The sequence below is a fragment of the Bradyrhizobium sp. 33ap4 genome, from assembly GCF_032654765.1.
In the GTDB taxonomy this organism is placed as follows: domain Bacteria; phylum Pseudomonadota; class Alphaproteobacteria; order Rhizobiales; family Xanthobacteraceae; genus Bradyrhizobium; species Bradyrhizobium australafricanum.
In genome coordinates this window covers 1-53,861 of record NZ_JAUMTJ010000065.1, presented here as the reverse complement: position 1 = coordinate 53,861, position 53,861 = coordinate 1, and the positions used below count along the sequence as shown (strand labels likewise).

Annotated in this window: 41 protein-coding genes and 2 pseudogenes; 25 read left to right on the top strand and 18 right to left on the bottom strand. The window is 65.0% G+C overall.

Annotated elements, in window-relative coordinates:
* Positions 1–205: 205 nt before the first annotated feature.
* The 9 genes from Q2M23_RS35840 to Q2M23_RS35800 all read left to right on the top strand — a co-directional run bounded on the left by Q2M23_RS35840 (position 206) and on the right by Q2M23_RS35800 (position 10,949).
* The gene (locus tag Q2M23_RS35840) at positions 206–1,360 is read left to right on the top strand and encodes an iron-containing alcohol dehydrogenase (protein WP_316398547.1); all 1,155 of its coding nucleotides are present in this window, start codon (positions 206–208) and stop codon (positions 1,358–1,360) included.
* An 87-nt stretch (positions 1,361–1,447) separates the two neighbouring features.
* Complete coding sequence (locus tag Q2M23_RS35835; protein WP_168858616.1) at positions 1,448–2,998, top strand: AMP-binding protein; 1,551 nt, start codon at positions 1,448–1,450, stop codon at positions 2,996–2,998.
* 120 nt (positions 2,999–3,118) lie between these two features.
* Entirely contained in the window at positions 3,119–3,817 is a 699-nt protein-coding gene (locus tag Q2M23_RS35830; RefSeq protein WP_371852193.1) for a DUF2270 domain-containing protein, read from the top strand.
* Positions 3,818–3,895: 78 nt separating this feature from the next.
* Positions 3,896–4,783, top strand: coding sequence for a TauD/TfdA family dioxygenase (locus tag Q2M23_RS35825; protein WP_316398546.1), 888 nt, complete (start codon positions 3,896–3,898; stop codon positions 4,781–4,783).
* A 415-nt stretch (positions 4,784–5,198) separates the two neighbouring features.
* A complete protein-coding gene (locus Q2M23_RS35820) occupies positions 5,199–6,794 on the top strand; it encodes an ABC transporter substrate-binding protein (protein ID WP_316398545.1) in 1,596 nt (531 codons plus the stop codon).
* 91 nt (positions 6,795–6,885) lie between these two features.
* A complete protein-coding gene (locus tag Q2M23_RS35815; RefSeq protein ID WP_057021208.1) occupies positions 6,886–7,833 on the top strand; it encodes an ABC transporter permease in 948 nt (315 codons plus the stop codon).
* 217 nt (positions 7,834–8,050) lie between these two features.
* Positions 8,051–8,944, top strand: a complete 894-nt coding sequence (locus Q2M23_RS35810) for an ABC transporter permease (RefSeq protein ID WP_016848340.1) — start codon at positions 8,051–8,053, stop codon at positions 8,942–8,944.
* On the top strand, positions 8,944–9,954 hold the full coding sequence (locus Q2M23_RS35805; RefSeq protein ID WP_316398544.1) for an ABC transporter ATP-binding protein: 1,011 nt from the start codon (positions 8,944–8,946) through the stop codon (positions 9,952–9,954). The genes Q2M23_RS35810 and Q2M23_RS35805 overlap by 1 nt, the downstream gene beginning before the upstream one ends.
* On the top strand, positions 9,954–10,949 hold the full coding sequence (locus Q2M23_RS35800; protein ID WP_316398543.1) for a dipeptide ABC transporter ATP-binding protein: 996 nt from the start codon (positions 9,954–9,956) through the stop codon (positions 10,947–10,949). Before Q2M23_RS35805 ends, Q2M23_RS35800 begins: the two co-directional genes overlap by 1 nt.
* Before the next feature lie 129 nt (positions 10,950–11,078).
* On the opposite strand, the gene Q2M23_RS35795 is transcribed toward Q2M23_RS35800, so the two are convergent.
* The 4 genes from Q2M23_RS35795 to Q2M23_RS35780 all read right to left on the bottom strand — a co-directional run bounded on the left by Q2M23_RS35795 (position 11,079) and on the right by Q2M23_RS35780 (position 17,247).
* Positions 11,079–13,058, bottom strand: a complete 1,980-nt coding sequence (locus tag Q2M23_RS35795; RefSeq protein WP_316398542.1) for an acetyl-CoA carboxylase biotin carboxylase subunit — start codon at positions 13,056–13,058, stop codon at positions 11,079–11,081.
* Positions 13,055–14,671, bottom strand: coding sequence for an acyl-CoA carboxylase subunit beta (locus Q2M23_RS35790; protein WP_316398541.1), 1,617 nt, complete (start codon positions 14,669–14,671; stop codon positions 13,055–13,057). Before Q2M23_RS35790 ends, Q2M23_RS35795 begins: the two co-directional genes overlap by 4 nt.
* Positions 14,671–16,269: an AMP-binding protein gene (locus Q2M23_RS35785; RefSeq protein WP_253588607.1), complete on the bottom strand. Its 1,599-nt coding sequence runs from the start codon at positions 16,267–16,269 to the stop codon at positions 14,671–14,673. Before Q2M23_RS35785 ends, Q2M23_RS35790 begins: the two co-directional genes overlap by 1 nt.
* A gap of 111 nt (positions 16,270–16,380) precedes the next feature.
* Positions 16,381–17,247, bottom strand: coding sequence for a 3-keto-5-aminohexanoate cleavage protein (locus Q2M23_RS35780; protein WP_057021261.1), 867 nt, complete (start codon positions 17,245–17,247; stop codon positions 16,381–16,383).
* A 213-nt stretch (positions 17,248–17,460) separates the two neighbouring features.
* Between Q2M23_RS35780 and Q2M23_RS35775 the strand changes: the two genes are divergently transcribed.
* Positions 17,461–18,684 (top strand): ABC transporter substrate-binding protein, encoded by a 1,224-nt coding sequence (locus tag Q2M23_RS35775; protein WP_076834865.1) that lies wholly within the window; start codon positions 17,461–17,463, stop codon positions 18,682–18,684.
* Between the two features lie 143 nt (positions 18,685–18,827).
* Here Q2M23_RS35775 and Q2M23_RS35770 read toward each other — a convergent pair whose 3' ends face one another.
* The 4 genes from Q2M23_RS35770 to Q2M23_RS35755 all read right to left on the bottom strand — a co-directional run bounded on the left by Q2M23_RS35770 (position 18,828) and on the right by Q2M23_RS35755 (position 23,084).
* Positions 18,828–19,658, bottom strand: a complete 831-nt coding sequence (locus Q2M23_RS35770; RefSeq protein ID WP_057021202.1) for a helix-turn-helix domain-containing protein — start codon at positions 19,656–19,658, stop codon at positions 18,828–18,830.
* 173 nt (positions 19,659–19,831) lie between these two features.
* Complete coding sequence (locus Q2M23_RS35765) at positions 19,832–20,488, bottom strand: glutathione S-transferase family protein (protein ID WP_057021201.1); 657 nt, start codon at positions 20,486–20,488, stop codon at positions 19,832–19,834.
* On the bottom strand, positions 20,488–21,657 hold the full coding sequence (locus Q2M23_RS35760; protein WP_057021200.1) for an acyl-CoA dehydrogenase family protein: 1,170 nt from the start codon (positions 21,655–21,657) through the stop codon (positions 20,488–20,490). The genes Q2M23_RS35765 and Q2M23_RS35760 overlap by 1 nt, the downstream gene beginning before the upstream one ends.
* A 290-nt stretch (positions 21,658–21,947) precedes the next feature.
* Positions 21,948–23,084, bottom strand: coding sequence for an acyl-CoA dehydrogenase family protein (locus Q2M23_RS35755; protein WP_316398540.1), 1,137 nt, complete (start codon positions 23,082–23,084; stop codon positions 21,948–21,950).
* Positions 23,085–23,299: 215 nt separating this feature from the next.
* Between Q2M23_RS35755 and Q2M23_RS35750 the strand changes: the two genes are divergently transcribed.
* Positions 23,300–24,841 (top strand): long-chain fatty acid--CoA ligase, encoded by a 1,542-nt coding sequence (locus Q2M23_RS35750; protein WP_316398539.1) that lies wholly within the window; start codon positions 23,300–23,302, stop codon positions 24,839–24,841.
* Positions 24,842–24,966: 125 nt separating this feature from the next.
* Positions 24,967–26,187 (top strand): ABC transporter substrate-binding protein, encoded by a 1,221-nt coding sequence (locus Q2M23_RS35745; protein WP_316398538.1) that lies wholly within the window; start codon positions 24,967–24,969, stop codon positions 26,185–26,187.
* A 242-nt stretch (positions 26,188–26,429) separates the two neighbouring features.
* Here the strand turns inward: Q2M23_RS35745 and Q2M23_RS35740 are convergent, their stop codons facing one another.
* Positions 26,430–27,194, bottom strand: a complete 765-nt coding sequence (locus Q2M23_RS35740; protein ID WP_316398537.1) for a helix-turn-helix transcriptional regulator — start codon at positions 27,192–27,194, stop codon at positions 26,430–26,432.
* Between the two features lie 253 nt (positions 27,195–27,447).
* Here Q2M23_RS35740 and Q2M23_RS35735 point away from each other — a divergent pair, with 253 nt between their 5' ends.
* From Q2M23_RS35735 to Q2M23_RS35725, 3 genes are all read left to right on the top strand, one after another.
* Positions 27,448–29,667 carry a marine proteobacterial sortase target protein gene (locus tag Q2M23_RS35735; protein ID WP_410469809.1) on the top strand — a complete coding sequence of 740 codons (2,220 nt, stop codon included), beginning with the start codon at positions 27,448–27,450 and terminating at the stop codon, positions 29,665–29,667.
* A 226-nt stretch (positions 29,668–29,893) separates the two neighbouring features.
* Positions 29,894–30,484, top strand: a complete 591-nt coding sequence (locus tag Q2M23_RS35730) for a class GN sortase (protein ID WP_057021195.1) — start codon at positions 29,894–29,896, stop codon at positions 30,482–30,484.
* Between the two features lie 170 nt (positions 30,485–30,654).
* The gene (locus tag Q2M23_RS35725; protein WP_229191108.1) at positions 30,655–32,877 is read left to right on the top strand and encodes an acetate--CoA ligase family protein; all 2,223 of its coding nucleotides are present in this window, start codon (positions 30,655–30,657) and stop codon (positions 32,875–32,877) included.
* A 130-nt stretch (positions 32,878–33,007) separates the two neighbouring features.
* On the opposite strand, the gene Q2M23_RS35720 is transcribed toward Q2M23_RS35725, so the two are convergent.
* Complete coding sequence (locus tag Q2M23_RS35720; RefSeq protein WP_316398535.1) at positions 33,008–33,769, bottom strand: S1 family peptidase; 762 nt, start codon at positions 33,767–33,769, stop codon at positions 33,008–33,010.
* Between the two features lie 134 nt (positions 33,770–33,903).
* Here Q2M23_RS35720 and Q2M23_RS35715 point away from each other — a divergent pair, with 134 nt between their 5' ends.
* From Q2M23_RS35715 to Q2M23_RS35700, 4 genes are all read left to right on the top strand, one after another.
* Positions 33,904–34,536: an HAD-IA family hydrolase gene (locus Q2M23_RS35715; protein ID WP_316398534.1), complete on the top strand. Its 633-nt coding sequence runs from the start codon at positions 33,904–33,906 to the stop codon at positions 34,534–34,536.
* A 167-nt stretch (positions 34,537–34,703) separates the two neighbouring features.
* Positions 34,704–35,057, top strand: a complete 354-nt coding sequence (locus Q2M23_RS35710; protein ID WP_316398533.1) for a hypothetical protein — start codon at positions 34,704–34,706, stop codon at positions 35,055–35,057.
* 262 nt (positions 35,058–35,319) lie between these two features.
* Positions 35,320–36,267, top strand: a complete 948-nt coding sequence (locus Q2M23_RS35705; protein WP_021078095.1) for an AAA family ATPase — start codon at positions 35,320–35,322, stop codon at positions 36,265–36,267.
* 6 nt (positions 36,268–36,273) lie between these two features.
* Entirely contained in the window at positions 36,274–37,650 is a 1,377-nt protein-coding gene (locus Q2M23_RS35700) for a vWA domain-containing protein (protein ID WP_316398532.1), read from the top strand.
* Positions 37,651–37,664: 14 nt separating this feature from the next.
* On the opposite strand, the gene Q2M23_RS35695 is transcribed toward Q2M23_RS35700, so the two are convergent.
* Entirely contained in the window at positions 37,665–38,192 is a 528-nt protein-coding gene (locus tag Q2M23_RS35695; RefSeq protein WP_210262845.1) for a hypothetical protein, read from the bottom strand.
* A gap of 107 nt (positions 38,193–38,299) precedes the next feature.
* Between Q2M23_RS35695 and Q2M23_RS35690 the strand changes: the two genes are divergently transcribed.
* A complete protein-coding gene (locus Q2M23_RS35690; protein ID WP_316398531.1) occupies positions 38,300–38,593 on the top strand; it encodes a hypothetical protein in 294 nt (97 codons plus the stop codon).
* A gap of 64 nt (positions 38,594–38,657) precedes the next feature.
* Positions 38,658–39,878 carry a DUF2235 domain-containing protein gene (locus Q2M23_RS35685; RefSeq protein WP_316398530.1) on the top strand — a complete coding sequence of 407 codons (1,221 nt, stop codon included), beginning with the start codon at positions 38,658–38,660 and terminating at the stop codon, positions 39,876–39,878.
* A gap of 5 nt (positions 39,879–39,883) precedes the next feature.
* Here Q2M23_RS35685 and Q2M23_RS35680 read toward each other — a convergent pair whose 3' ends face one another.
* The 3 genes from Q2M23_RS35680 to Q2M23_RS35670 are packed head-to-tail and all read right to left on the bottom strand — an operon-like array spanning position 39,884 to position 43,937.
* Positions 39,884–42,109, bottom strand: a complete 2,226-nt coding sequence (locus Q2M23_RS35680) for a xanthine dehydrogenase family protein molybdopterin-binding subunit (RefSeq protein ID WP_316398529.1) — start codon at positions 42,107–42,109, stop codon at positions 39,884–39,886.
* Entirely contained in the window at positions 42,106–42,597 is a 492-nt protein-coding gene (locus Q2M23_RS35675; protein ID WP_076834854.1) for a (2Fe-2S)-binding protein, read from the bottom strand. Before Q2M23_RS35675 ends, Q2M23_RS35680 begins: the two co-directional genes overlap by 4 nt.
* Positions 42,594–43,937, bottom strand: coding sequence for a cytochrome c (locus Q2M23_RS35670; RefSeq protein ID WP_316398528.1), 1,344 nt, complete (start codon positions 43,935–43,937; stop codon positions 42,594–42,596). Before Q2M23_RS35670 ends, Q2M23_RS35675 begins: the two co-directional genes overlap by 4 nt.
* A 131-nt stretch (positions 43,938–44,068) precedes the next feature.
* On the opposite strand from Q2M23_RS35670, the gene recQ reads away from it, so the two are divergent.
* Positions 44,069–45,937, top strand: coding sequence for a DNA helicase RecQ (gene recQ, locus Q2M23_RS35665; protein ID WP_316398527.1), 1,869 nt, complete (start codon positions 44,069–44,071; stop codon positions 45,935–45,937).
* 67 nt (positions 45,938–46,004) lie between these two features.
* On the opposite strand, the pseudogene Q2M23_RS44195 reads toward recQ, so the two are convergent.
* Both Q2M23_RS44195 and Q2M23_RS35660 read right to left on the bottom strand, forming a co-directional pair.
* Positions 46,005–46,106 (bottom strand): annotated as a pseudogene (locus tag Q2M23_RS44195) (SEC-C metal-binding domain-containing protein); the annotation flags it as partial.
* A gap of 96 nt (positions 46,107–46,202) precedes the next feature.
* Positions 46,203–46,952 (bottom strand): annotated as a pseudogene (locus Q2M23_RS35660) (DUF1186 domain-containing protein); the annotation flags it as partial.
* A 211-nt stretch (positions 46,953–47,163) separates the two neighbouring features.
* On the opposite strand from Q2M23_RS35660, the gene Q2M23_RS35655 reads away from it, so the two are divergent.
* Both Q2M23_RS35655 and Q2M23_RS35650 read left to right on the top strand, forming a co-directional pair.
* Positions 47,164–48,912: a flavin-containing monooxygenase gene (locus Q2M23_RS35655; protein ID WP_229193356.1), complete on the top strand. Its 1,749-nt coding sequence runs from the start codon at positions 47,164–47,166 to the stop codon at positions 48,910–48,912.
* An 82-nt stretch (positions 48,913–48,994) separates the two neighbouring features.
* Positions 48,995–49,939: a metallophosphoesterase gene (locus tag Q2M23_RS35650; RefSeq protein ID WP_316398525.1), complete on the top strand. Its 945-nt coding sequence runs from the start codon at positions 48,995–48,997 to the stop codon at positions 49,937–49,939.
* A 147-nt stretch (positions 49,940–50,086) separates the two neighbouring features.
* Here Q2M23_RS35650 and Q2M23_RS35645 read toward each other — a convergent pair whose 3' ends face one another.
* A complete protein-coding gene (locus Q2M23_RS35645; RefSeq protein WP_253605153.1) occupies positions 50,087–51,352 on the bottom strand; it encodes a S1C family serine protease in 1,266 nt (421 codons plus the stop codon).
* A gap of 466 nt (positions 51,353–51,818) precedes the next feature.
* Here Q2M23_RS35645 and Q2M23_RS35640 point away from each other — a divergent pair, with 466 nt between their 5' ends.
* Positions 51,819–52,127 (top strand): hypothetical protein, encoded by a 309-nt coding sequence (locus tag Q2M23_RS35640; protein ID WP_229193518.1) that lies wholly within the window; start codon positions 51,819–51,821, stop codon positions 52,125–52,127.
* A 1,216-nt stretch (positions 52,128–53,343) separates the two neighbouring features.
* On the opposite strand, the gene Q2M23_RS35635 is transcribed toward Q2M23_RS35640, so the two are convergent.
* Entirely contained in the window at positions 53,344–53,589 is a 246-nt protein-coding gene (locus Q2M23_RS35635; protein ID WP_245311945.1) for a hypothetical protein, read from the bottom strand.
* Positions 53,590–53,861: the final 272 nt, after the last annotated feature.

Here is a 53,861-nt window from a genome sequence, read left to right as displayed (position 1 = left end):
CCGGAATGGCCCGCTTCCAAATCCTCGCAAATGGCCCGACAAACGTGTAGATGCACTAGTGCTTTCGCAGGGACGACAGCGGAATGGGCGGCGCGACCGTATCAAACCACCGGCCCAGAGCCCTGATGACGGCCCCGATTTCCTCCGCTAACCTCGCCGCAAAGATCCGCCAGCAAGGCGGACCGTGTTGAGGGAGGACAGGCGCTTGCATCAAGGCCGTGTCGTATTCGGTGCCATGGACGAGGTCGTGTTCGGGCGGCCCGCGCGTGAGGCCATCGTCGAGCAGCTGGACCGGATTGGCGCCGAGCGCGCCTTTCTGATGGTGTCGGGCACGCTGAACCGCGAGACCGACGAGATCGAGAAGGTTCGCGCGGCGCTTGGGCGCCGCTGCGTCGGCACCTTCGACAAGATGCCGGCGCATACGCCGCGCGCCGCGGTGATCGCGGCGGCGGAGCAGGCGCGCGGCGCGAAAGCGGATTTGATCGTCACGATCGGCGGCGGCTCGATCACCGACGGCGCCAAGGCGGTGCAGCTTTGCCTCGCCAACAACGTCACGACGTCCGACGGCATCGAGACGATCCGCACCCATGGCGGCGTCTCGCCCGCGATGAACCCACCGACCGTGCGCCAGATCAGCGTGCCGACCACCATCGCCGGCGGCGAGTTCTCGTCGATCGCCGGCGTCACCAACGAGGCCAAGCGGCAGAAGGAGATGCTGCGCCATCCGCTGGTGATGCCGCGCGCCACCATCCTCGATCCGGAACTGTCGGTGCACACGCCGGAATGGCTGTTCCTGTCGACCGGCATCCGTGCCGTCGACCATTGCGTCGAGGGCATCTGCTCGCGCGAGGCGCATCCTTACGGCGACGCGCAGGCGCTGAAGGGACTGGAGATGCTGGCAGCCGGCCTGCCGCGGGTGAAAGCCGACCCGAAGGATATTTCGGCGCGAATGGATTGCCAGATCGGCACCTGGCTCTCCACCGGCCCGCTCGCCTCGGGTGTGCCGATGGGCGCGAGCCACGGCATCGGCTACGTGCTCGGCGCCGAATTCGACGTGCCGCACGGCTATACCTCGTGCGTGATGCTGCCCGCGGTGATGCGCTGGAACAAGCGCGACAATGCCGACCGGCACGCGCTGGTCGCGGCCGCAATGGGACATGCGGGCGCGGACGCCGGCGACGTGCTCGACCTCTTCATCCGCGACCTCGGCATGCCGCGCAGCCTGCACGAGGTCCACGTCGGCCCCGAGCATTTCGACCGCATCGCAAAGCAAGCGATGCGAACGCCCTGGGTGCCGCGCAATCCGCGCAAGATCGACGATCCATCCCAGGTTCGCGAGATTCTGGAGATGGCTGCATAGAGCGCTTTCGAGCGAAGTGGGTACCGGTTCGCGTGAAGAAAACGCGTCAAACAAGAACAAGCACGATCAAGGGGGATCTGGAGTTCGATGTATACCGGCAAGCATGCTTACCTGCGCCCGCTGCAACCCGCCTTCATCATGGCCGGGACCGGCGAGACCGTCACCTATCGTGAGCTCGAGGCGCGCTCCAACCGGCTCGCGCATCTGTTCCGCAAACAGGGGCTGCGGCGGCTCGACCATTATTCGATCTTCATGGAGAACAACAACCGCTACCTCGAGGCCTGCGGCGCCGGCGAGCGCGCCGGGCTCTACTTCACCTGCGTCAACTCCTACCTCACCGCGGGCGAACTCGCCTACATCCTGACCAACAGCCAGTCGCGGATCCTGATCACCTCGAAGCTGAAGCTCGACATCGCGCGCGAGGCGCTGAAGGAGTGCCTGCGGGTCGAGCTCTGCATCGTGGTCGACGGCGAAAGCGAGAGCGATCGCATTGTCGGACTGCGAGAGGCCACCGCAGGCCTGCCGTCAACGCCGATCGCGGACGAATTTGCCGGCACCGCGATGCTGTATTCCTCCGGCACGACCGGCCGGCCCAAGGGCATCGTGCGGCCGCTGCCGGAGCAGCCGCCATCGCAGAACCTGCCGCTGTTCGATTTCCTGACCAAGCTCTGGCACTACCGCGAGGGCATGGTCTACCTCTCGCCGGCGCCGCTCTACCACTCGGCGCCGCAGGCCGCGGTCAATCTCACCATCCGGATGGGCGGCACGGTCGTCATCATGGAGAGCTTCGACCCGGAGCGCTATCTGCAGCTGGTCGAGCAATGGGGCATCACCCACAGCCAGCTGGTGCCGACCATGTTCTCGCGCCTGCTGAAACTGCCCGAGGAGGTTCGCGCCCGCTACGATCTGTCGACCCTCGAGATCGCGATCCATGCCGCCGCGCCCTGCCCGGCGCTGGTCAAGGACGACATGATCAAATGGTGGGGCCCCATCATCCACGAATATTACGGCGCGACCGAGGGGCTCGGCTTCACCGCCTGCAACAGCGAGGAGTGGCTCGCGCATCGCGGCACCGTCGGCAGGGTCCTGCTCGGCGATCTGTATATCCTCGACGAGAACATGCAGCCTTGCCCCAAGGGAACGCCGGGCACCGTGTGGTTCAAGACCGCCACGCCATTCGAATATTTCAACGACCCCGCCAAGACCGGCGAGGCGCGCTCGGCCGACGGCAGCATGAGCACGGTCGGCGACGTCGGCTATGTCGACGACGACAACTTCCTCTATCTCACCGACCGCGCCACCTTCATGATCATCTCCGGCGGCGTGAACATCTATCCGCAGGAATGCGAGAACCTCCTGATCACTCATCCCAAGGTCGCCGACGCCGCGGTGTTCGGCGTGCCCAATGTCGATCTCGGCGAGGAAGTGAAGGCGGTGGTGCAGCCGGTCGACGGCATCGCGCCGGGGCCGGAGCTTGCCGAGGAACTGATCGCGTTCTGCGCCGGCTCGCTGTCGCGCCAGAAGGTGCCGCGCTCGGTGGATTTCGAAGCCGAGCTGCCGCGGCTGCCGACCGGCAAACTCTACAAGCGCCTGCTGCGTGACCGCTATTGGGGCAACAAGACCTCGCGGATCGTGTGAGCGGCGGTGCGGCATCCGGACTGATGCTGCCAACCAAGCCGACGGACGCAACGGACTCGCCGGTCGCGCGGATTTCGCGCTATGCTCCGGGATCGTAAGCCAGCTTCGCCGGAGGCCGCCATGCCATTGCCCCAGCCGCGCGAGCCGGAGCCGGTGCAGGCCGGAAGGCTCGAATTCACTGCCGCCGAGATCGGTGCACTCGCCCATCTCTATCGTGGCGAGGTCTATCGCAGCACGGTCTGGCGCACCCGTCTCGACAGTTCGACCAACTGGGCGGTGGTCACGACCGGGATCGCGCTGTCGGCGACCTACAGCAGTGCGGAAGCCTCGCCCTTGCCGATGGTCCTGGTCGGACTGCTGGTGACCGTATTCCTGCTATTCGAGGCGCGGCGCTATCGCTATTTCAACGTCTGGCGCGCCCGGGCGCGGTTGCTCGAAACCGATTTCTACGCACCGATGATCCGCGGCGAGGGCCCCACACCGAACGCAGCCTGGACCGACCTGCTCGCCAACGACTACCGCCGCCCCAGCTATCACATCAGCTATGTCAGAGCGATCGGCCGGCGCCTGCGACGGACTTATGGCTGGATCTTCGCGATCCAGGCCATCGCCTATTACGGCAAGCTGGCGATCCACCCGCTGCCGCTGACCACGATGAGCGCGATCTTGGACCGCGCTTCGATCGGTCCGATTCCCGGAACCATCGTGATTCTGGCCGGTGTCGCCTTCCATTCCAGCTGGGCGCTGTTCGCCTTCGTCACACATCGCATCGAGGTCGCGGACCGGCGCACGCGGCACAATCTGATCGCAATGGGCTGAGGCGCCGCGGGCCGCGTTGCCGATCGCGGGCTTTTCCCCTAACCTCGCCGCAACAACAAAGAAAAGGGAGGACTTGCGATGGAAGTGATCCCACTGCGTCCGGGATTCGGTGCCGAGCTGCGCGGCGTCACGCTGTCAGACGTTGCCGCCAGCGATGCCGCCTATGCGGCGGTGCGCGCGGCGTTCGAGGAACATTCGGTGCTGGTGTTCCGCGGTCAGGAGGTCAGTGACGACATCCAGCTCGCCTTCTCGCGCCGGTTCGGTCCGCCCGAGGTGACCAAGGTCGGTTCGATGGGCACCGGTTCGCATTTCGTGATCCTCTCGACCTTCGGGCCCGACGGCAAGGTGGTTCCATCCGATCACCGGCAGCAGCTGCGCGCCAGGGCCAACCAGCTCTGGCACACCGACTCTTCCTTCAAGCAGGTGCCGGCGCTGACCTCGATCCTGTCGGCGCGCATCATTCCTGAACATGGCGGCGAGACCGAATTCGTCTCGATGCGGCTTGCCTTCGAGCGGCTCGACAAGGACGCGGCAAGTCGGCTGGAGAACAAGTTCGCCTGGCACTCCTACGCGCATTCGCGCAGCAAGGTGGCCACCGGCCTCGCAACGACTGAAGAAGTCGACGCGCTGCCGCCGGTATGCTGGCGGATGGTCTGGCGCAATCCCGTCAACGGCCGCGGCGCGCTGTATCTTGCCTCCCATGCCTATGGCGTCGAGGGCATGGATACCGAGGCCGGCAGGGCGCTGATCGAGCAATTGACCGAAGCCGCGACCGCGCCCGGCGTCAGCTATCTGCATCAATGGAAGCAGGGCGACGTCGTGATGTGGGACAACCGCGCCACCATGCATCGCGGCCGCCCCTGGCCGGCGCATGAGGGCCGCCTGATGATTCGCACCACGATCTCGGCGACCGAGGCCGATGGCGTCGCCAACATGCACCTGCCTTCGCCGCAGGCGGCGGAGTGAGGTGAATGCGAATGTTTCCCCGTCATCCTGAGGTGCGAGCGGAGCGAGCCTCGAAGGATGCACGGCCACCAGCTGGGCCGTCGATCCTTGGAGACGCGCTTCGCGCTCCTCAGGATGACGGAGAGCGTGTGCAGTGCGCGGCTTACATCGGCGACATACTGTCGCTGATTGCAGCCCGCTTCACGCCGCACACATCGGCATCGGCAACCGAATTCAAACGGAGTTTCGCCGCTGCATAGCAAAACGACCCAGGTTCCCCGCAATCACAGCCATTATTCCCGATCCGTGGAAATTTTAATGTTGTGGGGTCATCCGAATTGCCAATCCCCGCGCGATCCTCGCTGGTTGCCCGACAGCCTCACCGTGGTATCGTCGATGCCAATCGGCCATTGAGACCGAAATGTGGGAGGGGACCATGCGGAGCGTGCAAGCGCTGGCCGTCGCGGTGTTGTCTGTGCTGATCATCAGCGACGTTTCACGCGCAGCCGAGCCGAAACCGGGCGGCATCTTCAGGATCTATCACCGCGACAGCCCCGGCAGCGCCTCGATCCACGAGGGCGCGACCTATTCGCTGAACGTTCCGTTCATGCCGATCTTCAACAATCTCGTCATCTTCGACCAGCACATCGCCCAGAACAGCACCAGCACGATCCGGCCCGAGCTTGCGGAAAGCTGGGCCTGGAGCGGCGACAACAAGACGCTGACCTTCAAGCTGCGCAAGGACGTGAAATGGCACGACGGCAAGCCGTTCACCGCCGCCGACGTCAAATGCACCTTCGACATGCTGATGGGCAAGTCGCAGCAGAAGTTCCGGCAGAACCCGCGCAAGTCCTGGTACGAGCAAGTCGAAGAGGTCACGACCAACGGCGACCATGAGGCGTCGTTCAAGCTGAAGCGGCCGCAGCCGGCGCTGCTGTCGCTGCTCGCCTCGGGCTACTCGCCGGTCTATCCCTGCCATGTGTCGCCGGCCGAGATGCGCACCAAGCCGGTCGGCACCGGCCCGTTCAAGTTCGTCGAGTTCAAGGCCAACGAATCGATCAAGCTCACCAAGAACCCGGATTACTTCAAGAAGGGCCTGCCTTATCTTGACGGTATCGAGTTCACCATCATCCCGAACCGCTCGACCGCAATCCTCGGCTTCGTCTCCGGCAAGTTCGACATGACGTTCCCGACCGAGGTCTCGATCCCGCTGCTCAAGGACGTCAAGTCGCAGGCGGCCAATGCGGTCTGCATGGTGGAGCCGAACAACGTCTCCACCAACATCATCATCAATTCGACCGCGCCGCCGTTCGACAATCTCGACATCCGCCGCGCGCTGGCGCTGGCGCTCGACCGCAAGGCGTTCATCCAGATCATGTTCGAAGGCCAGGGCGACATCGGCGGTACCATGGAGCCGGCGCCGGACGGGCTGTGGGCGATGCCGAAGGACATGCTGGAGCAGATCCCCGGCTACGGTCCCGACATCGAGAAGAACCGCGAGGAAGCCCGCAAGCTGATGCAGAAGGCGGGCTATGGCCCGGACAAGCACCTGCAGATCAAGGTCTCGACCCGCAACATCGCGGTCTATCGCGATCCCGCGATCATCCTGATCGACCAGATCAAGAGCATCTACATCGACGCCGAGCTCGACGTCGTCGACACCGCGCAATGGTTCCCGAAGATCGCCCGCAAGGACTATTCGCTCGGTCTCAACCTCACCGGCAATGCCGTCGACGAGCCCGACCAGTCGTTCTACGAGAACTACGCCTGCGGCTCGGAGCGGAACTACACCAACTACTGCAACAAGGAGATCGAGAAGCTGTTCGACCAGCAGTCGGAAGAGACCAACGTCGACAAGCGCAAGAAGATGGTCTGGGAGATCGACAAGAAGCTGCAGGAAGACGTCGCGCGTCCGATTATCTTCCATGCCCGCACCGGCACCTGCTGGCAGCCTTACGTGAAGAATGTCACGATCATGTCCAACAGCTCCTATAACGGCTATCGTTACGAAGACGTCTGGCTGGACAAGTAGGCCTAGCGTTTTCGGGCGAAGTGGATACCGGTTCGCGCAAAGAAAGCGCGTCGGAAGACAAGACACAGGCGGGATCAAGGAGAGAGCCAGGGTGTTTGCCTATATCGTGCGGCGGCTGTTCCTGATGCTGGTGACCCTGTTCGGGATCTCGGTCATCATCTTCGTGCTGCTGCGCGTCGTTCCCGGCAACATCGTCGACATCCTGTTCGACGCCGCGGGCTTCGTCGACCCCGCCGACAAGGCCAATCTCGAGCGCGAGCTCGGGTTGAGCCAGCCGATCGTGATCCAGTATCTGCACTGGATCGGCGGCCTGCTGCACGGCGATCTCGGCTATTCCTACGTTTCGGAAAAGCCGGCGCTGGAGGAAATCCTGCCGCGGATTCCGATCACGGCGCGGCTCGCCGGGTTGGCGCTATTGTTCTCCGCCTCGATCGGTATTCCGCTCGGTGTCATCAGCGCCGTCCACCAGGGCTCACGGCTCGATTATGCGCTGCGCGTCGTCAGCCTCAGCGGCCTGTCGCTGCCGTCTTTCTGGCTCGGCCTCTTGGTCTTGATGGCCTCGGTCTCGCTGTTCGGCACCATGCCGATCTTCAATCCGAACCCGAAAACCTGGCTCGAGGCGCTGACCATCTATGCGGTGCCGGCGATGGCGGTGGGCTTCCGCAGCGCGGCACTCACCATGCGCATCACCCGCTCCTCGATGCTGGAGATCCTGCGCCAGGACTATATCCGCACCGCGCGCGCCAAGGGCGCCTCCGAGGCCTCCGTGAACTATCACCACGCGCTGAAGAACGCGGTGCTGCCGGTCATCACCGTGATCGGCATCGAGGCCGCGTTCCTGATCGGCGGCCTGATTGTCACCGAGACCGTGTTCAACATCCCTGGCATCGCCCGCTTCCTGGTCGAGGCGCTGCGCTGGCGCGACTACCCGATCGTGCAGAACCTCGTGATGTTCATCGCCGTCGTCGTGGTGGTGGTGAACTTCATCGTCGACATGCTTTATGCGGCAATCGACCCACGTATCCGGTTTGGAGAGTGACATGACAGGATTGGTCGAAGGCCGAGTCCAACTCTTACCTCGCCCCGCTTGCGGGGAGAGGTCGGATCGCATCGCAGATGCGATCCGGGTGAGGGGGGCTCACCGCGAATCCAACGCCCACCGCGCTTGCGGAGAGCCCCCCTCACCCCAACCCTCTCCCCGCAAGCGGGGAGAGGGAGAAGACCGTTCTGCAATCATCAGGCGAAGAAGCTGACACGTGGCGACGATCAATTTCGACAGCGAATTGCGACGTGCCGGGGCCAACGCCACCGGTGGCTGGGGACGGTTTGCGTTCCTCGCGCAGCGCCACGTGCTCGGCACGGTCGGCCTCGTCATCATGCTGCTGTTCGTGCTGACCGCGATCTTCGCTAACGTCATCAGCCGCTACGATCCGCTCAGCGTCGATTCCGCGCACCGGCTGGCTGCGCCGTCCGCGCTGCACTGGTTCGGCACCGACTCCTTCGGCCGTGACGTCTGGAGCCGCATCATCCATGGTGCGCGGATCTCGCTTGCGGTCGGCATCGGCTCGACGACGCTCGGCGCCACGCTCGGCGTGATCGTCGGCCTCGCCTCTGGCTATCTCTCCGGCTGGGTCGACCTCGTGTTCCAGCGGGTGACCGACATCCTGCAATCACTGCCGCTCTTGGTACTCGCACTCGTCATGACCGCGGCGCTCGGTCCCTCCCTGCCGAACGTGATCCTGGCGATCGCAATTCCCCTGATCCCGACGGTCGCGCGCGTGATCCGCGCCAACACGCTGGCGCTGCGCGAGCAGCCGTTCGTCGAGGCCGCCAAATCGATCGGCATGAGCGAGATGCGGATCGCGCTGCGCCACGTGCTGCCCAACACCATCGCGCCGCTGATCGTGCTCGCCACCGCGCAGCTCGGCTCAACCATCCTGACCGAAGCGTCGCTGTCGTTCCTTGGCCTCGGCATCCCCGAGCCTTATCCGTCCTGGGGTCGCATGCTGTCCGAATCCGCCGCCGAATATGTCCGCACCGCGCCGTGGCTGGTGATCTTCCCCGGCATTGCGATCAGCCTTGCGGTGTTCGGCACCAATCTGTTCGGCGACGCGTTGCGCGACATTCTCGATCCGAGGCAGCGCGGCTGATGAGCGAGGCCAAGACGCTCGATACGATTCTCGACGTGAAGAACCTGCAAACGGTGTTCTTCACCAACTCCGGCCTGTTCCGCGCGGTAGACGACGTCTCGTTCTCGGTCCGCCGCGGCGAGACGCTGGCGATCGTCGGCGAGTCCGGCTGCGGCAAGAGCGTCAGCGCGCTGTCGATCATGCGGCTGGTGCCCGATCCGCCCGGCCGCATCGTCGGCGGCTCGGTGACGCTCGAGGGCACCGATCTGCTGAAGCTCGACGATGCCGCGATGCGCGACATCAGGGGCAACCGCATCTCGATGATCTTCCAGGAGCCGATGACCTCGCTCAATCCGGTGATGCGGATCGGCGACCAGATCATTGAGGCGGTGCGGCTGCACCAGAAGGTCAGCAGCAAGGAGGCCTGGAAGCAGGCGGTCGACATGCTGCGGCTGGTGCGGATTCCGGAGCCGGAGCGCCGCGCGCAGGAATATCCGCATCAGCTGTCCGGCGGCATGCGCCAGCGCGCGATGATTGCGATGGCGCTGGCGTGCCGGCCGGCGCTCCTGATCGCGGACGAACCGACCACGGCGCTCGACGTCACCATCCAGGCGCAGATCCTGGCGCTGATCGTCGATCTGCAAAAGCGGCTCGGCACCGGGCTGATCCTGATCACCCACGACCTCGGCGTCGTCGCGCAAACCGCGCAGCGCGTGATCGTGATGTATGCCGGCAAGAAGGTCGAGGAGGCGACGGTCGAAGCTTTGTTCGAGACGCCGCTGCATCCCTACACCCGCGGACTGATGGCCTCGATGCCGGCGGTGATCGCGCTCGGCGCGAAGACCGATGCGCGGCTGACCGAAATCCCCGGCATGGTGCCGTCGCTGACCAAGCTGCCGCCCGGCTGCGCCTTCGCGCCGCGCTGCAAGCTGGCGGTCGACCGCTGCCGTCAGGAATATCCGCCGCTCGACGAGATCAAGAGCAATCACTGGGCCGCGTGCTGGCGCGCCGGCGAGATTGCGGAGGCGTAATGACCGAACAGCGCCCGCTCCTCGAGGTGACCGACCTCGTCAAGCACTACGCGGTGCGCGGCGGTGTGCTGCGCCGGCAGGTCGGCACCGTGCATGCGGTCGACGGCGTCAGCTTCGCGCTCGGCGCCGGCGAGACGCTCGGGCTGGTCGGCGAATCCGGCTGCGGCAAGTCAACGGTGGCGCGTACCGTGCTGCGGCTGGTCGAGCCGACCAGCGGCGCCATCAAGCTGGATGGCGAGGACATCGCGCCGCTCAGCAAGACGGCGCTGCGGCCGTACCGGCGCTCGATGCAGATCGTGTTCCAGGATCCGTTCGCCTCGCTCAACCCGCGCATGACGGCCGGCGACATCGTCGGCGAGCCCCTCATTGTGCATGGCCTTGCGACCGGGGCGAAGAAGCAGGAGCGCGTCGCGGAACTGTTCCAGCAGGTCGGTTTGCGGCCCGACCAGATGAAGAATTTCCCGCACCAGTTCTCCGGCGGCCAGCGCCAGCGCATCTGCATCGCGCGTGCGCTGTCGCTCGGGCCGCGGCTGATCGTCTGCGACGAGCCGGTCTCCGCGCTCGACGTCTCGATCCAGGCGCAGGTGATCAATCTGTTGATCGACCTGCAGCGCAAGCAGAATTTCTCATACCTGTTCATCGCGCACGATCTGGCGGTCGTCGCCCATATCAGCCACCGCGTCGCGGTGATGTATCTCGGCCGCATTGTCGAGATCGCCGACAAGCACGAGCTGTTCGCCAATCCGCGCCATCCCTACACCCAGGCGCTGCTCGCCTCGGTGCCGATCGCCGATCCCAAGGCCAAGCGAACCGCACCGCTGATCGACGGCGACGTGCCGAGCCCGATCAACCCGCCCTCAGGCTGCGCCTTCCACACCCGCTGCCGTTACGCGATGGATCGCTGCAAGAGCGAACGCCCGGCGCTGCAGGCGGCCGGCCCGGCGCATCAGGTCGCCTGCTGGCTGAATGACGGGACGGGGCAAGCGGCCTCATAAATGTCGTCCCGGCGAAGGCCGGGACCCATTACCCCGAATGCCCGTTGATTTGCCAAACTGGGGCCACAGCTTGCTCCAACAACATACAGCGGTGGTTATGGGTCCCGGCCTTCGCCGGGACGACAGTCTTTATGCCGCCGCCTCAATCTCCACCACGATCTTCCCCGTCGTCACCTGCTCCCCCTCGGCGACATCGATCGACGACACCGTGCCCGCGACGCCGGCGGTGTGGACGTGCTCCATCTTCATCGCCTCCAGCGTCATCACCGGCTGGCCGGCCGCGACCTTGTCGCCCGGCTTCACCAGCACCGCGACGACCCGGCCGTTCATGGCGGCGCGGACCTTGCCGTCACCGCCAGCCGCCGTCGCGCTCTCCGGCGGCGCCAGCGTGAGATCGCGCACCGACAGCGTGACGCCGCGATGCAGGATATAGAGCCGGTCGCCATCGCGCAGGAATTGGGCATGCTCCATCACCCCATCGTGGTGGAAGCGGATGCTGTCCTGGCTGAGCTCGTCGATCACGAAGCTGAAGCGATCGCCGTTGCGGGTCGCGATGTAGCTGCCGTCGCGCTCGCGGACAATCTCGATCTCCTGCACGCCGTGGCCGAGATCAATCCGCAGGCCGAGCGGGAATGTCGCTGCGAGCGACCGGCCGCGCCGCCATGGCGGGGCGTGCGGATTGGTGACGTAGAGCAGCAGCGCCGCAAGCGCGAGGTCGCTGCCGCGATCCGGCCGCGGCGCCAACAGCGCGTCGCGGTTGTCGCCGATGAAGGCCGTGGTCGCCTCGCCTCTAGCAAAGACAGGGTAGCGCAGGCAGTCGATCAGGAAGCCCTGGTTGGTGGTGACGCCGAAGGCCGTGACCTGCTCCAGGGCACAGATCAGCTTGCCGCGCGCCTCCTCGCGGGTCGTGCCATGGCTGATAACCTTGGCGATCATCGAATCATAGAACGGCGGAATCTCCGAGCCGGACTGCAGCGCGTGCTCGACGCGGATACCGTCGGGCATCTGCCACCGCGCCATCGTACCGGATTGCGGCATGAAATCGTGCGCAGCATCCTCCGAGCAGAGCCGGACCTCGATGGCATGGCCGGAGAACTTGACGTCCTCCTGGGTCAAGCCGAGCGGCGCGCCACTGGCGACGCGCAGCTGCAATTCGACCAGATCGAGCCCGGTGATCGCCTCGGTGACGGGATGCTCGACCTGCAGCCGCGTATTCATCTCCATGAAGTAGAAATTGCCGGCGCGATCGAGCAAAAATTCCAGCGTGCCCGCACCCTCGTAGCCGATCGCCTTGACCGCCTGCACCGCGACCGCGCCCATCCGCGCGCGCAGCTCCGGCGTCACCGCCGGCGACGGCGCCTCCTCGACCAGCTTCTGGTGCCGCCGCTGCACCGAGCAATCGCGCTCGCCGAGATGGATGGCGTTGCCATGGCGGTCGCCGAACACCTGGATCTCGATGTGGCGGGGATTGACGATCGCGCGCTCCAGAATGACGGTCGGATCGCCGAACGCACCCTGCGCCTCCGACCGCGCGCTGCGCAGCGCGTCGGGAAATGCCGCCGCATCGGCGACAAGCCGCATGCCGCGGCCGCCGCCGCCGGCGACCGCCTTGATCATGACCGGAAAACCAATGGCCCTGGCTTCCGCCAGCATCACGGCATCGCTCTGGTCGGCGCCCTGATAGCCGGGCACGCAGGGCACGCCGGCCCGCTGCATGATCTCCTTGGCGCCGGCCTTGTTGCCCATCGCAAGGATCGCTTCCGGCGACGGACCGATGAACACCAGATCCGCATCGCGGCAGGCATGCGCAAAATCCTCGTTCTCGGCGAGGAAGCCATAGCCGGGATGCACCGCGCCGGCGCCGCTCGCCTTGGCGGCGGCGATGATCGCGTCGATCTTCAGATAGGATTGCGCCGGCAGCGCCTCGCCGATCCGCACCGCCTGGTCGGCCTCGCGCACATGCAGCGCGTCACGGTCGGCGTCCGAATAGACCGCTACGACGCCATGGCCGAGCCGCCGTGCCGATCGCATGATGCGCAGCGCGATCTCGCCGCGGTTGGCGATCAGGATCTTGAAGAACGGCGTCCGCTTCACGATTGCCCCGCTCATGGCCGCGCCACCGAGAACTGCATGCGCTGCGGGCTGCGGGCCTCGGCCTCGCGGCAGATCGAAAGCACCTCGGCAAGCACCGTCCGCGTGTCGCGCGGATCGATCACTCCGTCGTCGAGCACCCGGGCGCTGGTCGAGAACACGTCCATCTGGCTGTCGAACACCCCGGTGATCTGCGCCTTCATCGCGTCCAGCTTCTCCTTCTCGATCGGCTTGCCGCGCCGCGCCGCCGCGGCTTCGGTGACGATCGCCATGGTTTCGGCGGCCTGCTCGCCGCCCATCACGGCGGTCTTGGCGTTGGGCCAGGAGAAGCAAAAGCGCGGGTGAAAGCCGCGGCCGCACATGCCGTAATTGCCGGCGCCGAACGAGGCGCCGCAATACAGCGTGATCTGCGGCACCGTCGCGGAGGTCACCGCCTGGATCATCTTGGAGCCGTGCTTGATCATGCCGGCCTCTTCATAGGCCTTGCCCACCATGTAGCCGGTGGTGTTGTTCATGTAGAGGATCGGCGTGCGCGACTGGCAGCAGGCCTGGATGAAATGCGTCGCCTTGTTGGCGCCGGGCACGTCGAGCGGGCCATTATTGGTGATAATGCCGATCGCTTGGCCCTGGATGCGGGCTTGGCCGCAGACCGTCGCCGGACCGTAATTGGCGCCGAACTCGGTGAAGTCGGAATCGTCGATGAAGCGCGCGATCGCCTGGCGCATGTCGACGGGACGCTTGTGGTCCATCGGCATGATGCCGAGCAGTTCCTCCGCGTCATAACGCGGCGGTTTGAACGCGGCCGGCGCCGGTGCCGGCCGGTCCCAAGGCAACTTGGCCATGATGTCGCGCGCGATGCGCAGTGCGTCGCGGTCGTCCTCGGCGAGATAATCGCCAAGGCCCGAGATCGAGGTGTGCATCTCGGCGCCGCCGAGCTCCTCCTCGGTCGCGATCTCGCCGGTGGCCGCCTTGAGCAGAGGCGGCCCGGCAAGGAACGCGCGGGTGCGGCCGCGCACCATCACGATGTAGTCGGAGAGACCGGTCTGGTAGGCGCCGCCCGCGGTCGAGGAGCCGTGGGTGACGGTAACGACGGGAAGCCCTGCCGCCGACAGCCGCGCCAGGTTGCGGAAGATGTTGCCGCCACGGACGAAGTCCTCGACACGGTAGCGCAGCAGGTTGGCGCCGGCGCTCTCGACCAGCTGCACATAGGGCAGCTTGTTCTCCAGCGCGAGCTCCTGCACCCGCAGCGTCTTGTCGAGGCCGTAAGGCTGCAATGCGCCCGCGTCGATGCCGGCATCATTGGCGCTGACCATGCAGCGGATGCCGGAGACGAAGCCGATGCCCGCGACCAGTCCGCCGCCGGGCACGCTCTTGTCCGCATCCGCTACGTCGAACATGTAACCGGCGAGCGTCGACAGTTCGAGGAAGGGCGAACCGGGATCGAGCACCAGCGCGACGCGCTCGCGTGGCAATAGCTGGCCGCGCTTGTGGAAGCGGTCCTTTGCCGCGGCGGAGGCTGCGCGCGTCCGCTCCTCCAGGGCGCGCATCCGGGCGATCAGCGCCAGCATGCCGTCGCGATTGCCCTGGAAGGCGGCGCTGCCGGTGGAAATCGTGTTCTCGATGATGGCCACTAGGCGCGCTCCACAAAATGTCCGCTGTATTGCTGCCGCAGCTCGACCTTGCGCAGCTTGCCGGTCGCGGTCATCGGCATCTCCTCGAGGATACGCACCAGCTTCGGCACCTGGAAGCCACCGAGATGCTTTCTGCAATGCGCCTCGATGCCGGCCTCGTCGGCCACCGCGCCGGGCTTCAGCTTGACGAAGGCGGAGACCGCCTCGCCCCATTGCGGATGCGGCAGGCCGACCACGGCGGCGTTCTGCACGGCGGGATGCGCCAGCAACGTCTCCTCTATCTTGACGGAGGCAACGTTCTCGCCGCCCGACTTGATCATATCCTTCTTGCGGTCGAGGAACAGCACCTCGCCGTTGCCGTCGATCAAAGCAAGATCGCCGGTATGGTGCCAGCCGAACTTGCGCGCCTCCTCGGTCGATTTGGGGTCCTTGTAGTAGCCCATCATCACATTGGGTCCGCGATGCACCAGCTCGCCGATCTCGCCGCGCGGCAGCAGATTGCCGTTGTCGTCCATGATCGCGGTCTCATTGACGATCAGCGATTCGCCCCAGTAATTGCCGAAACGGTCGAGCTGCACCTCCGGGCGGGACATCGTCGTCGCCGGATACATCTCGGTCTGGCCGCTGGATAGCACGAAGTTCGGACAGAGATCGGCCATGGCGCGCTCGAGCAGCGGCTTGCCCATCGGCGCCATGGTGTAGATGCAGCAGCGCAGGCCTGACAGGTCGTAGTCGCGCCGGCGCGGATGGTCGAGGATCGCCTGATACATCAACGACAGGCCGACGAACACGGTGAGCTTGTCGCGCACGATCGCCTCCATGCACGCGACCGGATCGAAGCCACGCATCAGCGCCATGCGGCCGCCGACCGAGAGATAGCTGAGCAGCAACACGTGGCCGGCGCAGTGGAACAGCGGAAACTGTCCGGTGATCCCGTCATCGCGCGAGAGCTGCATCTCGATACAATTGCTCATCACGGCCATGACAACGGCGAGGTGACAATGCATCGCGCCCTTCGGCCGCGAGGTCGTGCCTGACGTATAGATGATCATCGCGAGGTCGCGGTCGTTGATCTCGATGTCAGGCTCAATATCGGACTGTCCCTCCAGCAGACCGTTGAACTCCTGCAATCCGGTCTTGCCGGCATTGCCGGTCAGATCGATCGCGATCATCTCCATGCCGCGCGCTTCCAGCGCGGCGCGGCGGTCGGCCTGGGCATGAAGGGCGTCATCGATGATGGCGAAACGCACCTCGGCATGGCCGAGGATGTAGTCCATATCAGCCGGTCCGAGCATGGTGTTGATGGGCACCCAGACCAGCCCGGCGCGGTGAATGCCAAACAGCGCTTTGACGAATTCGACAGAGTTGTTGCAGATGGTCGAAATCTTCTCGCCCGGCTTCAGCCCGCGCTGCACCAGATGATTGGCGAAGCGATTGGCGTCGCGCTCGAGTTCGGTGAAGGTGACCTGCCTGCTGCCGTCGGTCAGCGCGATGCGATCCGGAAACCGCCGCGCGGCGCGCTTCAACAGGTCGCCGATCGCGACCCGGCCGATACGACCCGGCCCGGTGACGCCGCCGGTTGCTGCGAGATTGTGCATGCGTTTCTCCTCCCGGGCTCCGTCATTCCGGGATGCGCGAAGCGCAGACCCGGAATCCAGAGGTGTGGCGCGAGATTCCGGGTTCACGCTTCGCGTGCCCCGGAATGACGGTCAGTGTCGCGTTCCAAAAATCTGCCGCGCCTCGGCCGGGCTCGCGATCTCGCGGCCGGCGCGGCGCGCGCAGGCGGCGAGACCTTCGACGAGCTGCCCGTTCGACGTCACCTTGGTGCCGTCGCCGAGATAGAACGTATCCTCGAGCCCGCTGCGCAGATGGCCGCCGAGGTCGGCGGCGCGCTGGTGCAGCGGCCAGATCTCGGCGCGGCCGATCGCGGTGACCTGCCAATGCGCCTCCGGCGCCTTCAGCTTCAGGAGGATCGGCAACAGCTCCGGATCGGCCGGCATGCCCGAGGCGACGCCCATCACGAAATTGTATTCGAGCGGACCGGAATACATCCCGGTCTGCCGGTACATGCCAACGCAACGCACGATGCCGACATCGAAGCACTCGAATTCGGGAATGGTGCCGGCCGCCTTCATCACGTCGAGATAGTCTTGCACCTTCTCGACCGCGTTATCGAACATCATGGGCGGCCAGGCCCAGGTGTTGTCGGCCTTCACCTTCAGATAATTCAGCGAGCCGGCATTGCAGGCGGCGATCTCGGGCCGCGTCTCGCGCACGCAATCGAGCGCGCCCTGGTAGTTCGGGCCAGAGGTGCCGGTGGTGTGGTTGATGATCACGCCGGGGCAGGCCTCGCGGATCGCCTGCTGGATCTCCTTGCTGACGCCGACATCCCACGACGGCAGGTGGCCCTTGTTCGGCTCCTGCTGCCGCAGATGGATGTGCATGATGCTGGCGCCGGCGTTGAACGCGGCCTTGGCCTCGCGCGCCATCTGTTCCGGCGTCACCGGAACGTTGTGCTGCTTCGGGTCGGTAAGCACGCCGTTCAGCGCGCAGGTGATGACGGCCTTGTCGCTCATGGGTCTCTTGTCCGCTTGCAGCGCACATGCGCTGCTGATTTCGCCATGATGAGAACTTTGCCTTCGCGCCATCTTGCGTTGACTGGCTAAGTGGATGCGGCGACGACACGATCTGCCGCCAGCCGGTTAACACAAGACGCGGCGCCCGTATCACGCCTAACCTTGCTGCCAAGCAGAAGCGGCGCAACAAGCCGGCATCACGGGGAGAACGTCATGGTCTCGATCAACCGGCGCACATGGCTCACCGGCGCGGCAGGCGCGGGACTTGCCGCGGTCGCGGGTCTTAAGCCTTCGCTGGCCGACGACACGCCAGGCGTCACCGCGACCGAGATCAGGATCGGCAGCACCACCTCCCTGAGCGGCCCGGTATCCGCGCTCGGCGTGCAGGCGCGCTGCCAGGAAGCCTATTTCAAGATGCTGAACGAGCAGGGCGGCATCGCCGGCCGGCAGATCAAGTACATCTACTATGACGATGCGTTCAACCCGGCGAAGACGGTCGAGCAGGTGCGCCGACTGATCGAAAGCGACAATGTCGCCTTTCTGTTCAACATGCTCGGCACCGCGCCGAACTCGTCGGTCGTCAAATACATCAACGCCGCCAAGGTGCCGCACTTGTTCCTGTCGGTGAATGGCGACAAATGGGGCGACTACAAGACCTATCCCTGGACCATGGGCTTTGCGCCGAGCGCGCGGACCGAGGCGCAGGTGTTCGTCAAGTATGCACTGAGCCAGAACAAGAACGCGAAATTCGCGGTGCTCTACCAGAACGACGATCTCGGCAAGGATTTCGTCGCCGGGGCCAAGGACGTGCTCGGCGAGCGGTTCGCGACCGCGGCCGTGGTGGCCTCGCACGAGGTTACCGATCCCACGATCGATTCCCAGATCGTTGCGCTGCGCGGCGGCAACCCAGATGTGCTGATCTCCGGCACCACGGCAAAGTTCTGCGCGCAGTCGATCCGCAAGATCTATGAGCTCGGCTGGAAGCCGATGCACTTCATCGCCAGCGGCGCCGCCTCGATCTCCTCGACCATCGCGCCTGTCGGCCTCGACAAGTCGCAGGGCACGATCTCGTCGGCCTATGTCAAGGACGTCGCCGACCCCGCCTGGGCCAATGATCCCGGCGTGAAGAACTTCCTCGCCTTCATGGAGAAGTACTTCCCCGACGGCAATCCGAAGGAAGGCTACAACCTCTACGCCTACACGGTGGCGCAGGTGCTGAAGATCGTGCTCGAGCAGTGCAAGGGCAATTTCACGCGCGACAACATCATGGCGCAGGCCAACAACCTGAAGGACATCGAGGTGCCGACGCTGTTGCCCGGCATCCGCGTCAACACCAGCCCGACCAATCATCACCCGCTGCAGCAGCTTCAGCTGCAACGGATCGAAGGTCCGGGCTGGCTGCGGTTCGGGGAGGTGATCCAGGGCGCGAATTTGTAGCGGAGAACAACCCCAATGTCGTCCCGGCGAAGGCCGGGACCCATAACCACCGCTGCTCATTATTTAACAGCGCGTCTGCCATCCCGCATCACGGATAGATCACGCGGTATGGGTCCCGGCGTTCGCCGGGACGACAGCGGAGGTTACGTCAGCGCGCGCTCGCTCGCGGTTTGCCCGGTGCGGTAGATCGCAAGGTCCCGCGAGCCGGAGAAGATCGCGCGCGGCTTCAAGCCATAGAAGCGGCGGATCGAGTGGCTGAAATGCGTGCTATCGGGATAGCCGATATCCTGCGCGAGATGCGCGAGGTTGATGTCCTGGTTGGCGAAGTGCAGCAGATGCCGCGCGCGCTTCCAGGCGCGGAAGGAGCGGAACGAAATCCCGGTCTCCTCCTTGAACAGATGCAGGAAGCGCGAGGGCGATAGCCCGGCCTCGGCGGCGCAGCCCGCCGCAGTTACCGGCTCGCCGGAGAACTGCCCGATGCGGCCGATCGCGCGCACGACACGCGGATCGAGCACGCGCTGCGGCAGCGCGTCGCCGAAGCACATGGTGTCGAACTCGGCATTCGCGATCGCATCGCGATGCTGCATCTCGGCGAGCGTCGCATAGGCGTTGCGAATGCGATTGGCGAACAGATGGGAGTCCGATCCTTGCAGACGGCGGGCGACGGCTTCGAGCGTGCCGTCGGGCACGCTTTCCGGCTCGATCGCGACGCAGATCGCCGAGCGATATTCGCTGGTGATGGTGTGGCGGAGGTTCGGCATCGTCACCGCGAGCTCGCCATGCGACTCGCGGCCTTCGCTGGTCGACAGATGCAAGCCGTCGCGGATCGCGACATAGACATGGAATGCACCGGGACAGCGCTCGCGCGGGCGTCCGAGCAGCCCGGCATAGAACACCCGTTCCGGCGTGATCAGCATCCGGTGACCGGATTGCTGGCTGGAGCTCTGGCACTTCGCGTCCACGATCGCGTCCATGGCGGTTCCTCCTCGCGCGGCTCTTTGGCCGCTGCGGCGGAGCTACCATAACGCAAATTCGCACGCTGTCACTGCAACGAAACGTCGTCATTCCGGGGCGATGCGACAGCATCGAACCCGGAATCTCGAGATTCCGGGTCTGGTGCTAACGCACCCTCCCGGAATGACGAGCGCTAAAGCCGCGCCCGCGGCGCAACGTTCTGTTCCTGACCGGCTTTTTGCTCCGCCGCGACCGCACGCTGGTAACCGTCGCGCTGCTGCAGCCGCGCCCAATAGGCCGCGACATTCGGCCCGAAATCCTTGGCGAGGCCGATATTGCTGGCGAGACGGAGCGCATAACCGTTGGCGATGTCGGCCGCGGTGAAGCGTTCCGCGCAGAGGAATTCCGACTTCGCGGCGGCGGCCTCGACCGCGCGCAGGCGGCCCAGGAACCATTTTGCATAATCGCCCGAGACCTGCGGGTTGCGCCGCTCCTCCGGCTCAAGCTGGCTGTAGCGGAGCACCAGCGTCTGCGGGAAGGTCAGCGTCGCGTCGGAAAAATACATCCAGTTCAGGAACGCGCCATAGGCCGGCTCGTCGACGCCGACGATCAGCGGCGTCGGGCCGTATTTGGTGCCGAGATAATGGCAGATGCCGGAGGACTCCGTCATCCTGGTCTCGCCATCGATCATGAACGGGATGGTGCCGAGCGGATTGATGCCGAGATATTCCTTGGCGAACACGCGCGGCGGGAACGGCAGCATCTTCAGCTCATAGGCAAGCCCGAGCTCCTCCAGCATCCACAGCGGACGGAACGAGCGCGCGGCGTCGCAGTGATAGAGCGTGATCATCAGGCGTTTCCCTTTTGCTTCAGGCCAGGCAGCGTGCCCATCATCTTGCACAATACCATGAGCATGACCTCGTCGGCGCCGCCGCCGATCGAGGTCAGGCGGCTGTCGCGATAGGCGCGGCTGACCGGCGTCTCGTTGGTGAAACCCATGCCGCCCCAATATTGCAGGCAGGCATCGGTAAGCTCGCGGCCGAGCCGGCCGGCCTTCAACTTGGCCATGGTCGCGAGCCGCGTCACGTCCTCGCCGGCCACCAGCGCCTCGCCGGCACGATAGATCAGCGAGCGCAGCAGCTCGACCTCGGTCTGCATTTCCGCGAGCTTGAAGTGAACCACCTGATTGTCGAGGATCGAGCCGCCGAACGCCTTGCGGTTGCGAGTGTAGTCGATGGTCTCGTTGATGATGAATTCATGCGCCTTCAGGCAGGCGGCCGCACCCCACAGCCGCTCCTCCTGGAACTGGATCATCTGGTAGGTGAAGCCCTGGCCCTCCTCGCCGATCCGGTTGCGCTTCGGCACCCGGACATTGTCGAAGAAGATCTGCGCCGTATCCGACGAACGCATGCCGAGCTTGTCGAGCTTGCGCGCGATCTGCACGCCCTTTGTCTTCATGGGCACGCAGATCAGCGACTTGTTGCGATGGACCGGGCCGTCGCTGGTGTTGGCGAGCAGGCAGATCCAGTCGGCCTGGGTGCCGTTGGTGATCCACATCTTGCCGCCATTGATGACGTAGTCGTCGCCGTCGGCGCGCGCACTGGTCTTGATCGAGGCGACGTCGGAGCCGGCGCCGGGCTCGGAGACGCCGATGCAGGCGACCTGATCGCCGGCAATCGCCGGGCTGAGGAATTCGCGCCGCACCTCGTCGGAGCCGAACCGCGCCAGCGCCGGCGTCGCCATGTCGGTCTGCACCCCGATCGCCATCGGCACGCCGCCGCAGGTGATGGCGCCTAGCTCCTCGGCCATCATCAGCGCGTAGGAATAATCCAGTCCCTGGCCGCCGAACTCGACCGGCTTGTTGAGGCCGAGGAAGCCAAGATCGCCGAGCTTCTTGAACAGCTCATGCGCCGGGAAGATGTCGGCCTTCTCCCATTCGTCGACATGGGGATTGATCTCGGCCGCGATGAACTTCTGTAGAGCGCGGCGCGGTTCGTCGTGGTCGGCGGTGAAGAGCATGTTCTCGAACTATCCTTTGTCATTCCGGGGCGATGCGAAGCATCGAACCCGGAATCTCGATCCATTACCTCTGGATTCCGGGTTCGCGCTGGCGCGCGCCCCGGAATGACCTTGCCTTCTCACCTCCCCCTGAAAGGGGGATGTCGGCACGTTCGGCTATGCCGAGCGGGCCGGGTGGGGGTCAAACTAGCAGTCCGACTCGCGGCTTGACCCCCACCCTGCCCTCCCCCTTTCAGGGGGAGGGTTCACAATCCGCCTTTTCGCCGCGACCACATCATCACCTGACGCGATCACAACCCCATCTGCCGGCTCGCGAGGTCCTTCATGATCTCCTCGGTGCCGCCGCCGATGGCGTTGACCTTGACCTCGCGGTAGATACGCTCGACCTTGACGCCGCGCATGAAGCCGGCGCCGCCGAAGATCTGCACCGCCTCGGAGGCGCAATGCGCCATGGTCTGGGTCGCCTGATTCTTCATCATGCAGATCTCGGCGACCGGGCTTTCGCCCTGGCCGAGCCGCCATGCCAGCATTTCCAGCATCGCCTGCGAGGCCGCAACCTTCTGTGCCATGTCGACGATCTTGTGCCTGATCACCTGGTGCTGCGCGATCGGCTTGCCGAACGTCTTGCGCTCCTTGGCATAGGCGACCGCCTCGTCGAGGCAGACGCGCGCATAGGCGGTGCAGCTCGCCGCCATGCCCATGCGCTCGCTGTTGAAGTTCTGCATGATGATCTTGAAGCCCTGCCCTTCCTCGCCGATCAGGTTCTCGACCGGCACGCGGCATTCGTCGAAGTGAAGCGTCGCGGTATCCGACGCCCACCAGCCCATCTTCTTCAGCTTGGTGCGGGACAGACCGGGCGTATTGCCTTCGATCAACAGCAGGCTGACGCCGCCGGGACCTTCGCCGCCGGTGCGCACCGCGACCGTCAGATAGTCGGCGCGCATGCCCGAGGTGATGAAGGTCTTCTCGCCGGAGACGACGTAGTGATCGCCGTCGCGCCGCGCCCTGGTGCGCAGGTTCGCGACGTCGGAGCCGCCGCTCGGCTCGGTGATCGCGAGCGCGGAGATCTTCTTGCCGGCGAGCACCTCCGGCAGCACCCGCGCCTTGACCTCGGGTCGCGCGGCACGGGCGATCGGCGGCGAACCGATGGTGTGGCTCATCAGGCTCGAGGAGACGCCGCCGGCGCCGGCACGCGCCAGCTCCTGCGAGGCCACGATTCTCATGAACTGGTCGGCGGCGATGCCGCCATATTCTTCCGGGAAGCCGAGGCCGAGTAGCCCGATCGCGGACGCCTTGGCATAGAGCTCGCGCGGAAACTCGCCGTCCTCGTCCCATTGATGGGCATAAGGCTCGATTTCCCTGGCAACAAAGCGCCGCATCACCTCGCGAAAGGCCTCATGCTCGCCGGTGTAGAACGGGTTTGCCATCCGCGTGCTCCGTTGATTCTTCCCTCCGACGATGTCCGGATTTCTCCCGGTTCACTTGCGTCGAGTGGCTGCCATCGGTGCCGACGCCCGGTCCGGCGATTTGCCAGCCACTAAACGCAAGACAGTATCCTTATACGCCCCCTCCACTGCCAATTCATGGCATCAATTGAGCCAGGAACAGGCGGCGCAAGACTGCCGTTCCGGAGGAGGGAAATTTGCCGGTTCGTTACTACGACTGGATCGCGCATCATCGCCGGCGCACGCCGGACAAGATGGCGCTTGTCGATCTCGCCAGCGGACGCCGCTTCAGCTATGCGGAGCTCGACGCCCGCGTGTCGCGGCTCGCGGCCTGGCTGCGCGATGGGCTCAAGGTTGCCAGCGGCGACCGCGTCGCGGTGCTGGCGCTGAACACGACGGATACGCTGGAGGTGCAGTTCGCCTGCTTCCGGATCGGCGCGATCTTTCTGCCGCTCAACACCCGCCTCACCGTTCCCGAGCTGCGCTACATCACCGGCGACGCCGCGCCGAAGGTGATGATCCATGACGACGACCTCGCCGAGACCGCGCTTGCGGTGGCAAAGCTCTGCAATGTCGCTGCGACCGTGAAGCTCGGCCCGGGCGGCGCCTATGAGACCGGCATCGCGGCAGCCGCGCCGCTCGAACGGTTCGAGGAGGTCATGCTCGATGACATCTCGACCATCATGTACACCTCGGGGACGACGGGCCAGCCCAAGGGCGCGATCATCACGCATGGGATGACGTTCTGGAATTGCGTCAATCTCGGCGGCCCCGCCTACATCTCGCCGGCCTCGGTGCTGCTCACGGTGCTGCCGCTGTTCCACACCGGTGGTCTGAACTGCTATACCAACCCGGTGCTGCATGCCGGCGGCACCGTGCTGATCATGCGCGCGTTCGATCCCGGCGAGGCGCTGAAGCTGATCGACGATCCCGCGCAGGGCATCAACGTGTTCTTCGGCGTGCCCGCGATCTACCAGTTCATGGCGCAGCACCCGTCCTTCGCTACGGCGGATTTCAGCCGCCTCGTGATCGGCGGCGTCGGCGGCGCGCCGATGCCGGTGCCGCTGCTCAAGACCTGGGAGGCGCGCGGCGTCGCACTGCAGCAGGGCTACGGCATGACCGAGACCTCGCCGGCGGTGATGGTGCTCGACCGCGAGGATGCCGCGCGCAAGGCCGGCTCCTCCGGCAAGCCGGTGCTGCACACCGAGGTCCGCATCGTGCGGCCCGACGGCAGCGACGCCGCGGTCGGCGAGCTCGGCGAACTCTGGGTCAAGGGCCCGAACATCACGCCGGGCTACTGGAACAGGCCGGACGCCAATGCCTCCTCCTTCACCGACGGCTGGCTGCACACCGGCGACGCCACGCGAATCGACGAGGAAGGCTTCTACTACATCGTCGACCGCTGGAAGGACATGTACATCTCGGGCGGCGAGAACGTCTATCCGGCCGAGGTCGAGAGCGTGCTGCATCAAATGGCGGCCGTCGCCGAAGCCGCCGTGATCGGCATCCCCGACGAGCAATGGGGCGAAGTCGGCATGGCGATCATCGCCGTGAAATCCGGCCATTCGCTGACCCCGGCCGAGGTCCACGCGCATTGCCAGGCCAATCTGGCGCGGTTCAAATGCCCGCGCCTGATCGAATTCATCGAGGTCCTGCCGCGAAACGCGACAGGCAAAATTCATAAGCCGACGCTCCGGCAACAATTCAGCCGGCCGAAGCCAACCGATACCGCGGGGTGAGCCAGACGCGCGCCGCGCGTTCCGGAATTCGCCGCGACAAGGATTGCCCCGCTGCCGTCTGCCGGGACCGGCTGCGGGTTCGTTGCGTAAGTCCCCAACCAAGATCAATCGAGGAAATTTCCTTTATGAGAACAACAACACTGTCGCTGCTGGCAACCGCCACGGCGCTCTGCCTGCTCTCCACCCAGGCCGCCTTTGCACAAAAGAAGTATGATACCGGCGCCTCCGACACCGAGATCAAGATCGGCAATGTCGAGGCCTATAGCGGTCCCGCCTCCGCCTACGGCGTCATCGGCAAGACCGAAGAAGCCTATTTCAAGATGATCAACGACCAGGGCGGCATCAACGGCCGCAAAATCAACTGGATCTCCTATGACGACGGCTACTCCCCGCCGAAGACCGTGGAGCAGATCCGCAAGCTGATCGAGAGCGACGAAGTGTTCCTGGTGTTCAACGCGCTGGGCACGCCGACCCAGACCGCGGTGCAGAAGTATCACAACGCCAAGAAGGTGCCGCAGCTGTTCCTCGCCACCGGCGCCAGCAAGTGGAACGATCCGAAGGATTTCCCGTGGACCATGGGTTTCCAGCCGAGCTATCGCGTCGAGGCGCGGATCTTCGGCAAGTACATCCTGAAGGCCAAGCCGGATGCCAAGGTCGCGATCTTCTATGCCAATGACGATTTCGGCAAGGATTACCTGGTCGGCCTGAAGGAGATCCTCGACAAGTCGAGCGTCAAGATCGTCGCCGAAGAGAGCTACGAGACCACCGAGCCGTCGATCGACTCCCACATCGTCAAGCTGAAGGACACCGGCGCCGACGTGTTCGTCAACATCTCGACGCCGAAATTCGCGGCGCAGGCGATCAAGAAGATCGCCGAGCTCAACTGGAAGCCGATGCAGGTGATGACCGACGTCTCGATCTCGATCGGCGCGGTGATGAAGCCCGCCGGGCTTGAAGCTTCCGAAGGCGTGCTGTCGGCCGGCTATCTGAAGGACGCGTCCGATCCGCAATGGAAGAATGACGAGGGCATGAAGAAGTTCATGGCCTTCGCCGAGAAGTACATGCCGGGCGCCAACCTCGCCGACGCCAATCTGGTCTATGGCTACGCCGCGGCGCAGACCATGGTGCAGGTGCTGAAGCAGGCCGGCGACAACCTGACACGTGATAACGTGATGAAGCAGGCCGCGAGCCTGAAGGATTTTGCGCCCGACACGCTGATCCCCGGCATCAGGATCAACACCAGCGCGACCGACTTCGCGCCGGTCGAGCAGCTCAAGATGATGCAGTTCAAGAACGGGCAGTGGGAGCTGTTCGGCGACATCATCAGCGCCGAGACCGGCGGCTAGCGTGACGCGCACCGCCACCAAACATCAGCCATCGCGAAGCCGCCCATCCGGGCGGCTTCGTTTGTTTTGCGAATCGCGGGTGAAGCCAAGCCGAGCGACGCGCAAGCTATCTCACCGTCACCCTGAGGAGCTGCGAAGCGGCGTCTCGAAGGGTCGACGGCCGGCCGGTGGCCGCGCATCCTTCGAGGCTCGCCCAGCGGCGCAATCGCGCCGCAAGGATGACGGAGCTAACCCTGCCGTTGCTAGCCCGGCAAAAAGATCGCGAACGGCTCATCGATCGTCCGGCGCAGATGCTCGCGATAGGTGGCGTAGTTCGCATCATCCGCCGACACCCGGCCGAGGCTTGGCTTGGGCACGTTCTTCACCGGCAGGAACGCGATCGGCGCGGCGACCGGCGTCAGCAGCGAGCCGCGGCCGGCGAGCAGCGTCGTGATGATGCCGTACATCTCGCCGGAATTGCGCGGGCGCGACACCGTGATCACGCGATGCTGGCCGTGCCTGTTGGTCACGAGGTAGACGAAGCCGGATTCATTGGGCACCGCGACTTCGCCGTATTGCGTATAGTCGGCGTCCTGCCGCTCGCCCTCGCGAAAGCCGAGCGATGACGCCGCTTCGTCCCAGGCGATCTCGGTGCGATAGGCGTAGAGCGCGCCCTGCTCGCCGAACGACGGCCGCACCGTGATGTAGGTCCCTTCGATCCGCGCCACCGCACGGCGCGAATAGGACCCGAGGCCGTCGGGTGCAATCCCGCCATTGGCGGGTGCGGCCACCGTGATCGTCTCCGGCAGCTTGCGCAAGGACACACCCAGCGCCTGCTCCAGCCGCACGGTGGTCGCCAGCGTGAACGGGCGGCGGCCGCCGAGCACCTTCTCCAGGGTCGAGAGGCTGAGCTTGGCCTGCTCGGCCAGCGTCTGCCGCGAGATGCGGCGGCGCGCGATTTCCTCGCGGATGGTCTCCGCGACCTGCTGGCTCTGCTCGGCGGATAGCTGCTTATCAGGCGTCGGCATCCAGATTCCTGCCCGGTTCCCCTTGATTCCGCGCAGTCTAGCAGACCGGACAATCCATCACCAAACCGCACAAATCCGCCTCAGCCGGCGGCGGGCCGCGCCGGACGGCGGCTAATCATTGCCGATCATTCTGCTCGCGCCAAAACCGCCGTTCTCCATGATCGCGAGGCAGCGAAAGCCTCGCTCGGGAGTGACGAAAATGACGATTTACGATGCATGTGAGAGCAGCCCGCAGATCCGCCTGTCGCGCAGGATGCGCATTGCGCTGTTCTTTCTGGTGGAAGGTGTGGCCGCGCTGGTGATCGGCTTTGCGGCCTTGTTCGTGAGTTTCGATCCGGTGTGGTCGGCCGAACTGCCGCGACAGGCGGCGCTGCGTCCATCAGATGCGCGTTCCGGCTCGCTGCTGTTCAAGACCGACGACGGCTATGCCGACGCGACCAGGCTCGGCATCGACGTCGACCTCACGGTGTCGGGTCCGACGGTCCGCGCCCGCGTCACGCAGATCTTCCGCAACCCGACCAAGGACTGGGTGGAGGCGACCTATGTCTATCCGCTGCCGGCGGGCGGCGCGGTCGACACGCTGAAGATGGTGGTCGGCGACCGCGTCGTGGTCGGCGACATCAAGGAGCGGCAGCAGGCGCGCGCGATCTACGAGCAAGCCAAGCAGAACGGCCAGAAGGCCGCCCTCACCGAACAGGAGCGGCCCAACATCTTCACCAATTCGGTCGCCAATATCGGCCCCGGCGAAACCGTGCTGGTGCAGATCGAATATCAGGAGCCGGTGCAGCAGAACGGCAGCGAGTTCTCGCTGCGGGTGCCGATGGTGGTCGGCCCGCGCTACAATCCGCGCCCGGTGGTGCAGAGCGTCGACCTCCGCGCCGATGGCAACGGCTGGGGCGCCACGTCAACCGATCCCGTGCCGGACCGCGACCGCATTGCCTCGCAAGTGCTCGATCCGGCGGAGAATGCGCCGGTCAATCCGACCAACATCACGGTGCATCTGAACGCCGGCTTCGCGCTCGGCGAGGTGACGAGCCATTTCCACCAGGTCAGGATCGAGAGCCCCGACGGCACCACGCGGCTCGTCAAGCTCGCCGAAGGCCCGGTGCCGGCCGATCGTGATTTCGAGCTCACCTGGAAGCCGGCCGCCGAGAAGGCGCCGTCGGTCGGGCTGTTCCGCGAGCATGTCGGCAATTCCGACTATCTGCTCGCTTTCGTCACCCCGCCGTCGGTCGAGCAGGCGCAACAGAAGCCGTTGCCGCGCGAAGTGATCTTCGTGATCGACAATTCCGGTTCGATGGGTGGCACCTCGATCATCCAGGCCAAAGCGAGCCTGACTTACGCGCTCGGTCGCTTGCAGCCGACCGATCGTTTCAACGTGATCCGGTTCGACGACACCATGGACACGCTGTATCCGGCACCGGTCGCGGCAAACAACGCCAATATCGGCAACGCGACGGCGTTCGTCAGCGCGCTGCAGGCCCGCGGCGGCACCGAGATGGTGCCGGCGATGCGCGCAGCGCTGTCCGACACCAACCATGACGACGCCAATTACGTCCGTCAGGTCGTGTTCCTGACCGACGGTGCCATCGGCAACGAGCAGCAATTGTTCGAGACCATCAGCGCGCTGCGCGGCCGCTCGCGGGTGTTCATGGTCGGCATCGGCTCGGCGCCGAACACCTATCTGATGACGCGCGCCGCCGAACTCGGCCGCGGCACCTTCACCCATATCGGCTCGGTCGAGCAGGTCGACGAGCGCATGCGCGGCCTGTTCGCCAAGCTGGAAAATCCCGCGGTGACTAGCCTCTCCGCGAAATTCTCCGAGGCGACGGCCGACCTGACACCGTCGGCACTGCCTGACGTCTATCGCGACGAGCCGCTGGTGCTGGCCGCCAAGCTCGACAAGCTGGCCGGCTCGGTCGAGATCAAGGGCCGTATCGGCGATCGCCCGTGGAGCGTGACGCTGCCGCTCGCGAATGCCGCTGAAGGCAAGGGCCTGTCGAAACTGTGGGCCCGGCGCAAGATCGCCGATGCCGAAGTGGCGCGCACCACGCGGCAGCAGAACCCCGAGGACGCCGACAAGACCATCCTCGCGCTGGCGCTGGAGCATCAGCTCGTCACGCGGCTGACCAGCCTTGTCGCGGTCGACAAGACGCCGAGCCGCCCGGAAGGCGAGCCGCTGAAGTTGAGCGAACTCCCGCTCAACCTGCCCGCCGGCTGGGATTTCGCGAAGCTGTTCGGCGAGCGTCCGAGTCTGCCGGCCGTCCCGGGCGAGCGGCGCGCCGACGCCGGCGACGGCAAGCTGCAGCTCGCTGCGCTGAAGCGGTCACCGGTCGCCACGCAAGGTCCCGGCACGATCCAGCTGCCGAAGACCGCGACCGATGCGGAGCTGAAGATGATCGCGGGCGTGATCCTGCTCACGGTGAGCATTCTCCTCCTGGTGTTCAACCGGCATCAGACGTCGCCCCAATGACGTCGGATGAAAGGAGGAGGTGCCCCCCAACCTCCTCCTTCAAGAGCGCGCGCGGCGTTCCCACCCGTCCCCCAGGGGCCGCGCGCGCAACTTTTTTCCAACCCACAATGTCATTCCGGGGCGATGCGCAGCATCGAACTATGGTGCGCGCTTGCGCGCCTGAGAATCTCGAGATTCCGGGTCTGGTCCTTCGGACCATCCCGGAATGACAGCAACAGGCGCAACAATGCCCCGCTTCATCCCACTCCTCGCCTTCGCCCTCATCGGCCTGATCCTGTTCGGCCAGGGCGCCTATATCCACGCCAAGGCGCTGCTCGCACAGGTGCTGCTGGAGCGCGCCTTCACACAAAGCATCGCGACCGGCCAGCCGGTGAGGCCGTGGAGCTGGGCCGATACCTGGCCAGTGGCGCGGATCGAGGTGAAGCGTCTGCACGCCTCCGCGATCGTGCTTGCCGGCAGCAGCGGCCAGGCGCTGGCGTTCGGCCCCGGCCATGTCGAACAGACAGTCGATGCCGGCGAGCGGGGCGTCGCGGTCTATTCCGCTCACCGCGATACGCATTTTCACTTTCTCAGGGATGTCACAATCGGTGACGAGATCGACGTCACGCGCAGCGACGGCAAGATGTTTCGCTATCGGGCCGATCGCAGTTCGGTGGTCCGCTTCGATCAATCGGGGATCGATCCGCTCACCGACCGTCGTGAACTGGTGCTGTCGACCTGCTGGCCGTTCGATGCGCTGACATCGGGGCCCGAGCGTTATCTGTTGCACGCGACTTTGGTCGAAACGGATTCGCGCCCGCGTGGATCGGGTTCCTGATACGCAATCAATTTTGCGCCTGCCGGGATATTGCGCGCGGTGCCCTGACCTGCGCCGGCATGAGTTGCTACCCCCTTTCCCTCGCCATAAAAACAATGAAAAATCGCGCGCCTCACGGTGATCCGCCGTGGCCAGAGGAAACAAAGACAACAAGGATAAGGGCAGGCTCCATGGAAGCTTTCGCAAGCACCGCGTCTCATGTGTCCCACGAATGGGCGCCGCCCGCTGACGCCAGTGATATCGTCAAGAGCATCCACGCGATGCTGCATCCGCGCAACATCGTGCTGGTCGGTGCCACCGACAAGCCCGGCAATTACGCCGAACGGATCTGGAACAATCTGGTTAAATACGGATATGCCGGCGGCCTCTATCCGATCAACGCCAAGCGCGAAGCGATCTGGGGCGTCACCTGCTACAAGGACTTCGCTAGCCTTCCCGAAAAACCCGACCATGTGCTGGTGCTGGTGCCGGCCCGGTTTGCGGTGCAGGTGATCCGCGATGCGGCGGCGGCCGGCGCGCGCTCGGCGACCATCGTCACCTCCGGCTTCAGCGAATTGCAGGATGAAGAGAGCCAGCGCCTCGCGGTCGAGCTGAAGCAGGCGATCAAGGAGACCGGGCTTGCGGTCACCGGTCCGAATTGCCTCGGCAATCTCAGCGCCGGCGAGAACCTGTTCACCAATATCGACGACCGCATCGTCACCATGGAGCAGGGCGCGGTGGCGATCGCCGGCCAATCCGGCGCGATCGTGATGGCGATCCGCCAGGCGCTGGAGGATCGTGGGGTCGGCGTCGGCTACATGGTCACGACCGGCAATGAATCCGGCCTCGAGACCCCGGACCTGATGAGCTATTTCGCCGCCGATCCGAGCATCCGTGTCATCGTGGTCTATCTCGAAGGCGTCAGGAACACGAAGGTATTCCGCGATGCCTGCAAGGCCGCGCGCGCCGCCGGCAAGCCGGTGATCGCGCTCAAGCTCGGCGCCTCCGAAGGCGGCCGCGCGGCGGCGATGGCGCATACCGGCGCGCTCGCCGGCTCGATCGAGACCTTCGATGCGATCTCGACCCGCGAAGGCGTGATCCGGGTGCGCGGGCTGGATGAACTGATCGAAACCACCGAGTGCTTCGTCCATGCCGATCCGCCGAAGGGCAATCGCCTCGCGGCGGTGTCGCTGTCGGGCGGCAAGCGCGGCCTCCTGATCGACGCGTTCTATTCCGCCGGGCTGAACTTCGCGCCGCTGAGTCCGAACGCCTCGGAGCAGCTGGCGAAGATGCTTGGCCCCGGCAGCATCGTCGGCAATCCGCTCGACGCCGGCTTCGCGGCGGTGGTCGATCCCTCCGTCTACATGAAGTCGATCAAGATCATGATCGACGATCCCGACACCGATATCGTCATCATCGATGCCGAGCTGCCGAAGGCGCCGCACGAGCTGCGCGAGCGCAATCTGCGCATCGTCAACGAGATGGCGGGCCAGGCCAACAAGCCGGTGATCTATATCAGCGCGATGTCGATCGGCTTCACCGAATTCACCAAGGGGCTGCGCAAGTCGCTGCCCGATATCGCGGTCATGCAGGGCCTTGACCGCGCGGTCGGCGCGATCAAGTCGTTGATCGAATATGCCGGCCTGCGCAAGGAAGTGCCCGATATCGCGTCGAGCTCGACGGCATCTGCGCGCGCGGTGCTGGAGAAGACGCTGAAGGCCGCCAACGGTGCCGCCGCGCTCGACGAGGTTGCCTCGAAGAAGCTGCTCAAGGCCTATGGCATCCCGATCTCAAAGGAAGAGGTCGCGCAGACCGCGGCGGAGGCCGTGAAGATCGCCAAGCAAATCGGCTTCCCGGTGGTCGCCAAGGTGGTCAGCCCCGACATCCTGCACAAATCCGATATCGGCGGCGTGGTGCTGAACCTTGCCAATGCGGCCGAGGTGAAGAAAGCCTTCAACGACATCACCGCGCGGGTGAAGAAGCTGAAGGGCAAGCCGAAGCTCGAGGGCATCCTGATCGCGCAGCAGGTCAAGGCCGACCTCGAGCTCGTGGTCGGCGCCTCGCTCGACGCCGAGATGGGCCCCGTCGTGCTGTTCGGCACCGGCGGCGTCGATATCGAGCTGATGAAGGACGTCGCGCTCGCCGGCGCGCCGCTCGACGCCGCCGAGGCGAAGGAGCTGATCGCCAGGACCAAGGCCGGGGTCAAGATGAAGGGCTATCGCGGCAAGCCCGCGCTGCACGAGCCGTCGGCAGTGAAGGCGCTGGTCGGGCTCTCCAACCTGATGGCCGACGCCAATGGCCGCATTGCCTCGATCGACGTCAACCCGTTCCTGATCAACAGCAAGCTCGGCGTCGCCGTCGACGGCCTGATCGTGCTGAACAACGCCGCCGCGAACAAGGCCGCGGGGCATTAGGGTTCATCGCAAATTCATCACCGTCATCCCCGCGCAAAGGCTTCGCCTTTGTCGCTGGAGGTGCGAGCGAAGCGAGCCTCAGGATGACGGAACTGCGAGTGTGCGGTCTGTCCGAAGCATGCATCTTGGGCTAAAAGCTCGCACCCCACTGCCGCGCGGTCTGCAGCACCCAGTCGCGATAGAGTGTCAGCGGCGTCACGCCGGTGATGCCGCCGCAGCCGGCGGCGCCGTTCGGTCCCGTCGACCAACTCACCACGCCGACGATTGCGGGGCCGCCCTGCTTGTCCTCGAACACCGGCGCGCCGGAATCGCCGGTGCAGGCCCCGAGCCCGTCGCGCACGCCCTGCCCGACCGGATCGACGAGACGGATCTGCAACGTGCCGGGCTTGCCGCTCGCGATCAGGCCGGCGACGCGGGTGGCGCCGCCGCTCTTGCCGTCACCACGCACGGTGACGCCGACGCCCGCGATGGTGAAGCGGCCGCCGACCTGGATCGGAATGTTTGGCATGCCGAGCGCGGCCGGCGCCTTGCCTGCGGCCGGCGCCGCGAGCTGCAGCAGCGCGACATCGGCGGTCGCGACATGACTGGTCATCGCCTGCATCCGAAAGCCGGGATGGATCGCAACCGTCCTGACGTCCTGCAGCTTCGGCTGCCTGTCCGCGCCATATTCGACAATCTTGTAATCGGCACCGGGCTGCACGCAATGCGCCGCGGTCAGCACGACCTTCGGCGCGATCAGCGCACCGGTGCAGAAATTGCCGCGCGAGCCGACGATCGTGACGACGGAGCGCGCAACGCCATCCGTCGACGGCGCGCCGCCGCCGACGATGGCGAAAGCCGGAGGGCAGACCAGCGACACGAGAACGGCGAGGATCAGGCGGGATGACTTCATCGGCGAAGCAATAGCCCGCTCCGCGCGGGTCGCCAAGCGCCGAACGAGCACCGAACAAGCGCCGGATCGGGCTGGTCCCGGTCTGCGATCCGTGTTAGCCGCTCCTCAAGCAACGCATCATTGGGCAGGAAAGCATGATCGAGGCAGTGATCTGGGATTTCGGCGGCGTGTTGACCACCTCGCCGTTCGAGGCGTTCGCGCGCTATGAGACCGAGCGCGGCCTGCCGATCGACATCATCCGCCGCACCAACGCCGCCAATCATCTCGAGAACGCCTGGGCCAAGTTCGAGCGCGCCGAGATCGATATCGACGCGTTCGACGCGCTGTTCGCGACGGAATCAAAGGCGCTCGGCGCCGAGGTGCGCGGCAAGGACGTGCTGCCGCTGCTCTCCGGCGACCTGCGCCCCGAGATGGTCGAGGCGCTGAAGCGCATCAAGGCGAAATTCAAGACCGGCTGCATCACCAACAACCTGCCGGCGAACGCGATCGGCAGCCGCAGCGGACGCACGCTCTACGTCGCAGAGGTGATGGCGCTGTTCGATCACGTCATCGAGTCCGCGAAGATCGGCCTGCGCAAGGCCGACCCACGAATCTACCAGATGATGGTGGAGACGCTGCAGGTGAACCCGAAGAACTGCGTCTATCTCGACGATCTCGGCGTCAATTTGAAGCCGGCGCGCGAGATGGGCATGACCACGATCAAGGTCGCGAATGCCGCGCAGGCGATCGGCGAGCTTGAAGCCGCGACCGGCCTCACGCTGAGGTGAAGCGGGCTACGCGCCTGTTCATGCCGCATTCACGCGGCGGCTTCTAATTGTCGGCCTCCCCCCGGGTCACGGCGCGATCGCATCGTGACCCCTTTCCTGGTCTGAGCATGACGTTCCGGAAAACCGACGTCCACTTCTCCGGATCATGCCTCGCGGAGGCACTTCCCATGAAACGTCTTGTCGTCGCCCTTGTCTCCGCTGGTTCGCTGCTGATCCCGGTCGCAGCGCTCGCGCAGACAACATCAGCCCCCACAACAGCGCCGGTGGCAGCTCCCGCGCAACAGAGCGCGTCGACGGCGGCGCCCGTGCCCGGCGCGAAGCGCGCGGCCTGCCAGAGCGCGGCGAAGGCGCTGAAGGGTCAGGAGCGGCACGACCAGATGCAGCTCTGCATGGCGCAGGCGCGGCTCGACTGCCTGAAGCAGGCCATCGACCAAAAGATCACGGGCCCGCAGCGCAAGGATTTCGTGAAGAGCTGCGGGTTGACGGTAGCCGGGCTACGAGATTCTTCTCCTTCCCCCTGAAAGGGGGAAGGTCGGGATGGGGGTCAGCCGCAGACGCCGGCGTTGATGGAGAGAGTAGATCCCCACCCGCTTTGCTCTGGCGAGCAAAGCGACCTCCTCTTTTCAAGGGGAGGTTCGAACTACACGCTAACAAGCGTAGCCCGTATTGCGCTTGGCGGAATACCCCGGAACCATGCGCTATGCGGGCCAAACGAGCCTTGTGCTTTGTCCGCAACGGGCGCAGAACAGGTCCGAGTTCAAGGCAAATTCGGAGCTGATCCTCGTGGCTGACACCAGGCCCACCGCCTCGATCGAGGCCGTGGAAAGCGGCCTCGCCGCGCAAGGCTATATTGCGAGCCGGCAGATCGCGACCGCGGTCTATCTGTCGCAGCAGATCGAGAAGCCGATCCTGGTCGAGGGCCCTGCCGGCGTCGGCAAGACCGAGCTGGCGAAGGCGATCGCCGCATGGCGCGGCATGAAGATGATCCGCCTGCAATGCTATGAGGGCCTCGACGAGGCCAAGGCGCTGTATGAGTGGAAATACGCCAAGCAGCTGCTCTACACCCAGATCCTGAAGGACAAGCTCGGCGAGGTGCTCGGCGGCGCACAGTCGCTGGCGGCTGCGCTCGACCAGCTCCACACCTTCGGCGATGTGTTCTTCTCCAAGGAATTCGTCGAGCCGCGGCCGCTGTTGCAGGCGCTGGAGCAGCCGGCCGGCTGCGTGCTCCTGATTGACGAAATCGACAAGTCGGATGCCGAATTCGAATCGCTGCTGCTGGAAATCCTCTCGGACTTCCAGGTCACGATCCCCGAGCTCGGGACCGTCTCCGCGGTGGCGCCGCCGACCGTGATCCTGACCTCGAACAGTGAGCGCGATCTTGGCGATGCCTTGAAGCGGCGCTGCCTGCATCTGCACATCGGCTTCCCCGAGCAGAAGCTGGAGGAGCGCATCGTCGAGAGCCGGGTGCCCGGCATCTCGCAGACGCTGCGCAAGCAGATGGTCGGCTTCATCCACGAGATCCGCTCGCTCGACCTGAAGAAGCTGCCCTCGGTCAGCGAGGCGATCGACTGGGCGCGCGTGCTGGTGCTGCTGCAGGCCAGCGAGCTCGACCACGAGATCGTCAAGGACACGCTCAACGTGCTCCTGAAATACGAGGCCGATATCGAGGCCGCGACACCGCAGATTTCGTCCTTCATCGCCAAGGCGTCGCGCCAGGGCGTGTTCAGCTAAACCAAGATGCGCGAGAACCTGCATCGCTTCTTTCGTGCGGCGCGGGGAGCCGGGGTCCGGGTCTCGCCCGCCGAAAGCATCGATGCGATGCGGGCGGTCGCCCAGGTCGGCTTTGCCGATCGCGACATCCTGCGCGACACCTTCCTGCTGACGCTGGCCAAGACCCAGGACGAGAAGCGCGCGCTCGGCGAATGCTTCGACCTGTTCTTCAGCCAGCCCGAGCCGCAGCAGGAGGAAGCCGAGCAGAGCAAGACCGACGACGGCAGCGAATCCGGTGCCAACCCATCGGCCGACGAGCATGGCGATGCGTCGGGCGGCGCCGCCAGCGAGAACGTCGGGCCGCTGGCGCAGATGCTGCTGTCGCAGGATCGCTCCGCGATATCGAGCGCGATCGCCAACGCCTCCGGCGCCGCCTCGCTGCCGGATATCCGCTACTTCACCCAGCGCGGCATCTTCCAGACCCGCATCCTCGATGCGATGGGGATCCAGCGCCTGCGCGACGACATCGACGACCAGACCACGCGCAATCCCGCGCTCGCCGAACGGCTGCAGGAGGCGCTCAACGGCCTGCGCGGCACCGTTCGCGACGCGGTCTCGCAGGCCCTGCTGCTCTACGGGCGCGAGGAAGCGGAGAATCTGCGCAACGAGATCCTGCGCAACGCGCCGCTGGCGCGGATCGAGCCGCGGCAGGTCGAGCAGATGCGCGCGCTGATCCGCCAGATCGCGCGCCGGCTGCGCGAGCGCTACTCCAAGCCGCGCAAGCGCCAGCGCCGCGGTCATCTCGACGTCCGCCGCACGCTGCGCCGCAACGCGGCTTGGGGCGGCGTCCCCTTCCTCACCGCCTGGAAGCGCAAGCATCGCGACCGGCCGAAGATCGTCGCGCTGTGCGACGTTTCCGGCTCGGTCGCCCGCGTCTCGGACTTCTTCCTGCTCCTGATCCACAGCCTGCACGAGGTGGTGGACGACGTCCGCTCATTCGCCTTCTCGGGCCACCTGATCGAGGTCAGCGACATCCTGGAATCGAAATCGCCGGAAGAGGCGATGAAGGAGATCATGTCCAAGGTCGGCTTCGGCTCGTCCGACTACGGCAATTCCTTCGCCGATTTCGAGGACAATTGGATGAGCGCGATCACGCCGCAGACCACGGTGATCGTGCTCGGCGACGCCCGCAGCAACAACCTCGATCCGCGCGCCGACATCCTGCGCCGGATCGGCGAGCGCTCCAAACGGCTGGTCTGGCTCAATCCCGAGGGCCGCATGGTCTGGGGTTTTGGCGATTCCGAGATGCCGCGCTACGCGACCTTCTGCAGCGTGTTGCGGCAGTGCGCGACCGCGCAGCAGCTCGAGCGTGCCGTGTCGGATATCGTCGCGACCTATCAATAGGCCGCCCGCCGCACTTAGATGGCAAGCGACTCGCCGTGGAACAGCCACCCGACGAACGCAGCCAATGTCAGAGCGATCGAGGCGAAGATGCCGACCAGCTTGATCGTCGTGATCGCCTTCAGGATCGAGACAGACCGCGCCGCCGCATGCGGATCGCCGTGCAGCAGCAGCCATACCAGGAGACAATCCTCGATCAGGTCGCTGAGCAGGTACACCGCCGGCACGACCAGGCCGAGCCACGCAGCGGACGGGTAGATCCGGCTGAGCCAGTGCGATGACGCCGCCCCCATCGCACCCGCCAGCGCCAGCATGACGATCAGGTCGAGCGGAAACAGGATCGGAAAGACATATTTCATCCGCAGATCGGACTGCACCAGCTCGCCGAGCTGGTCGCCGGTGTAGCTCAGCGTCTTCTCCGGAAAGCGGGTGCGGAACCTGCTTGCGAACACGCGATCGGAATAGCTGCCGACCCACCAGAACAGCCCGAACGCCACCACCACAAGTCCCAAGAGAATGGCCGTCACGAGAGCTTGAGGGCTCATGCCGACCTGTTCCTGTTGCTGCTGAGGAAGCTGCGGGAAGCCGCAGGAAAGATGATCGCGTGCACCGCGGAGTCCCTGAAAGGGAGAAAATGTCGACGCATATAGCAATGATCGACGAGCAGATTTCCATCTTTTCCGAAGTGTTGCAATTGAATTTTGAGAGCGCCATTGGCGGCTGGCCCAAAGCATCGCGAACCGCAATTGGGTCTCTCACGGACACTCCGTCACGGCCGGGCATCGGCGAGCTGAAGCGATGCCGTCCTTGGCGCAGCTTTGGCCGGCTGTGGCGAGATTCAATTCGAAAGCCAACGGCAGGCAACGCCGGCGCGCATCGCGCTTCGCTACCCGGCACCACCGGCGGTCACGCCGCCGCCACAGAACCGTCTTCAATTGGAGATTGAATTTTCACCGCATTCTGCCGTACATAGAGGCCACGAATTTTCACGGCGGCCGCGAGGGCAACGGATGCCGAAGGATATTGTGATTTGTTGCGACGGCACCGGCAACGAGATCGGTGACAATATTTCCAACGTGCTGAAGCTGTTCCGCGTCGCCGACAAGAATGACCGGCAGCGGATCTATTATCACCCCGGCCTCGGCACCATCGGCCTGCAAAACGCCTGGGGCCGCTTCAAGCAGCAGATGCGCGGCCTGTTCGGGCTGGCCTTCGGCGCCGGTCTCGACCAGGACACGCTCGGCGCCTACCTGTTCCTGTGCCGGGCGTGGGAGCCAGGCGACCGGGTCTGGATGTTCGGCTTCAGCCGCGGTGCCTACACGGTGCGCGTGCTCGCGGCCTTCGTCCATGTGATGGGCCTGCTGCCCGTCGACCAGCTCGACCTCGCGAGCTACGCCTTCGGCACCTACAAAAAAGCCAGCTCCGACGCCCAGAAATCCGACGGCACGTTCGACTATGCTCCATTGAAGGAAGCCTGGCATTTCAGCCAGATTGCCGGCGGCCGCAACATCGGCATCGAGTTCGTCGGGGTCTGGGACACCGTGGCCTCGATCATCGTGCCGCGACAGGACAATTTCCTGTTCGACCTCCAGACGCTGCTGTTCACCCGCACCAATTCCAGCGTCAAACGGTTCCGCCAGGCGATCTCGATCGACGAGCGCAGGCGCATGTTCCGACTCAATCGCTGGATCGAGCCGCAGAAATTTCGCTCGGATCCATTCGATCCGGCAACGGAGGTGGAGCAGGACATCCGCCAGGTCTGGTTTGCCGGCGTGCACTCCGACGTCGGCGGCGGCTATCCGGAAGACCAGAGCGGGCCGTCGAAGTTTCCGCTGATCTGGATGCTCGAGCAGGCCAAGGCAGCCGGGCTGCACATGGATCAGGCGCTGATCGATCATCTCGCCTGGGGGATGCCGTTGCCGCCGCACAAGCACGAATATGTGCCGCCGAGCGCGACCGCTCCGCTGCACAATTCGCTGACCGCCGCCTGGGAAATCCTGGAATGGATTCCGAAGAGCGACAAATGGAAGGAATGGTCGGAGCGGAAATCCTTCCTCGGCTTCTATCTGCCGCGCGGCGAGCCGCGGCCGATTGCGGACGGCGCGACCATCCATGCCTCGGTGTTGGAGCGCATGGAGAAGGATCCGGCCTACAAGCCGATCAATATGCCGATGACCTACAACGTCGAGCCGATGACGCCGCCCCCGGCTCCCCCCGCTGCAACGGCTTGACCGCATTACGCGTCGATCGCGTCCTTGATCCGTTTGCGGCTGAGCGGCAGCTCGCGCAGCCGCTTGCCGGTTGCATGCGCGATGGCATTGGCGAGCGAGGCGGCGGCCGGGCCCTGCCCGGTCTCGCCGCTGCCGAGGAACGGCTGGCCGGGGCGGTTGATGATGTGGACGGCGATACTGTCGGGCACCGCATTGAAGCGCAGGATCGGGTAGGTCTGCCAGTCGATGCTGGTGATCCTTGTCTCGTCGAAGGTGACGCTTTCATAGAGCGTCCAGCTGGTCGACTGCACGATCGCGCCCTCGATCTGGTTGGTGATGCCGTCCGGATTGACGACCTGGCCGGCGTCGACGGCGGCGACCGCGCGCACCAGCCGGGCCCGCCCGGTTTCTCGATCGACCTCGACCTCGGACGCGATGGCGCAATAGGCGGCGAGATTCTTGTAGCGCGCGAACGCAAAGCCGTAGCCGTGATTTCGCAGCGGCTGCTGTCCGCGCGTCCAGCCGAATTCCTCCGCGGCCTTCTCGACCACCGCGCGGCCCCGCTGATCGTCGAGATGCCTGAGGCGAAACTCGACCGGATCGGCGCCGGCGAGATCGGCCAGTTCATCCATGAAGCTCTCGGTCGAGAACACGTTGTGATAGGCGCCGAGCGCGCGCATCGCGGAGATCCGCAGCGGCATCGCGGGGATGAAGTGATGCATCACATGCGCGTTCGGAAAATTGTAGATCGGGATCGCGTTGCGATCGCCGCCACCCTCCGGCAGCGGCAACGGCTTTGGTGCCGGCACCGCGAATGATCGCGCCATGTGCTGGGCCGCAAGCAGCGCGCCGGCGCCGCCCGGCCGCATCGAATGGGTATTGCTCCACACCGCGAAATTCCAGTCGGCGATCTTGCCGTCGGTCGTGAGCGACGCGCTCAATTTCGTCACCATCGCCGGGCCATAGGGCTCCCAGCCGTGCTCCTGCTCGCGCATCCACTGCACCCGAATTGGGCGCCCTGGCAGCACCCGGGCGATCAGCGCGGCGTCGGCCGCGGCATCGTCGGCGCCATTGTGGCCGTAACAGCCGGAGCCTTCGACATGGATCAGGCGGACGCTGGCGGGCGTCATGCCGAGCATCTCGGCGATCGCCTGCCGGTCGGGATAGACGCCCTGCGTGTGCGTCCACACCGTCATCGCGCCGTCGACGAATTGCGCGACCGCGCAGGACGGCCCGATCGAGCCGTGCGACTGGTAAGGCCGCGCATAGGTCGCTTCGAGCGACCGCGCGCCGCTCACCGTGGGATCGCTACGCTGCAAGATCGCGAAATCCTGAGAGGGCAGCGTGGTCAGCACGTTGGCCAGATCGTGCTGGTTCGGCAGCTTCGCGCTCTCCCGCCACTTCGCCGCGGCAGCCAGCGCGTGCATGGCCTTGACCGCCGAAAATTCCTTGTCCGCCACCACGGCCAGGAAGTTGCCGTCGCGCACGATTTGAATCACGCCGGGCATTTTCTTGATCGCGGCCGTGTCGCATTCCACGAGCTGCGCGCCGTAGCTCGGCGGGCGCACCACGCGCGCATGCACCATGCCGGGAAGCCGCATGTCCTGCACATAGGCGGCGCCGCCCGTGACCTTGGCCGGAATATCGACGCGTGGCACCGGCTGGCCCATCACCTTGAAGCTCGCCGGATCCTTCAGGCTCGATGTCGGTTGCGCCTGGACGTGCAACATGTCCGCGGCGACAAGCTCGCCATAGCCCAGACGCCGGCCATCGGGAGCAATGACGGCCGCATTCTCGGTTCGCAAGCCGTCGGGCGGCAAGCCGAAACGCTTTGCCGCCTCGGCCACCAGCAACATGCGCGCTTGCGCTGCGGCATGCAGGATCGCCGTGCCGCTGTCTTGCATCGAATGACTGCCGGACGTGTAGCCCTCGTTCGCCGTGAGTTTGGTGTCGGCGGTGATCACCTTCAGCGCATCGAAGGGAATATCGAGCTGCTCGGCCGCAATCTGCTGGAACGCGGTGCGGAATCCCTGGCCGAGTTCGGCCTTGCCCGTGAAGGCCGTGACCTGGCCATTGGCATCGATACGGATCCAGGAATCCAGATTGGGCGTTTTGGCCAGGCTGCCCGGCAACGCCGGGCCCTGCGCAGCCTTCTGCTCCTGCGCCACCGCATGGCGCAGCGAGAAGCTGACAATCAGCGCACCGCCGCCGGCCAGCACGCTGCGGCGATCGAGAATTACCGGCGCGGTCATCGGACGCTCCTGTCGCTTGCGGCGTCGGCCGTATCCATCAACCTGGCGGCGCGGTGCACCGCGCGCAGGATGCGCATATGGGTGCCGCAGCGGCAGAGATTGGGCTCCAGCTCGGCGCGGATCTGCGCATCCGATGGCTTCGGGTTGCGCATCAGCAGCGCCTGCGCGCGCATCATCATCCCGGCGATGCAGTAGCCACACTGCGCCGCCTGCTCCTCCATGAAGGCGCGCTGGATCGGCGCCGGCGCGGCCACGGTGCCGAGCCCTTCGAGCGTCGTCACCTGCTTGCCCTCGACCAGGACCAGCGGCGTGACGCAGGACAGCACCGCCTTGCCGTCGACGATCACCGTGCAGGAGCCACATTGCCCGAGCCCGCAGCCGAACTTGGCGGCATTGAGCGCCAGATCATTGCGCAGCACATAGAGCAACGGCGTATCCGGCTCCGCATCGACCTGATGATCCCTGCCATTGACCTTCAATGTCATCATGGCTTGCCTCGCTGTCTGGATTCCGCCGGCGTGTCGCGCGCCGCAAGCGACGTGGCCTGCACCGCCCGCGCATCGCGCACCGCCTTGTCGAGATTGGCCCACGCCGGCCGCTTGCCGAACCGCTCGCGCAGATAGGCCGTGAGCGCGACCATCTGCGTATCATCGATGCTGCTGGCGAAGCCCGGCATGATCGGGCTGCGCTCGCCTTCGACGGCGCCAACGCCCGACAGCACGATATTGAGGAGGTTGCGCGGGTCGGGGCTTGCGATCGCCGTGCTGAGCGCGAGATTCACGCCGCCGTAGGGCAGCGCGCGGTTGCCCTCATGGCAGGAGGCACACGCCGCGGCATAGATCGCTGCGCCGGCCGCATGGGTCTGTGCCGCATCATCGGAAGACGATTGTGCGACGACGTCGGCCGGCCGCTTGCGATCCGGCGCCGGCGCGCCCGAGATATCGGCCATGTACACGGAGATGGCCCGCACGTCGCTGTCGGGCACCGTCGCCAGATTGCCGACCACTTCAGCCATCGGCCCGCGCGCGGTGCCATGATCGGCCTGCCAGCCGTGGCGCAAATAGGCGTAGAGCGCGTCGGCGGTCCACCGCACCGGGGCGTGCGAGGTGTCGTTCAGCGCGTAGGCGTGCCAATTGTCGACCTCGCCGCCGGAGAACTGCGCATTCACCCGCTCGGCGCCGAGCGCGTTGCGCGGCGTGTGGCAGGCGCCGCAATGCGCGAGCCCCTCCACCAGATAGGCGCCGCGGTTCCATTCCGCGCCCTTCGCCGAGTCCTGAGGGGCATCGCCGCTGCGCAGATACAGCAGCTTCCACCCTGCAATCAGCGGTCGATAGTTGAGCGGGAACGAAAGCTGATTCGCCGGCGGCGACGCGTGGACCGGCTGCCGCGTCATCAGGAACGCATACAGCGCCCGGTCGTCCGCATCCGAGACGTTGGTGAAATGGTCATAGGGAAAGGTCGGGTAGAGATGCTGGCCATCGCGGGCGACGCCGGAGCGCATCGCGCGGACGAACGCCTCCTCCGGCCAGCGCCCGATGCCGGTTTCGGCATCCGGCGTGATGTTGGATGAGAAGACGATGCCGAACGGCGTTGGAACCGGGAGCCCGCCGGCATAAGTCGCGCCGCCCTGCACGGTATGGCAGGTGTTGCAATTGCCGATCGCGGCGAGTTCGCGGCCGCGTTTGACCACATCGGGGTCGAAGGTATCGGCCCGCGGCGGCGCAATGGCGGCAATCTGCGGCCGCCAGGCGACGGCAAAGGCCGCCGCCGCGCCCGCGACCAGCACGATCGCGGCAATGCCTGTGATGATCCGCAGCTGACCAGTCATGCTGAATTGAGTTTGTTGTTGGGACGTGTATTAACACCTTTCGTTCCGGTATCGTTCGGCCAGAAGACCTCGATCACCGCCTGTTGACCTCAAGGAATCCTGAAAATCCCAAAGGGATCGCGCAAGGGATCATGACCGCCCAGCCCGCCCTCGATCGCGCATCCGCCCCGTCTCGCGATGCGCTGTCCGTGCTCAGTTCCGTGTTCGGCCTGTCGGGCTTCCGCGGCGCGCAGGAAAACATCATCCGTCACGTCACCGATGGCGGCAATTGCCTGGTGCTGATGCCGACCGGCGGCGGCAAGTCGCTGTGCTACCAATTGCCGTCGCTGCTGCGCGACGGCTGCGGCATCGTGGTATCACCTTTGATCGCGCTGATGCGCGACCAGGTCGCGGGCCTCACTGAAGCCGGCGTCAACGCCGCGGTGCTGAACTCGACGCTGTCCTATGAGGAAGCCTCCGAGGTCGAGCGGCGGCTGCTCGCCGGCGATCTCGACCTGCTCTATGTGGCGCCGGAGCGGCTGCTGACGCCGCGCTGCCTCAATCTGCTCGGCCAGGCGCAGATCGCGCTGTTTGCGATCGACGAGGCGCATTGCGTCTCGCAATGGGGCCATGACTTCCGCCCGGAATATATCGGCCTGTCCGCACTCGCCGAGCGCTTCCCCAAGGTGCCGCGCATCGCGCTGACCGCGACCGCGGACGCGCTGACCCGAAGGGAGATCGCCGAGCGGCTGCAGCTTACCGACGCGCCGCAATTCGTCGCGAGCTTCGACCGGCCCAATATCCGCTACGAGATCGTCGACAAGCAGAATGCGACCACGCAGCTGAAGAATTTCATCAAGGAGCGGCATGCCGGCGACGCCGGCGTGGTGTATTGCCTGTCCCGCGCCAAGGTCGAGGACGTCGCGGCGGCGCTGAGCGAGGCCGGCATTCCGGCGCTGCCCTATCATGCCGGGCTCGATGCCGGCGTGCGCGCCCGACATCAGGACCGCTTCCTCAACGAGGACGGGCTCGTGATCGTCGCCACGATCGCCTTCGGCATGGGGATCGACAAGCCCGATGTGCGCTTCGTCGCGCATCTCGATCTGCCGAAGAGCATCGAAGCCTACTACCAGGAGACCGGGCGTGCCGGCCGCGACGGCAAGCCGTCGGCGGCATGGATGGCCTACGGCCTGTCCGACATCGTGCAGCAGCGCCGCATGATCGATGAATCGACCGGCTCCGACGCCTTCAAGCGCGTCTCGGTCGGCAAGCTCGACGCGCTGGTTGCGCTGGCTGAAACGGTGCATTGCCGCCGGCAGCGCTTGCTCGGCTATTTCGGCGAGACCCGCGCGGAGGATAGCTGCGGCAATTGCGACAACTGCCTGACGCCGCCGCGCGTCCGCGACGGCAAGGTGCTCGCACAAAAGCTGCTGTCCTGCGTCTACCGCACCGGCCAACGTTTCGGCGCCATGCACCTGATCGACGTGCTGGTCGGGCGGCTGACCGAACGGGTCAAGCAGTTCAACCACGACCAGCTGTCGGTGTTCGGCATCGGCCGCGAGCTCAACGAGAAGCAATGGCGCGCGGTGCTGCGCCAGCTGGTGGCGATGGGCCATCTGCGCGCCGACAGCGATGCCTTCGGCGCGCTTGTTCTGACCGACAGCGCCCGCGGCGTGCTGAAGGGCGAGACCGCGGTGATGCTGCGCGAGCAGCCGGAAGGCGCGCGCAACCGCGCGGTCCGCGGCAAGTCGCGCCGCGGCGAGCTTGTGCCAGCGGCCGACAGCCCGGGTGGCGTCGCAAATCCCGCGTTGCATGCGGCGTTGCGCGCCTGGCGCTCGGATGTCGCGCGCCAGCGCGGCGTGCCGGCCTATGTCGTGCTGCACGATTCCACCATCGACGGCATCGCCGCGATGCGGCCGGACACGCTCAGCGAGCTGCGCAACATCGCGGGGATCGGCGACAAGAAGCTCGAGCATTACGGCGACGAGCTGATCCGCATCGTGAAGACGACAGGAGCGTGACCGGTCCTCTCGACGCCGAAGCGACGACAGTCGCTTTGGCCGGCGCTGAGACCGAGGGAGCCGCAGCTCAACGCTGGTCAGCGAGACAGCATTTCTTGTATTTCTTGCCGCTGCCGCACGGGCATGGGTCGTTGCGCCCGACATGGCGCAAGGGATTCCTCACGGGTTCGGTGTGGCTCCACAATGTATCGAGATCGTCCCCAAAGGGGGCGTCCAGATCGTCGAAGGTCTCGTTGTAGCCGTAGTCGGTCCCTTCCATTTCCTGGACCGCATCCTTGATATAGCCGAGGCCAACTTCCTCGAATCGTGCGATTTCCTCGGGTCGCTGCTCGGCATCGACGAGCATTTCGTCGAACTCGCGGCGTTCTGTCATCCAATCGGGTATACGCCCGTCATCGAAAGCGCGATACGCCAAGGGCGCCAGCTCGCGCAGCCCCAGGAGGGCAATTGCCTGCTGCCACGCGTACCAGGCATGGTTCTCGTCATCCGCCAGGTTTTGCTCGTGGAATGCTTTGAGCAGGCGCTGCATGCGCTCCCGCCCGATCATCCCATTCCATGTGAGGAAGGTGGCCGCGCCGAGAACCTGCTCGCGCGCAAATTGATCGACGGACTGATCCACGACCAGACTCAACAAGGCGTCGACATCCCCGTCAAAGACACCCGCGACAATGCGCGCCATGCTTTCGGTCAGGCAGTCACCCAACAGGTCATCAAGTTCGCTTTCGGGTCTGCGCAGCAGTCGCAGCAGGTCGCGGCAAACATCCGTGTCACGAGTTCCACCGAGGATATAGACACCTCGGAACAGCAGCCTGGCCTCATCGTCGGACAGTTCCTCGCCGTTCCCTGCCCGGGCGACGATGGCGCGCAGCGCGGGGGCCGCTTCTTCCATTCTGATCAGGCACATTCCGACTGCGGCCGCAGGCAATTGTTTCTCGGTCGCGACGGCCTCAAGATAGTCTTCGATCGGCCCCAAATCGCCCAACTCGAAGATAGCTTCTACTTCTTCCTTCTTCATGAGACCTCGATCTTCGCGGGCAGATGAACGGTCACGACAGAACAACTACCCGATCACCGCTTATCCCCATCTTCTCCCAGAGACAGCATAGGAGCTATTCGCTGGACGGCAATACGCTTGCTTGCGGGCCGCGCCGCCCTCGCCCTAATCTTTGCCTACCGCGTCCAACGAGGCGCGGACAAGACATAACGATATAGGGAAGAGACGGCCCATGGCTCAGGAGAGCACCGCGCGCAAAACTGTGCGCCCTGCCGAGACCGGAACGTTCGATGCCGTGGTGATCGGTGCCGGGTTCGCCGGCATGTACATGCTGCATCGGCTGCGCGGACTCGGCTTCACCGCGCGGGTCTATGAGGCCGGCGGCGGCGTCGGCGGCACCTGGTACTGGAATCGCTATCCCGGCGCGCGCTGCGACGTCGAGAGCCTGCAATATTCCTTCTCGTTCTCCGAGGAACTCGATCAGGACTGGAGCTGGTCGGAGAAATATTCTCCGCAGGCTGAAATTCTCGCCTACGCCAATCACGTCGCCGATCGCTTCGATCTGCGCAGCCAGATCGTGTTCGACACCCGCGTCACCGCGGCGACCTTCGACGAGCAGGCAGGCACCTGGCTGATCGAGACCGACCGCGGCGACAGGGTTACCGCAAAGTTCTGCATCATGGCGGTCGGCTGCCTGTCGGCGCCGAACCGGCCGGCTTTCCCGGGCATGGCGGATTTCCGCGGGCCGATCTATCACACCGGCGAATGGCCGCATGAGGGTGTCGACTTCAGCGGCCTGCGCGTCGGCGTGATCGGCACCGGCTCGTCGGCGATCCAGTCGATCCCGATCATCGCGCAGCAGGCCTCCGAGCTCACCGTGTTTCAGCGCACCGCGACCTGGTCGGTGCCGGCGTGGAACGAGCGGCTGTCGGCCGAATATCTCAAGGAGGCCAAGGCGCATTATCCGGAGCTGCGCGCCAAGGCCCGCGCGCGCCCGACCGGCTTCTATTTCCAGTTCAACGCCCAGCCCGCCTTGCAGGCGAGCGAGCGGGAGCGCGAGCAGCAATATGAAGAAGCGTGGCAGCGCGGCGGCCTGCCCTTCCTCGGCGCGTTCGGCGATCTCCTGTTCGAGAAGGCCGCCAACGACACCATCGCCGATTTCGCGCGCGAGAAGATCCGCGGCATCGTCAAGGATCCCGCCACCGCCGAATTGCTGTGCCCGCGAAACGTGTTCGGCTGCAAGCGGCTCTGCGTCGATACCAATTATTTCGAGACCTACAATCTGCCGCATGTGAAGCTGGTCGACGTGTCGACGACGCCGATCGATCGCTTCACGACGGAAGGCATTGTCGTCGACGGCACCGAATACAAGTTCGACGCGATCGTCTCCGCCACCGGCTTTGCCGCCATGACCGGCTCGTTCGACAAGATCGCGATCACCGGCCGCGGCGGGCAGACGCTGGCCGAGAAATGGCGCGCGGGCCCGCGTGCCTATCTCGGCCTTGCCTCCGAGGGCTTTCCGAACCTGTTCATGATCACCGGGCCCGGCAGCCCGTCGGTGCTCGCCAGCATGATCCAGGCGATCGAGCAGCATGTCGATTGGCTGGCGGATTGCATCAGTCATATGCGCGACATCGGCGCCGGCACGATCGAGGCGGTCCGCGACGACGAAGACGCCTGGGTCGCCCATGTCAACGACGTCTCAACGGTCTCGCTGCGCTCGACCTGCAGCTCGTGGTATGTCGGCGCCAACATCCCGGGCCGTCCCCGCGTGTTCATGCCCTATATCGGCGGCTTCCCGATCTATGTGCAGAAGTGCAATGAGGTGATGAACTCGGGTTACGACGGCTTCGTGCTGCAGGGTGGGCGCAACGGCAATGCACCGCCGCAGGTGCGCTTCACCGAGCGCTGGCAGGTACCGCTCGACATCGAGGTGATCTCGCCGGCCGCGGTCGCCGCGAAGCGGGTTCCCGTGGTCTGAGTGCCGGCGGTATCCCCACCGGGATTGCGCATGATAGTGTCGCGCCGGTCCGCGCTTGGCATCGCGGAGCGCACGGGGGACGATGGCCGACACGGCATTGCAGGGACTGGTCGAGCGGATCGGCGCGGATCACGTCGTGCGCCGGCTTGGGATCGAGGCCGCGCATGAGAAGCAGGTGTTCGGCCAGGGCACGCTGCTGTTCAACGTCGAGAACTGGAAACTGGCGCCGCGGATCATCGAGACCGCGCTCAAGGTGACCGGCCTGCACGGCCGCGCGCGGCGTAATGCCGATAGGGTCGAAGTGCGGCACAATCTGGTGACGTCGGCGCGCCTGCCGGCGGCCTTCGACGGCTTCGCCATGCTTCAGCTCAGCGATCTCCATGCCGACATCAGCCAACGCGCGATGCGGCATCTGATGGACATCGTGAGCGATATCGCCTGCGATATCTGCGTTCTCACGGGCGACTACCGCGGCAAGACGTATGGGCCGTTTGAAACGAGCCTCGCGTTGATGCGGGATCTGTGCGCGCGGATCAAGCTGCCGCTCTACGGCATCCTCGGCAATCACGACAGCATCCGCATGACGCCGGCGCTGGAGGCGATGGGCATCAGGATGCTGTTCAATGAGCAGGAGTCGATCACGCGCGATGGCGCGACGATCCACCTCGCCGGGATCGACGACGCGCACTTCTACCGCACCGACGACATTGCAAGGGCTGCCGCGGCGATCCCGCGCGATGCGTTCTCGATCCTGCTGGCACATACGCCGGAATCCTACCGCGCGGCGGCGGCGGCCGGCTTCGACCTGATGCTGAGCGGCCATACCCATGGCGGCCAGCTCTGCCTGCCTGGCGGCATCGCGATCAAGCTGGAGGCCCGGCTGCCGCGCCGGATGGGCCGAGGCGCCTGGCGCTTCGGCACGCTTGCCGGCTACACATCGGCCGGCGCCGGCACCAGCCTGGCGCCGGTGCGGCTGAACTGCCCGGCCGAGATCACGGTGCATTCGCTGCGGCGGCTCGACCGCTGAGCTCTGATACCCGCCCGTAGGCGGCAGGCGCAGGCGCGCATTGCCAATATCGAAAACAACCCCATGCAAAGGAGCCGGCGGCTGCCCGGACGCGCAGCCGCAGGTAAAATCGTATGGTCGACAGCGGAGAAAGCGGTAGCGGAGGTCTCAATTGCCCTTCTTCGCACTCGCGCTCTGCTCGTTCACCGTGCAGGTGATCAGCAGCGTGTAGCCGCGCGCATTCTTGGCAATCTCGGCGGTTTCCTTCTTCATCTCCTCGCGCCACTCGGCGGTCCGGTACGCCACCGCGCTGTTGTCGAGAAAGTCGCGCAGCGCGCCGGTCTTGATCGCGAAATTGATGTTCTCCGGGATGGTCCCCGTCGCCCGCGCCATCCTGACCGCGTCGAGCTTGGCAGCCACCACGCCGACCACCGCGCCGGTAAGGTCGAACAGCGGACCGCCGCTGTTGCCCGGCTGCACGGCGGCGCTGATCTGCAGATGACGGGTATCGTTGAGGATGCCACTCAGCGAAGAGACAATGCCCGTGGTGACCGTGAAATCGGATGTCAGCAATCCGTGATAGGGATAACCGATCGCCACTACGCCGTTGCCGACCAGGATGGGGTTTTGCCTGAGGCTGACGACATCCTTGAAAGGGGTCGGCGCCTGCAGCAACGCGAGATCATTGGTCTCGTCATCGGACACCAGGCGCAGCTTGACCGGCGCCTCGCCGCTCAGGTTGCCCGTGATCTCGCTGCAGCCGCCGACGACATGGTGATTGGTGACGACGTGGCCGCTGCTGCTGACCACAAAGCCGGTGCCGGTCCCCGATCTCGCCTGCTTCGCCGGCGGCGCGCTGGGTGCTGCAGCCTGCTGCGGCGGCGCCGCCGCAGGCTTTGTCGCGACCGCGAACTCGCCGGCATTGGAGACGCCGTTCTTCTTCACCGAGACGACGCAGTTGAGCAGAGCCGGCAACAGCTGCGCGGTCTGATTGAGGTTGAACTGAAACAATTGTCCCTGCGCGAATGCCGTCATCTGGCGCGCCTTGCGGAACTGGTTGATTAGACTGGAATTCACCGGCATCTCGACATTCACGAGCTGGGTGCCGAGCGGCATGCCGTAGACGTTGAACGCCGGCTGGCCGTCAAAGGTCAGCGCCAGCGGAAAGGCCTCGCCCGGCGTCAGACGCCAGCTGTCATGGGCAAAGCCGAGCCGCCAGCTGCCATTCTCGGCGATCGACACCATGAAGAAGATGCCGCTTTGATAGGTGGTGCCCGCCGAGCAATGGGTGAAGGCGCCATTCTTGTCGTTGGTGAAAGCGCCGCCCTTCCAGTTGCCGACCGTGATCGAGCCGTAGGGACCGCGGGCGCTCGACGGAGTTGCAGACGCAAACAGCCACGCGGCCGCAACGGCCGCCCAGATCGCAACTCTCATGACGCGCACTCCCCCAGCCACAACCCATCATAGGAGGCGTCGAAATTCATCCGCAAGTGGTGCGCGGCTTGGTCTTTGGTCCTGCGGCCACGCAAGTCCGCCGCGGATGAGGCGATCGCCACACCCTCAGGTTACAGAACCTATGTTCCTATTATGTTCCTATGTCAACCGAGGTACTGGCCGTATTTAAGCCCCGTGTCCCAAGTTGAATCTTGGAGTGTCTTAATTCCGATTAAGCTAACGAAAACCGTAACTTGGCCGATGTTCTCGGCAAGACTACTGAGTCGCACGCCAGATGTTCTGGCTTTTGCAATCCGCCAAGTGTTCTCGCTCCACAGGGCAGAAGTGTTACCGGGGTTCTCCGTGGGTGAACGGAGTTCCAGCCTCCGCTACCGTCCCCCTTAGCATTCCGATGGAATAAGCCCGCCATCGCAGGGGTTGGAAGCTGAGGGAGGTCGACCAAGCCATGGAAAGCGAAAGTGCGCCTTCAGGGCCGGGTGAAGCCGCGTGGGAAGCGTTGACATTCGATGAGCCCGTCATCGTCGCGCTTGCTATTTGGGCCGCGCTATTGGTGGCCCACGTCATCGCGGCGTCGGTGTATTGGCGGGAGCAGCGCAGCCCGGAATGGTTGGCCGTTCTTGCGATCTTGGCCTACTGGCCAATCCTGGTGTCGATCATAGGTCTCGGCCTTGTTCTAAAATATCTGATCCGACCGCTGATCGGACAAATAAAACTGTTCCGGCGAAGGTCCGATATCAAAGGCGTCGTTGAGTAAGGCCGCCTCAGTTGGCGGCCTCTCCGTTTATGATCTCGATCCATCGGCGCAAGCTCGATTCAAATCGCTCGCGCACTTCTGCTTCCGAGTTAGCCGTCACGCCAAATGAGAGCGGCGCCTCCCTTCCTGTGGTTGCGATCCATCCTCCGCAAGCTCGCGGCTGAATCTCCGGCACAATCCCCGGCTTGGGGCTGAAACATAGGCAAATGCAGGCCCGGTCGAAGCGCCCTCTAATACGACACCATGACGTCGGAAGAGATGCGAGCGATGGCAGCACAGTGCGATGATGTGGCCGTGAAGCTACTCGCTCCCGAGCGCGCCATTGTCCGGAACGTCGCAGCCCAATCGCGTATGCTGGCACACCAATCCGAGATGCTACGTAGAGAGTGGCGATCAATCAGGCCTTCCAGCGAGACTGTTCCCCGTGACGCCCTCAAGGAAACGGCCCCAGCGCGTTGGAACGAACGCTGAGGCCGCCTTACCGCGCCGCTGAGAATAAGGCGGCCCCGGCACGTAGCTAGCGCCGGGGCCAGAGGGATTGTCATTCCCATGAGAACTCGACCCTGCGCCCAATAGGTCTGTTCCCGCATTTGCATAGGAAAGTCAGCTTGCGTTTCATCGCAGATGCGATGCGGCACTCAAGCAAACGGCCCCAGCACTCGGGCAAGGAGGCTGAGGCCGAGGAGCGCCCGTGGGGTAGGGAAAGATTATGGACCCCCCGCGTGAGCTAGAACCTCGATGGTACGGAAGGGCATTTGCATATGTGAATGAGTGTCCTGATTTCCCCAAGCGAATGTCCTAACTGGGACAGCATCTCAACCGGGGTGCTGTCCGCATTTAGGCCCCGTGTCCCAAGTTGATTTTGGAAGTGTCCTGATTAGAAAACGGCCCCAGCGCCGGGAGAGCGCTAAGGCCAAGTTGACGTTTCCAATGAGCTACGGCAGTTCAGCCGATCAGAAGCCAGCCTAAGCTGATGATGAACGCGACGAGCGATATCCCCGCCAAGCCTATGAGGCTGAACTCGACGCCATCTAAATCGGGCCTGAACATAATGTTCAAAGCATTACACGTCGGATCGGCGGGCGCTTTAGCGTATGTCAGTCAGCGGCTGTGTCCAATTTCCAGATTCCACCGGGCATCAGATGTCCTAATTCCCCTGTACGAGTGCCCTAACCAGGACAGCACCTCAACCGGAGCATTGCCGCCAAGGCGGACGCTACTGCGGCTCCCCGACCGAGGAGCGCGCCGGCGGATTTGGATCGCTGAACCAGTACCAGGATGCGAGGGCATGGACGCCGACGCCGATCAGGAAGATGCCGGCGTAGAGCTCGACCGCATGATTCATCGCCAGCAGGCGGGGATGCTGCGCGGCACCCTGGCCCTGGTAGGTCCAGACCCAGTGCCCCACGGCGACGATGCCAACGCCGAGCGCGGCGATGGCTCGGCCGGCCGCATTCATCATCCTCACGCGATGGTCTCCCAACTCGCCCGGCCAGGCAAAAATACCGGGCGAAGCTGACGCGGACCTGACGTGGGACATGGAACGTAGCCCGGATGGAGCCAACGGGTCGCGCGAACGCGTGCCCGACGACAGGCTCCGCGAAATCCGGGACTTTCTATCCGCGCTGCTGAAGCCTGCCGGACTACGCTTTGCTTTATCCGGGCTTCTGTAACGGGCCTTGGTTAGTCAATCCCTTTTCGCGTCATCCACTCGCCGGGCACTTGCTTCTGTAC

Coding starts and splice junctions, on each gene's coding strand:
- Q2M23_RS35835 (WP_168858616.1), top strand. CDS start 1,448: ATGTATACCGGCAAGCATGCTTACCTGCGCCCGCTGCAACCCGCCTTC.
- Q2M23_RS35830 (WP_371852193.1), top strand. CDS start 3,119: ATGCCATTGCCCCAGCCGCGCGAGCCGGAGCCGGTGCAGGCCGGAAGG.
- Q2M23_RS35825 (WP_316398546.1), top strand. CDS start 3,896: ATGGAAGTGATCCCACTGCGTCCGGGATTCGGTGCCGAGCTGCGCGGC.
- Q2M23_RS35820 (WP_316398545.1), top strand. CDS start 5,199: ATGCGGAGCGTGCAAGCGCTGGCCGTCGCGGTGTTGTCTGTGCTGATC.
- Q2M23_RS35805 (WP_316398544.1), top strand. CDS start 8,944: ATGAGCGAGGCCAAGACGCTCGATACGATTCTCGACGTGAAGAACCTG.
- Q2M23_RS35800 (WP_316398543.1), top strand. CDS start 9,954: ATGACCGAACAGCGCCCGCTCCTCGAGGTGACCGACCTCGTCAAGCAC.
- Q2M23_RS35795 (WP_316398542.1), bottom strand. CDS start 13,058: ATGAGCGGGGCAATCGTGAAGCGGACGCCGTTCTTCAAGATCCTGATC.
- Q2M23_RS35785 (WP_253588607.1), bottom strand. CDS start 16,269: ATGCACAATCTCGCAGCAACCGGCGGCGTCACCGGGCCGGGTCGTATC.
- Q2M23_RS35780 (WP_057021261.1), bottom strand. CDS start 17,247: ATGAGCGACAAGGCCGTCATCACCTGCGCGCTGAACGGCGTGCTTACC.
- Q2M23_RS35775 (WP_076834865.1), top strand. CDS start 17,461: ATGGTCTCGATCAACCGGCGCACATGGCTCACCGGCGCGGCAGGCGCG.
- Q2M23_RS35770 (WP_057021202.1), bottom strand. CDS start 19,658: ATGGACGCGATCGTGGACGCGAAGTGCCAGAGCTCCAGCCAGCAATCC.
- Q2M23_RS35765 (WP_057021201.1), bottom strand. CDS start 20,488: ATGATCACGCTCTATCACTGCGACGCCGCGCGCTCGTTCCGTCCGCTG.
- Q2M23_RS35760 (WP_057021200.1), bottom strand. CDS start 21,657: ATGCTCTTCACCGCCGACCACGACGAACCGCGCCGCGCTCTACAGAAG.
- Q2M23_RS35755 (WP_316398540.1), bottom strand. CDS start 23,084: ATGGCAAACCCGTTCTACACCGGCGAGCATGAGGCCTTTCGCGAGGTG.
- Q2M23_RS35745 (WP_316398538.1), top strand. CDS start 24,967: ATGAGAACAACAACACTGTCGCTGCTGGCAACCGCCACGGCGCTCTGC.
- Q2M23_RS35740 (WP_316398537.1), bottom strand. CDS start 27,194: ATGCCGACGCCTGATAAGCAGCTATCCGCCGAGCAGAGCCAGCAGGTC.
- Q2M23_RS35735 (WP_410469809.1), top strand. CDS start 27,448: ATGCGCATTGCGCTGTTCTTTCTGGTGGAAGGTGTGGCCGCGCTGGTG.
- Q2M23_RS35730 (WP_057021195.1), top strand. CDS start 29,894: ATGCCCCGCTTCATCCCACTCCTCGCCTTCGCCCTCATCGGCCTGATC.
- Q2M23_RS35725 (WP_229191108.1), top strand. CDS start 30,655: ATGGAAGCTTTCGCAAGCACCGCGTCTCATGTGTCCCACGAATGGGCG.
- Q2M23_RS35720 (WP_316398535.1), bottom strand. CDS start 33,769: ATGAAGTCATCCCGCCTGATCCTCGCCGTTCTCGTGTCGCTGGTCTGC.
- Q2M23_RS35715 (WP_316398534.1), top strand. CDS start 33,904: ATGATCGAGGCAGTGATCTGGGATTTCGGCGGCGTGTTGACCACCTCG.
- Q2M23_RS35710 (WP_316398533.1), top strand. CDS start 34,704: ATGAAACGTCTTGTCGTCGCCCTTGTCTCCGCTGGTTCGCTGCTGATC.
- Q2M23_RS35700 (WP_316398532.1), top strand. CDS start 36,274: ATGCGCGAGAACCTGCATCGCTTCTTTCGTGCGGCGCGGGGAGCCGGG.
- Q2M23_RS35695 (WP_210262845.1), bottom strand. CDS start 38,192: ATGAGCCCTCAAGCTCTCGTGACGGCCATTCTCTTGGGACTTGTGGTG.
- Q2M23_RS35690 (WP_316398531.1), top strand. CDS start 38,300: ATGATCGACGAGCAGATTTCCATCTTTTCCGAAGTGTTGCAATTGAAT.
- Q2M23_RS35685 (WP_316398530.1), top strand. CDS start 38,658: ATGCCGAAGGATATTGTGATTTGTTGCGACGGCACCGGCAACGAGATC.
- Q2M23_RS35680 (WP_316398529.1), bottom strand. CDS start 42,109: ATGACCGCGCCGGTAATTCTCGATCGCCGCAGCGTGCTGGCCGGCGGC.
- Q2M23_RS35675 (WP_076834854.1), bottom strand. CDS start 42,597: ATGATGACATTGAAGGTCAATGGCAGGGATCATCAGGTCGATGCGGAG.
- Q2M23_RS35670 (WP_316398528.1), bottom strand. CDS start 43,937: ATGACTGGTCAGCTGCGGATCATCACAGGCATTGCCGCGATCGTGCTG.
- recQ (WP_316398527.1), top strand. CDS start 44,069: ATGACCGCCCAGCCCGCCCTCGATCGCGCATCCGCCCCGTCTCGCGAT.
- Q2M23_RS35655 (WP_229193356.1), top strand. CDS start 47,164: ATGGCTCAGGAGAGCACCGCGCGCAAAACTGTGCGCCCTGCCGAGACC.
- Q2M23_RS35650 (WP_316398525.1), top strand. CDS start 48,995: ATGGCCGACACGGCATTGCAGGGACTGGTCGAGCGGATCGGCGCGGAT.
- Q2M23_RS35645 (WP_253605153.1), bottom strand. CDS start 51,352: ATGAGAGTTGCGATCTGGGCGGCCGTTGCGGCCGCGTGGCTGTTTGCG.
- Q2M23_RS35640 (WP_229193518.1), top strand. CDS start 51,819: ATGGAAAGCGAAAGTGCGCCTTCAGGGCCGGGTGAAGCCGCGTGGGAA.
- Q2M23_RS35635 (WP_245311945.1), bottom strand. CDS start 53,589: ATGATGAATGCGGCCGGCCGAGCCATCGCCGCGCTCGGCGTTGGCATC.